The 57,671-nt window shown below is 72.8% G+C and carries 47 protein-coding genes and 1 riboswitch; of the genes, 24 read left to right on the top strand and 23 right to left on the bottom strand.

The genetic code is table 11. The annotated features are described in order from the left end of the window. Positions 1–128: 128 nt before the first annotated feature. From A5481_RS07835 to A5481_RS07815, 5 genes are all read right to left on the bottom strand, one after another. On the bottom strand, positions 129–920 hold the full coding sequence (locus A5481_RS07835) for a VOC family protein (protein WP_048435867.1): 792 nt from the start codon (positions 918–920) through the stop codon (positions 129–131). Between the two features lie 49 nt (positions 921–969). Continuing rightward, a complete protein-coding gene (locus tag A5481_RS07830; RefSeq protein ID WP_048435859.1) occupies positions 970–2,598 on the bottom strand; it encodes an ABC transporter ATP-binding protein in 1,629 nt (542 codons plus the stop codon). Beyond that, the gene (locus A5481_RS07825) at positions 2,595–3,446 is read right to left on the bottom strand and encodes an ABC transporter permease (protein WP_048435860.1); all 852 of its coding nucleotides are present in this window, start codon (positions 3,444–3,446) and stop codon (positions 2,595–2,597) included. The genes A5481_RS07830 and A5481_RS07825 overlap by 4 nt, the downstream gene beginning before the upstream one ends. Before the next feature lie 4 nt (positions 3,447–3,450). Further along, positions 3,451–4,428, bottom strand: coding sequence for an ABC transporter permease (locus A5481_RS07820; protein ID WP_048435861.1), 978 nt, complete (start codon positions 4,426–4,428; stop codon positions 3,451–3,453). A gap of 229 nt (positions 4,429–4,657) precedes the next feature. After that, on the bottom strand, positions 4,658–6,292 hold the full coding sequence (locus tag A5481_RS07815; RefSeq protein WP_064503868.1) for an ABC transporter substrate-binding protein: 1,635 nt from the start codon (positions 6,290–6,292) through the stop codon (positions 4,658–4,660). 239 nt (positions 6,293–6,531) lie between these two features. Between A5481_RS07815 and A5481_RS07810 the strand changes: the two genes are divergently transcribed. Further along, positions 6,532–6,984 carry a cupredoxin domain-containing protein gene (locus tag A5481_RS07810; protein ID WP_048437084.1) on the top strand — a complete coding sequence of 151 codons (453 nt, stop codon included), beginning with the start codon at positions 6,532–6,534 and terminating at the stop codon, positions 6,982–6,984. A 417-nt stretch (positions 6,985–7,401) separates the two neighbouring features. Here the strand turns inward: A5481_RS07810 and A5481_RS07805 are convergent, their stop codons facing one another. The 12 genes from A5481_RS07805 to A5481_RS07750 form a co-directional block, all read right to left on the bottom strand. After that, complete coding sequence (locus A5481_RS07805; RefSeq protein WP_048437083.1) at positions 7,402–8,592, bottom strand: ABC transporter permease; 1,191 nt, start codon at positions 8,590–8,592, stop codon at positions 7,402–7,404. 28 nt (positions 8,593–8,620) lie between these two features. Continuing rightward, positions 8,621–9,160, bottom strand: coding sequence for a DUF4112 domain-containing protein (locus A5481_RS07800; protein ID WP_082173563.1), 540 nt, complete (start codon positions 9,158–9,160; stop codon positions 8,621–8,623). A gap of 81 nt (positions 9,161–9,241) precedes the next feature. After that, positions 9,242–10,399 (bottom strand): aminotransferase, encoded by a 1,158-nt coding sequence (locus A5481_RS07795; protein ID WP_048437082.1) that lies wholly within the window; start codon positions 10,397–10,399, stop codon positions 9,242–9,244. Between the two features lie 116 nt (positions 10,400–10,515). Continuing rightward, positions 10,516–11,907, bottom strand: a complete 1,392-nt coding sequence (locus A5481_RS07790) for a TAXI family TRAP transporter solute-binding subunit (protein ID WP_048437081.1) — start codon at positions 11,905–11,907, stop codon at positions 10,516–10,518. 16 nt (positions 11,908–11,923) lie between these two features. After that, the gene (locus A5481_RS07785; protein ID WP_245239187.1) at positions 11,924–12,850 is read right to left on the bottom strand and encodes a DMT family transporter; all 927 of its coding nucleotides are present in this window, start codon (positions 12,848–12,850) and stop codon (positions 11,924–11,926) included. 48 nt (positions 12,851–12,898) lie between these two features. Continuing rightward, entirely contained in the window at positions 12,899–14,170 is a 1,272-nt protein-coding gene (locus A5481_RS07780) for an arsenic transporter (RefSeq protein WP_048437080.1), read from the bottom strand. Between the two features lie 214 nt (positions 14,171–14,384). After that, positions 14,385–15,476: a metallophosphoesterase family protein gene (locus tag A5481_RS07775; protein ID WP_048437079.1), complete on the bottom strand. Its 1,092-nt coding sequence runs from the start codon at positions 15,474–15,476 to the stop codon at positions 14,385–14,387. 10 nt (positions 15,477–15,486) lie between these two features. After that, positions 15,487–16,812 (bottom strand): MFS transporter, encoded by a 1,326-nt coding sequence (locus A5481_RS07770; protein ID WP_064503867.1) that lies wholly within the window; start codon positions 16,810–16,812, stop codon positions 15,487–15,489. A gap of 101 nt (positions 16,813–16,913) precedes the next feature. Continuing rightward, positions 16,914–17,672 (bottom strand): hypothetical protein, encoded by a 759-nt coding sequence (locus A5481_RS07765; protein WP_064503866.1) that lies wholly within the window; start codon positions 17,670–17,672, stop codon positions 16,914–16,916. Positions 17,673–17,784: 112 nt separating this feature from the next. After that, complete coding sequence (locus A5481_RS07760) at positions 17,785–19,191, bottom strand: sigma-54-dependent transcriptional regulator (protein ID WP_064503884.1); 1,407 nt, start codon at positions 19,189–19,191, stop codon at positions 17,785–17,787. Continuing rightward, positions 19,176–20,690 (bottom strand): sensor histidine kinase, encoded by a 1,515-nt coding sequence (locus A5481_RS07755; RefSeq protein WP_064503865.1) that lies wholly within the window; start codon positions 20,688–20,690, stop codon positions 19,176–19,178. The genes A5481_RS07760 and A5481_RS07755 overlap by 16 nt, the downstream gene beginning before the upstream one ends. Before the next feature lie 354 nt (positions 20,691–21,044). Next, the gene (locus A5481_RS07750) at positions 21,045–21,401 is read right to left on the bottom strand and encodes a cupin domain-containing protein (protein WP_048432850.1); all 357 of its coding nucleotides are present in this window, start codon (positions 21,399–21,401) and stop codon (positions 21,045–21,047) included. 344 nt (positions 21,402–21,745) lie between these two features. On the opposite strand from A5481_RS07750, the gene A5481_RS07745 reads away from it, so the two are divergent. From A5481_RS07745 to nikR, 11 genes are all read left to right on the top strand, one after another. Then, on the top strand, positions 21,746–22,618 hold the full coding sequence (locus tag A5481_RS07745) for a GNAT family N-acetyltransferase (RefSeq protein WP_048432849.1): 873 nt from the start codon (positions 21,746–21,748) through the stop codon (positions 22,616–22,618). 63 nt (positions 22,619–22,681) lie between these two features. Continuing rightward, positions 22,682–23,566: a GNAT family N-acetyltransferase gene (locus A5481_RS07740; RefSeq protein ID WP_048432848.1), complete on the top strand. Its 885-nt coding sequence runs from the start codon at positions 22,682–22,684 to the stop codon at positions 23,564–23,566. Between the two features lie 156 nt (positions 23,567–23,722). Continuing rightward, complete coding sequence (locus A5481_RS07735; protein ID WP_048432847.1) at positions 23,723–25,000, top strand: NAD(P)/FAD-dependent oxidoreductase; 1,278 nt, start codon at positions 23,723–23,725, stop codon at positions 24,998–25,000. Beyond that, positions 24,997–26,454: an aldehyde dehydrogenase family protein gene (locus A5481_RS07730; protein WP_048432846.1), complete on the top strand. Its 1,458-nt coding sequence runs from the start codon at positions 24,997–24,999 to the stop codon at positions 26,452–26,454. The genes A5481_RS07735 and A5481_RS07730 overlap by 4 nt, the downstream gene beginning before the upstream one ends. Positions 26,455–26,467: 13 nt before the next feature. Then, entirely contained in the window at positions 26,468–27,418 is a 951-nt protein-coding gene (locus A5481_RS07725) for an ornithine cyclodeaminase family protein (protein WP_048432845.1), read from the top strand. A 226-nt stretch (positions 27,419–27,644) separates the two neighbouring features. Beyond that, positions 27,645–29,225, top strand: coding sequence for a nickel ABC transporter substrate-binding protein (gene nikA / locus A5481_RS07720; protein WP_053082289.1), 1,581 nt, complete (start codon positions 27,645–27,647; stop codon positions 29,223–29,225). After that, positions 29,225–30,166: a nickel ABC transporter permease subunit NikB gene (gene nikB, locus A5481_RS07715; RefSeq protein ID WP_048432844.1), complete on the top strand. Its 942-nt coding sequence runs from the start codon at positions 29,225–29,227 to the stop codon at positions 30,164–30,166. Before nikA ends, nikB begins: the two co-directional genes overlap by 1 nt. Next, a complete protein-coding gene (gene nikC, locus A5481_RS07710; RefSeq protein WP_053082288.1) occupies positions 30,163–31,002 on the top strand; it encodes a nickel ABC transporter permease subunit NikC in 840 nt (279 codons plus the stop codon). The genes nikB and nikC overlap by 4 nt, the downstream gene beginning before the upstream one ends. After that, positions 30,999–31,793: an ATP-binding cassette domain-containing protein gene (locus tag A5481_RS07705; RefSeq protein WP_082173003.1), complete on the top strand. Its 795-nt coding sequence runs from the start codon at positions 30,999–31,001 to the stop codon at positions 31,791–31,793. Before nikC ends, A5481_RS07705 begins: the two co-directional genes overlap by 4 nt. Then, positions 31,790–32,578 (top strand): ATP-binding cassette domain-containing protein, encoded by a 789-nt coding sequence (locus A5481_RS07700; protein WP_048432842.1) that lies wholly within the window; start codon positions 31,790–31,792, stop codon positions 32,576–32,578. Before A5481_RS07705 ends, A5481_RS07700 begins: the two co-directional genes overlap by 4 nt. 3 nt (positions 32,579–32,581) lie before the next feature. Continuing rightward, the gene (gene nikR, locus A5481_RS07695; protein ID WP_048432841.1) at positions 32,582–33,043 is read left to right on the top strand and encodes a nickel-responsive transcriptional regulator NikR; all 462 of its coding nucleotides are present in this window, start codon (positions 32,582–32,584) and stop codon (positions 33,041–33,043) included. Between the two features lie 184 nt (positions 33,044–33,227). On the opposite strand, the gene A5481_RS07690 is transcribed toward nikR, so the two are convergent. Beyond that, positions 33,228–36,965, bottom strand: a complete 3,738-nt coding sequence (locus A5481_RS07690; protein ID WP_048432840.1) for a vitamin B12-dependent ribonucleotide reductase — start codon at positions 36,963–36,965, stop codon at positions 33,228–33,230. 503 nt (positions 36,966–37,468) lie between these two features. On the opposite strand from A5481_RS07690, the gene A5481_RS07685 reads away from it, so the two are divergent. From A5481_RS07685 to A5481_RS07665, 5 genes are all read left to right on the top strand, one after another. Then, positions 37,469–37,885 carry an NADH:ubiquinone oxidoreductase subunit NDUFA12 gene (locus A5481_RS07685; protein ID WP_082173002.1) on the top strand — a complete coding sequence of 139 codons (417 nt, stop codon included), beginning with the start codon at positions 37,469–37,471 and terminating at the stop codon, positions 37,883–37,885. Between the two features lie 147 nt (positions 37,886–38,032). Further along, positions 38,033–38,695 carry a DUF2155 domain-containing protein gene (locus A5481_RS07680; RefSeq protein ID WP_048432839.1) on the top strand — a complete coding sequence of 221 codons (663 nt, stop codon included), beginning with the start codon at positions 38,033–38,035 and terminating at the stop codon, positions 38,693–38,695. Between the two features lie 381 nt (positions 38,696–39,076). After that, the gene (locus A5481_RS07675; RefSeq protein ID WP_048432838.1) at positions 39,077–40,342 is read left to right on the top strand and encodes a glycosyltransferase; all 1,266 of its coding nucleotides are present in this window, start codon (positions 39,077–39,079) and stop codon (positions 40,340–40,342) included. Between the two features lie 533 nt (positions 40,343–40,875). Beyond that, entirely contained in the window at positions 40,876–41,634 is a 759-nt protein-coding gene (locus tag A5481_RS07670; RefSeq protein WP_048432837.1) for a bacteriorhodopsin, read from the top strand. Positions 41,635–41,639: 5 nt separating this feature from the next. Beyond that, on the top strand, positions 41,640–42,587 hold the full coding sequence (locus A5481_RS07665; protein ID WP_245238714.1) for a Brp/Blh family beta-carotene 15,15'-dioxygenase: 948 nt from the start codon (positions 41,640–41,642) through the stop codon (positions 42,585–42,587). A 12-nt stretch (positions 42,588–42,599) separates the two neighbouring features. On the opposite strand, the gene A5481_RS07660 is transcribed toward A5481_RS07665, so the two are convergent. Beyond that, positions 42,600–44,771: a transglycosylase domain-containing protein gene (locus A5481_RS07660; RefSeq protein ID WP_064503864.1), complete on the bottom strand. Its 2,172-nt coding sequence runs from the start codon at positions 44,769–44,771 to the stop codon at positions 42,600–42,602. A 223-nt stretch (positions 44,772–44,994) separates the two neighbouring features. Between A5481_RS07660 and A5481_RS07655 the strand changes: the two genes are divergently transcribed. After that, positions 44,995–45,846 (top strand): glutamine amidotransferase-related protein, encoded by an 852-nt coding sequence (locus A5481_RS07655; protein ID WP_064503863.1) that lies wholly within the window; start codon positions 44,995–44,997, stop codon positions 45,844–45,846. A gap of 1 nt (position 45,847) precedes the next feature. Here the strand turns inward: A5481_RS07655 and A5481_RS07650 are convergent, their stop codons facing one another. Together A5481_RS07650 and A5481_RS07645 are read right to left on the bottom strand one after the other, a co-directional pair. Further along, positions 45,848–46,987 (bottom strand): acyltransferase family protein, encoded by a 1,140-nt coding sequence (locus tag A5481_RS07650; RefSeq protein ID WP_082173601.1) that lies wholly within the window; start codon positions 46,985–46,987, stop codon positions 45,848–45,850. A 106-nt stretch (positions 46,988–47,093) separates the two neighbouring features. Continuing rightward, entirely contained in the window at positions 47,094–47,468 is a 375-nt protein-coding gene (locus A5481_RS07645; RefSeq protein WP_048437362.1) for an HNH endonuclease family protein, read from the bottom strand. Positions 47,469–47,606: 138 nt separating this feature from the next. Continuing rightward, positions 47,607–47,718, top strand: a riboswitch (TPP riboswitch). Positions 47,719–47,776: 58 nt separating this feature from the next. Here A5481_RS07645 and thiC point away from each other — a divergent pair. The 6 genes from thiC to A5481_RS07615 all read left to right on the top strand — a co-directional run bounded on the left by thiC (position 47,777) and on the right by A5481_RS07615 (position 55,521). Next, positions 47,777–49,666 (top strand): phosphomethylpyrimidine synthase ThiC, encoded by a 1,890-nt coding sequence (gene thiC / locus A5481_RS07640; protein WP_048437363.1) that lies wholly within the window; start codon positions 47,777–47,779, stop codon positions 49,664–49,666. An 86-nt stretch (positions 49,667–49,752) separates the two neighbouring features. After that, on the top strand, positions 49,753–52,455 hold the full coding sequence (locus A5481_RS07635; RefSeq protein ID WP_245298631.1) for an ATP-binding protein: 2,703 nt from the start codon (positions 49,753–49,755) through the stop codon (positions 52,453–52,455). 224 nt (positions 52,456–52,679) lie between these two features. Next, positions 52,680–53,093, top strand: a complete 414-nt coding sequence (locus tag A5481_RS07630) for a response regulator (protein ID WP_064503883.1) — start codon at positions 52,680–52,682, stop codon at positions 53,091–53,093. Positions 53,094–53,142: 49 nt separating this feature from the next. Continuing rightward, entirely contained in the window at positions 53,143–54,174 is a 1,032-nt protein-coding gene (locus A5481_RS07625) for a sensor histidine kinase (protein WP_064503861.1), read from the top strand. A 463-nt stretch (positions 54,175–54,637) separates the two neighbouring features. Beyond that, positions 54,638–55,018 carry a hypothetical protein gene (locus A5481_RS07620; protein ID WP_197514157.1) on the top strand — a complete coding sequence of 127 codons (381 nt, stop codon included), beginning with the start codon at positions 54,638–54,640 and terminating at the stop codon, positions 55,016–55,018. Positions 55,019–55,185: 167 nt separating this feature from the next. After that, entirely contained in the window at positions 55,186–55,521 is a 336-nt protein-coding gene (locus A5481_RS07615) for an Hpt domain-containing protein (protein WP_064503859.1), read from the top strand. 5 nt (positions 55,522–55,526) lie between these two features. Here the strand turns inward: A5481_RS07615 and A5481_RS07610 are convergent, their stop codons facing one another. Further along, entirely contained in the window at positions 55,527–57,182 is a 1,656-nt protein-coding gene (locus A5481_RS07610) for a DEAD/DEAH box helicase (RefSeq protein ID WP_064503858.1), read from the bottom strand. Positions 57,183–57,339: 157 nt separating this feature from the next. After that, a partial coding sequence (locus tag A5481_RS07605; RefSeq protein WP_197514156.1) for a transglutaminase-like domain-containing protein occupies positions 57,340–57,671 on the bottom strand: 332 nt, incomplete at its 5' end.

Raw genomic sequence — 57,671 nt, 5'->3', positions numbered from 1 at the left:
CCCGGCACCTTCGAGTCCGTTCGAAGGTGCCGCGGTATCGGAGCCTGCTCATCAAGCCCCTGCCGACCAGGAGGGGGACTTGATCTCGAGATGCGCTTGAGCGCAGGGCCTCGCCGGTGCCCGCCCGCTCAGCCCGCCGCGATCGCCAGCCGCGCCCCGTGGGTGAGCGCGAGGTCGAGGTCGCCCGCGGCCCGGCCGGCCCGGAACACCGCCGCGACCGGGCCCTCGCCCCGGGCGGCCAGCGCGTCGGCCAGCGCCCCGCCGCTCCCCGCCGGGCTCGCCAGGGTGACGGTGGTGGCGGGACCGAGCGGCAGCGTCACGGCATGGGCCGGGCTCCCCAGGATCTCGGCCTCGACCACCGGCGCCTCGGACCCGGTGCCGAGCAGGGCGGCGTAGCGGGCGCGCGAGGCCGCGGCGTCGCGCACCGCCACCGTCAGCGACGCGACCCCGGTGACGCCGTTGTCGTGGCGGCGCACGTCGCCCTCCTGCACGCGAAGGGAGCGGGGCGTGACGTCGCCGCACAGGAACGGCACGTCGGAGCCCGGAGCCCGGGCGGTCTTCCAGTCGAGGCGGGCGCCGTCCGGCCGGAAGCGGCCGCCGGCTATCGGATCGGCGATGTCGAGCCCGCGGGCTTGCGCCGCCTTCACCACGGCCTCGATGTCGCCGGGCAGGAGCGCGTGGTCGAGGAAGCCCTCGCCGGCGCGGTGATAGACCTCCGACCAGCGGTTGCCCGGCTCGGGCTTCTTGAAGGCGATCAGCTCCAGGTAGGCGCCGTCCTCGAGCACCACCAGCACGTTGTGGGTGATGCCGTTCTGGTGCTCGCCGCCGCGGATCACCGTGAAGCCGAGGCTCGAGTAATCCGCGAAGGCGGCGTCGAGGTCGGCGACCGCGATGACGAGGTGATCGAGGGTGAGGGACATCGGGTGATCCTCTTCGGGCGGCGGGAACGTCAGGCCGCAGGCAGTCATTTCAGGCCGCGGGTGCTTGGGGACGCGCCGGGATCCAGGAGCGGCCGGGCACCGCGTCGAGGAGGGCGCGGGTATAGGCGGCCTGCGGGGCGGCGAAGACCTCGGCGGTCGGGCCGGACTCGACGACTTCGCCGTCCTTCATTACGGCGATGCGGTCGCAGATCTGGCCGGCGACCCGCAGGTCGTGGGTGATGAACAGCATCGACAGGCCGAGGCGGTCGCGCAAGTCGTCGAGGAGCGCCAGCACCTGGGCCTGGACCGAGACGTCGAGGGCCGAGACCGGCTCGTCGGCGACCAGCACCTCGGGTTCGAGCGCCAGCGCCCGGGCGAGCCCGATGCGCTGGCGCTGGCCGCCGGAGAACTCGTGCGGGAACCGGTCCATCGCGGCGGGATCGAGCCCGACGAGGCCGAACAGCTCGCGCGCCTTCGCCAGCGCCTCGGAGCGGGAGACGCCTTGCAGCATCGGCCCCTGCGCCACCAGCTCGCCGGCCCGGCGCCGCGGGTTGAGCGAGGCGAAGGGATCCTGGAACACCATCTGCACCCGGCGGGCCTGGGCGCGCATCTCCCGGCGCGTCAGGGCCGCCAGATCGGTGTCGCCGAGGCGGATCGTGCCGGTCTCGGGATCGAGCAGCCGCACGATGCAGCGCGCCAGCGTCGACTTGCCGGAGCCGGATTCGCCGACGATGCCGAGGGTCGTGCCCCGCGGCAGCGACAGCCCGACGTCCCTCACCGCATGCGTGACCCGGGCCCGGCCGGGCAGGAGGCCGCCGCCCTTGCGGTAGGTCTTCGAGACGTGATCGAGCGCCAGGATCGCCGGGGCGTCGGCGAGTGCGCGCGACCGCGGCAGGAGCGGCGGCACCGCGGCGATCAGCGCCTGCGTGTAGGGCGCCCGCGGCCGGTTGAGCACGGCATCCGCGGGTCCTTCCTCGACGAGGCGGCCGGCCTGCATCACCGCGACCCGGTCGGCGATCTCCGCCACCACGCCGAAATCGTGGGTGATGAACAGGACGCCCATGCCGCGCCGCTGCTGGATCTCGCGGATCAGCGCCAGGATGCGCCCTTGCGTCGTCACGTCGAGGGCGGTCGTCGGCTCGTCGGCGATGAGGAGAGCCGGCTCGAGCGCCAGCGCCATCGCGATCATCACCCGCTGGCGCTGCCCGCCGGACAATTCGTGCGGATAGGCCCGGAGCGCCGCGGCCGGGTCCGGCATCCGCACCTCGGCGAGCAGCGCCAGGGTCTTCTCGCGGATCTCGCGGGCACTGAGGGAGGTGTGGATGCGGAAGGTCTCGGCGATCTGGTCGCCGGCCCGGCGCAGGGGATTCAGGGCCGTCATCGGCTCCTGGAAGATCATGCCGATCTGACGCCCCCGCAGGCGCCGCATCTCGGCCTCCGAGGCATCGACGAGGTCGCGGCCCTGGAACAGCACCGCGCCGCCGTCGGGCCGCACGCCCGGGGGCAGCAGACGCATCACCGTGTTGGCCAGCACCGACTTGCCCGAGCCGGACTCGCCGACGACGCACAGGATCTCGTTCGCCGCCAGCGCCAGCGAGACGTCGGTCAGCGCGTGGCTGCGGTCGCCCCCCGGCGGCAGGCGGACCGAGAGGCCTTGGACCGAGAGAAGCTCGCTCATGATGCGGCCTTGACCGGGGCGGGGCCGCGCAGGCGCGGGTTGAGGGCGTCGTTGAGGCCCTGGCCGACCAGGGACACGGCGAGCACCGTCACCAGGATCGCGACGCCGGGAATCGCCGAGACGTACCATTGGGTGCGCAGCACGCCGCGCCCGGCCCCGATCAGGTTGCCCCAGGAGGCGACGTTCGGATCCGACAGGTTGAGGAAGGCGAGCGCGCTCTCGAGCAGGATCGCCACCGCCATCACCACGCTGGCATAGACGATCACCGGGGGGAGCGCATTGGGCAGGATCTCGCGGGCGATGATGCGGATGTCGCCCATGCCGAGCACCCGGCAGGCCTGGACGAATTCGCGGTTGCGCAGGGTCAGGAACTCCGCCCGCGTCAGCCGCGCCGGGGCCGGCCAGGAGACGAGGCCGATCGCCACCGTGACGGTCGTGATGTCCGAGCCGAACACCGCGACGAGCACGAGGAGCAGGAGGAAGTTCGGCAGGGTCTGGAACGCCTCCGTCACCCGCATCAGGACGTCGTCGACGAGGCCGCCGTAGAAGCCCGCCACCGCCCCGACCGCGATGCCGATCGCGATGGCGATCACCGTCGCGACGAGGCCGATCAGCAGCGAGACCCGGGCGCCGTGGAAGACCTGGGCGGCGATGTCGCGCCCGCTCGAATCGGTGCCGAGCCAGACCTTCGGGTTGGCGAAGGGCCATTGCAGCGGCCGGCCGGCGAGGCCGAGCGGGTCCTTGGGGAACAGCACCGGCGCGGCGAGCGCCACCGCGATCACCAGCAGGAGGAGCACGGCGCCGAGAATCGCCGCTGGATTGCGCAGGTAGCGCTGCAGGGCCGCCATCGCGTCAGCGCCCCGCCGCGATGCGCGGATCGAGCCGGCCGTAGACGAGATCGACCGCGAAATTGACCGTGATGACGAGGAGCGCCGAGACGAACACGATGCCCAGCAGCGTGTTGAGGTCGCGCTGCACCACCGATTCGTAGGCGAGCCGCCCGAGGCCCGGCAGCGCGAACACGCTCTCGACCACCACCGAGCCGCCGAGCATCGTGCCGGCCTGCAGGCCCACCAGCGTCACCATGGGCAGGAGCGCGTTGCGCAATGCGTGATGCACGATCACGCCGGTCTCGCCCAAACCCTTCGCCCGGGCGGTACGGACGTAGTCGAGGCTCATCACCTCCAGCATCGAGGCGCGCATGATCCGCAGGTAGGTTGCGAGGAAGACGAGAGCCAGCGTCAGGGTCGGCAGGACGAGGTGGCGGGCGATGTCGAGCACCCGCGCGAGGCCGGTATGGCCGGCGCCGACCTCCTCGAAGCCGCCGGCCGGCAGCCAGCCGAGATGGATCGCGAACAGCACGATCCCCATCAGGCCGAACCAGAACGAGGGCGTGGCGTAGAACATCAGGCCCAGCGTCGAGATCAGGGTGTCGGGCCATTGCCCGATCCGCCGGGCCGCGAGCACGCCGAGGAAGGTCCCGCCGAGGAAGGCGAGGGTGAGGGAGGCTCCCATCAGCATCAGCGTCACCGGCAGCCGCTCGGCGATCACCGTCGCGACGGGCTTGCCGTAGATCGCCGACTGGCCGAGGTCGAGCTGCACCAGCCGCCAGAGATAGCGCGCGAGCTGGGCCGCCGCCGGCAGGTCGAGCCCGTAATAGCGGCGCAGCTCCTCGGCGGTCGCCGGATCGCCGCCGCCCATCTGGGCCATCAGGGCGTCGACCGTGTCGCCGGGGGCGAGCTGGAGCAGCAGGAACAGCCCCGCCAGGATGACGAGGAGCGTCGGCAGGCTGGCGGCGAGGCGGCGGAGCGCCAGGAGGAGGATGGTCATCGGATAGCCTCGGGCGCCGCGACGCCTCGAACCCTCCCCCCTCCGCGGGGGAGGGTGCCCCACGGAGTGGGGCGGGAGAGGGGAACCGCGTGTCCGGATGTGGCGGAACCGTTCCGGAGGGTGCGCGCTGGATCGGCGTCGCGCCGCCCCTCTCCCGGCCCCCTCCGGGAGCCACCCTCCCCCGCAGCGGGGGGAGGGTTGAGCGTGGCGCGCGTCATCGACGAAGCTCTCACGCCTCGATCCATGCATCGTGCCAGTCGGCCGAGCCCCAGCGCGGGGTGTTGTGGTCGCCGTGTACGCGCTTGCTCGTCGCCGACAGGAAGGTGCGCTCGGTCATCATCCAGACCGGGATCTCGTCGTTCACCGCACGCACCCACTGGGCGTAGAGCGCCTTGCGCTTGCCCGGATCGAGCTCGCTCGCCGCCTCGTCGGTGAGGCGGTCGACGAGGTCGGATTGCCAGCCGTACTGGTTGGTCCAGGGCGCGCCCTTCGGCGAGCCGGAGCGGTACCACACGGTGGTCGAGACCGCCGGGTCGCCGCGATACTGGTGCCAGCCGGTGGCGAGGTCGAAGTTCCAGTCACGGTAGACCGTGGACAGCGCGCCCGCGGTGTCGAGGTTGACGATGTCGACCTTGATGCCCACCGCCTGCAGCGATTGCTGGATGAAGGTGGCGAGCAAGGGCACGTCCTCGCCGTTCATGATCGGCACGAGCTTCAGCGCGAAGCGGGTGCCGCCCGCCCCGCGCTTGTAGCCGGCCTCGTCGAGGAGCGCGGCCGCCTTCTTCGCGTCGAACGGGTAGGGGACCGGGTTGTCCGGGTAGAAGGCGGTCGAGGAGGACGGGATCGGCCCGGTCGCCGGCTTGCCGAGGCCGTAGATGAAGTTCTCGATGAAGAACGGCACGTCGATGGCGTGCGCGATCGCCCGGCGCACCCTGACGTCCGAGAGTTCCTTGCGGCGGGTGTTGAACTCGAGCGTGTTGTTGAAGGCGTTGGCCTCCAGCCCCTTGCTCGACACGGTGAAGCGCGGATCCGACTTCAGCCGGTCGAGATCGGCGAGCGCCAGCGCGTTGTACGTCGAGAGCTGGACCTGGCCGGTCTCGAGCGCGGCGGAGGCCGCCGCCTTGTCGGTGATGAAGCGCCAGACGATCCGGTCGAGATAGGGGAAGCCCTCGCGCCAGTAGCTCGGGTTGCGCTCCGCGATGACGTGCTGGCCGCGCTCATAGCCGACGAACTTGAACGGCCCGGTGCCGATCGGCGCGGTGTTGGCCGGGTTCTCGAGCACGTTCGTGCCCTCGAAGACGTGCCGCGGCGCGACGTAGCCGAGGTCGCACAGAGCCCGCAGCAGCAGGTCGAGCGGCATCGGCCGGGAATAGCGGAACACCGCCGTGTGGGCATCGGGGGTGTCGACGGCGTCGAGGTATTGCTGAAGCTGCGTGCCGTAGTTGAGGTATTTCTTCCACATCTCCATCGCGGTGTACTGCACGTCCGCGGAGGTGAAGGGCTTGCCGTCGTGCCAGGTCACGCCCGGGCGTAACTTGAAGGTCACGGTCTTGCCGTCGGGCGCCGCCTCCCAGGCGGTGGCCAGAACGCCGGCCGGCTTGCCGTCCTGGTCGAGGTCGACCAGCGGCTCGACGATCTTCGAGGTGATGACGTAGACGCCGGTCGAGGCGCGGATCGCCGGGTTGAGCACCCGCTGCTCGCCGTTGAGCTGCACCGTCAGCACGCCGCCGCGCCGGGGCGCCTGGGCGGTCGCTTGGGCCGCGCCCTGGGCCAGCGCGCGCGTCAGGGCCGCCGGGCTCCAGGCCGCGGTGCCGAGCGCGAGGAGGCCGGCCCGCTTGAGGGCGTCGCGGCGGTCGATAATCATCCTTCGGGTCCCCGTCGTCGTTCGGGCGCCATCCTTGCTGCAATGCAGCGCCGGCGCAATGGACGAAGCGCGGCAATTTCCGCCTTGTCCGGAGACGATTCGTCTCCGGCGGCGCCATCGGATAGAAGAGTTGTCGTCTCTTGTCCGCCGCACGGGCATCGGGTCGCGGGGGGAAACATCGGCCGCGCGATGGCGTTCAGGCCTCGACCCCCGTCAACCCCCTCCGACAGGAGCCCCCGATGCCGTTCCCGACCCGCGCCGCTGCGGCCGCCCTCCTCGCCGTCGTCCTCACGAGCGGCGCCCGCGCCGCCAACGACCTGCCGCCGCCCAAGACCGACGCGATGCCCCCGGTCGAGGTGACGATCACCGCCGAGAACGGCGTGCCGGCCTGCGCCCCCGCCGAGCTGCGCCTGCCGGCCCAGAGCAACGTCGACCTGCACGTGACCAACCAGTCGAACCTGCAGGTCTCGCTCACCGCGCCGCAGATCTTCCAGAACAAGAACGTGCTGCACGCCAACGGCGACGTCGTCCACGTGGCGAGCAACGACGCCTACCTGGTCAAGGCCAACGGCAAGGGCGAGATCCGCCTGCGCACCATCGCGCCGGGCGAGTACACCTACGGCTGCACCGCCACCTCGAAGCAGGACAGGCCGTTCGAGGGCAAGCTGACGCTGGTCGATCCGGCGAAGTAGACGCTTCAGGCCCGAGACGAAGCATAACCCCCGTCATCTCACCCTCGATGTCATCCCGGGGCTCGGCGACGTCGAGAGCCCGGGATGACCGAGGGTTTCATACGATTTCCGATTGATCGCTTCGCGATGCGGAAATCGGCTTCGCTCAGACGCCGCGCGGGCTCGCGATACGAAATCCGGAAGTGATCTTCCGGATTTCGTATCAGTTGTTTGCCGGCTTTTCCGTCCCTTGCGGATGAAACGAGGCGGCGAGTGTCTGCACGCCTTGCGGCCAAAGGCGGTTTCAGTTTCGCACAGGTCTCCCTCTCGCAAGTGGGAGCGGGAATCACGCGCTCAAAATTTCAAGGTAAAATCAAAATCTTGGAGGTTGCTTCCAATCAGGGCTGCCGTTGGTCTCCGATGGCGGCCCGTCCGCCCTCACCGGAACGTCTTCCGCGGATCGAAGGCGTCCCGCACCGCCTCGCCGGCGAAGATCAGCAGGCTCAAGGTCACGGCGATCACCGCGAAGCCCGTCAGGCCGAGCCACGGCGCCTGCAGGTTCGCCTTTCCCTGCGCCAGCATCTCGCCGAGCGAGGGCGAGCCCGGCGGCAGGCCGAAACCGAGGAAGTCGAGCGAGGTCAGCGTGGTGATCGAGCCGTTCAGCACGAAGGGCAGGAAGGTCAGCGTCGCCACCATGGCGTTGGGCAGGAGGTGGCGGAACATGATGCGGCCGTTCGACAGCCCGAGCGCCCGGGCGGCGCGCACGTACTCGAAGTTGCGGGCGCGCAGGAATTCCGCCCGCACCACGCCGACCAGCGACACCCAGGAGAACAGCAGCAGGATCCCGAGCAGCACGAAGAAGCTCGGCGTGATGATCGACGAGATGATGATCAGCAGGTAGAGCGACGGAATCGCGGTCCAGATCTCGATCACCCGCTGGAACACCAGGTCGACCCAGCCGCCGAAATAGCCCTGCACCGCCCCGGCGAGCACGCCGATCACCGACGAGACGATCGCCAGGGTCAGGCCGAACAGCACCGAGAGGCGGAAGCCGTAGAGCAGCCGGGCGGCGACGTCGCGGCCCTGGTCGTCGGTGCCGAGCCAGTTCCACTCGATGTCGCGGCAGGTCGAGCCGCCGGTCTTCTCGGCCACCGCCTTGCACTGCGCGTCGGTGAGGAGCCAGGTCGGCGGCGCGGGGGCCGGCACCGGCAGGTCGAGGTTGTGGGTGTCGTAGGAGAAGCGGATCGGCGGCCAGATCGCCCAGCCGTGCTCGGCGATCTCCTTGGCGATCACCGGATCGCGGAAGTCGGTGCGGGCGAGGAAGCCGCCGAACGTCTCCTCCGGATAGTCGACCACGATCGGGAACAGGATCTCGCCCTTGTAGGAGACGACGATCGGCCGGTCGTTGGCGATGAACTCGGCGAAGAGGCTCGACACGAACATCAGGCAGAACAGGACGAACGACCAGTAGCCGCGCCGGTTGGCCTTGAAGTTGGCGAGCCGTCGCCGGTTGAGCGGCGACAGCCGCCCGGTGCCGGTCGGACCCGGAAGCGGCAGGCTCACCGGTCCCGCCGCCGGCGAAGTGACGGGGATCGCGTCGAGCTCGGGGGCCGGAGGGCGCTGGTTCATGCGGCGTCCCCCGGCCGGGCGGTATGCGTCAGTCGATGCGGGTCGCGGTGACGTCGATCACGCCGGGCCTCAGCGTCCCGCTGCGCTCCAGGTGATTGCGCAGCAGCTGCACGTTCCGGCGGTTGGCCTTGAAGGCGGCGTCGAACAGGTCGCCGATCAGCGGCACCGCCCCGACCACGCCGTCGATCGCGACGTTCGCCGCCATGCGGGCGATCAGCCAGCGCGGCGCACCGAGGCGGCGCGCCTCCCAGACGATGTAGGACGAGATCGCCGTGGTGATCACGTCGCCGATCACCGGGATCAGGCCGACGATCGCGTCGAGGCCGATGCGCCGGTTGCCCGGCAGCAGGATCGCGGTGTCGAGGATGTGCGCCAGCAATTCGAGCCGCGCCAGCACCTGCTCGGGGCTCGAGCCGGCCAGACCTTGATCGATCGTGGACTGCCCGGCCTTGGCGCGCAGGCCGAACGGATCGTCCTGCGTGAAGCGGTTCTCCTTGAAGTCGCTGCCTTGCCCGAAAGACCCTGCCCCGAAGGGCGGGACGCGGCCGGCCGTCTGCGAAGAGGTCATCCCGGGGCTCCGGAGCGTGTGCGTGGTGCTCATGCTCCGGGATGTGGCCCCGCTCCCCCGGTCCGACAAGGAGGCCCCGCATCAGGCCGCGCGCCCGGGTGCGAGGCCGCGCAGGCGCTCGAGGGCGCGGTCGAGGGTGTCGTCGCGCTTGGCGAAGCAGAACCGCACGATGGTCCGCACCGGCCTGTGGGCGTAGAAGGCGCTGACGGGAATCGCCGCGACGCCGTGCTGCCGCACCAGCCGCTCGCAGAAGGCGACGTCGTCGCTCTCGCCCAGGGGGGCGATGTCGAGGTTGAGGAAGTAGGTGCCGGCGGATGGCAGCACGCTGAAGCCGAGCTCCGTCAGGCCGCCCGCGAACCGGTCCCGGGCCCGGGCGAAGTCGGCCCGCATCCCCTCGAAATAGGCGTCGTCCTTCGACAGGCCGTAGGCCACCGCCGCCTGGAGGTTCGGCGGCGTGGTGAAGGTGAGGAACTGGTGCGCCTTGGCGAGCCCCTTCATGAGCCCGGGCGCCGCCATCACGAAGCCGACCTTCCAGCCGGTCAGCGAGAAGATCTTGCCGGCCGAGCCGATCTTCACCGTGCGCTCGCGCATGCCCGGGAACGCCATCAGGGGTTTGTGGCGGCGGCCGTCGAAGACGACGTGCTCCCAGACCTCGTCGCAGAGCGCCACCGCGTCGAAGCGCTGGCAGAAGCCGGCGAGCCGCGCCAGGTCCTCGTCGGGGAAGATCGTGGCGGAGGGGTTGAGCGGGTTGTTGAGCAGCACGACCTTGGTGCGCGGCGAGAAGGCGGCGGCGAGCGCCTCGTCCGTGATCCGGAAGTGCGGCGGCGTCAGGGTGACGAAGCGCGGCACGCCGCCGGCCCGGCGCACCAGCGGCAGGTAGGCGTCGTACATCGGCTCGAACAGCACGACCTCGTCGCCGGGCTCGATCAGGGCCATCAGGGCGCCGGCCAGCGCCTCGGTGGCGCCCGAGGTCACCATCACCTCGGTGTCGGGATCGAGGTCGAGCCCCTGCCAGCGGGCGTAGTGCTGCGCGATTCCCCGGCGCAGCTCCGGCAGCCCCATCATCGGCGGGTACTGGTTCCAGCCCTCGACAACCGCCTCGGCGGCCCTGGCGCGCACGTCGGCCGGGCCCGGATCGTCCGGGAAGCCCTGGCCGAGATTCACGGCGCCGGTCTCGCGGGCGAGCGCCGACATCACCTCGAACACGGTGGTCGGCAGGTCGGCGAAGATGGGGTTCATGCGGGGCAGCGGGTTCGAAAGGACGGGACGGCGCCTCGCTACCATGCCGGGGGGCCGGACGGAACCGAGCGGCGCGGCCCCTGGGACGTCAGGTCACGACCGGAGCGACGGGGCGGTCACGCGACCGGCGGCGCGGCGGGCGCTCCCGTCCCGTCCGCTACGATCCGGCAATCCGCCACCGTCGCCCGCGCGGTCTCGATGGCGATCGAGACCGCCGTCATCGTGCGCGTATCGAGCTCGCGCCGGCGCATGTCGCGCACGACCTCGATGGCGAGCCTGTCGATCTCGACCGCGAGGCCGGCGATCGTCTCCGGGTCGCGCAGGGACCGCGCCTGGTCGGTGATCTCGAGCAGCCGGTCGGTCACCTCGTCGATGCGCTCGCGCCGCAGGCTCGCCAGGCGCTGGCGCAGCCAGGCCACCGCCGAGGCGAGGCCGCCCCCGAGGGCCGCCAGCAGGTAGAGCGTGTCGCCGTAGCGCTCGACGAAGCCGTGCTGCTCGCGCTCGAAATAGTCGATGGCGCCGGGATGGATCGGGATGCGGGCGCTCGTCGCCGCGACCGTGGTCTCGTAGGCCGGAGCCTGGACGTATTCCGCCGCGTCGGTCTCCTCGGCGGCGGCGGTGCGCAGCTCGAACAGGTGCTGGGTGACGTCGGCGGCGACGGCGCGGCTGAGCGAGGTGCGGGCCATCAGCCGGTAGGAGGCGCCGACCGTCTTGACGTCGTCGGCCGGCAGCTTCGGCCGTCCGCCGAACAGGCCGGCCGGCACGGTGACCGCCTGGAGGCGGGGGAAGCGCTCGATCACCGCGTCGCTGTCGGCCACGTCGACGAAGTCGAGCTTGCCGGCGCGGCCGACCCCCCGCACCGCCTCGACCAGCGCCCGCGCCTTCGGTGCCGAGGCGGCGATGATGCTGACGAAGGCGTCGATGCGCTTGTCGCGGATTGCCGCCGCCGCGTCCGACCCGTCGATGGCGACGAGGCGCACCGTGTTGCCGGGCACCGGCACGGCCGCGGGCGCCGCCTCGGGATTCTCCAGCGTCAGGTTGTAGTAGGCGAGGATGTTCTTGAGCAGCCAGAAATCGGCGCTGCGATGGGCCGCGATGCCGAGGCGCTTCCCCGACAGCTTCGGGAAGCTCGTGATGCCGGAGCCCTCGGGCGAGACGATCAGCATCGCCTGGTCGCGCAGGATCGCGAGCGTCAGGCCGTTCTTCGGCAGCAGCACGTCTGGCCGCACCACCGCGAGGTCGGCCCGGCCGTCCTGGAGGGCCGCCGCGCTCTCGCGCACGTCCTCGAAGGACAGGATCTTGAGCCGGATGTTCTCGCGTCCGGTCTCCAGGGCGTCGGCATAGGCCTTGATGAGGGCGGGCTCGGTCCCGTCCCGCGGCGCCACCGCGATGGTGAGCGTCGTCGCCTGACTGAGATAGAGCGCGACCCCGATCGCCGCGGCGAGCGCCGCGACGACCAGGGCCGCGAAGGTCTCGCGCCGCAGGACCCAGTCCGGGAGGGCGGGCATCGGCGCGGGGATCCCGTCAGAACACCGAGATCAGCACGATCCCGCCGACCATCAGGGCGGCGCCGAGCAACCGCGGCGGGCCGGCCTTGACCTGGCGCATGCCGAGCCAGCCGAAATGGTCGAGCGCGACCGAGGTCAGGAGGTTGGCGGTGATGAGCAGGCCGTTGAGCGCGCCGGCCCCGACCTTGTCGACGAAGAGCAGGCCGGCGAACACCGCGACCGCCCCGGTGATGCCGGCGAGCGGCATCCACCAGCGCACGCCCGCCAGATCCTCGCGGGTCGGCAGCGGCGACGGCTTCAGCAGGAACATCAGCGCGAAGGCGAAGACGACCGGCACGAACGACACCGCGGCGGCGAGCCACGGATTGACGAGCGCCCCGCGCAGCTGCGAGTTCCAGACCACGCCGATCGCCATCAGGGCCCCGGCGACCAGGATGAACGGGTAGAGCAGCTTGCCGCCCATGCCGTGGCTCTCGCCCTCGTCCTTCTTGCCCGCCGTACGCGCGATGAACACCACGCCGGCCGCCATCAGGAGCCCGCCGAGCCAGGGCAGCGGCTTGAACCCGGCGGCCTGGAGGCCGAACAGCCCGAAGGCGTCGAGGGCCAGCGAGGTGATGATGTTGGCGGTCAGCGTCAGGCCGTTGAACGGCCCCGCCCCGACCTTGTCGATGAAGGCGAGCCCGCCGAACACCGCGACCGCGCCGGCGAGGCCCCCGAGGGGCGCGTACCAGGGCATCTTGCCCAGGGTCTCGAGGCTCGGCAGCGGCGTCGGCATCACCAGGAACAGGGTGACGAAGACGAACACGATCGGCAGGAACGACACCGTGGCGGCGAGCCACGGATTGACCATCCGGCCGCGCAGCTGCGCGTTCATCGCGTTGCCGAGCGCCTGCAGCGCACCGGCCACCAGGATGAAGGGATAGAGGAGCGCGGCGATCGACACGGGGGTTCAGCCTTCCATTCGCGAGGGGAGGGATCGGACGAGGGGGAGTCAGACGAGGAGGAGACTTGCGAGCGCCAGCCCGAGGGCCGGCGGCATCACCAGCACGCCGAGCTTGAGGAAGCTCCAGAAGCTCACGTCCTGGCCCTCGCGCCGGATCGCGGTGAGCCACAGGATGGTGGCGAGCGAGCCGGTGACCGAGAGGTTCGGCCCGAGATCGACGCCGATCAGCACCGCGCCCGCCACCTTCTCGGGCACGTGCGCGGTCTGCACCGCCGCCCCCGCGATCAGGCCGGCCGGCAGGTTGTTGACGAGGTTGCAGGCGATGGCGATCAGCGCGCCGGCGCCCCAGGCGGTCTCGGTCGCCGATGCCGCCGCCGCGCGCTGCAATTCTCCGGCGATCATCGCCAGCACCCCGGTCTTCTCGAGCGCCTCGACCAGCACGAACAGGCCGGCGACCAGCGGCAGCACGCTCCAGGACACGTCCTTGACCACCTCCACGGCGCCGCTGCCGCGACGGAGCGCCAGCACGATCAGCGTGGTGGCGAGCCCGGCCACGAAGGTCGGCAGGCCGAGATCGCGCCCCAGCGCCGAGGCGCCGATCAGCACCGCGCCCGTCGCCACGATGCCGAGGCCCGCGACGATCCCGGTGCGGGAGAGCGCCTTCGCCTCGACGTCGGTGGCGACCGATTGCTGCTTGAGCGTCCCGTTCTGGGTCAGCCGCAGGACGAGGTAGGTCGTCAGGATCGCCAGCACCGAGGGCAGGCCGAACAGGGCGAGCCACCGGGTCAGCGGCGGCATGTGCTCGGCAAAGACCACGAGGTTCGCCGGGTTCGAGATCGGCAGCACGAACGAGGCCGCGTTGGCGATGAAGGCGCAGATGAACAGGTAGGGCAGGGGGTTCTCGACCTTGGCGGCGCGGGTCGCGGCGTAGACCGCGGGCGTCAGCACCACCGCGCAGGCGTCGTTCGACAGGAACACCGTGACGACCGTGCCGACGAGGTAGACCAGGGTGAACAGCCGGGTCGCCGAGCCCTTGGCGGTGCGCACCGCGATGCCGGCGAGCCAGTCGAACAGGCCCTCCTTCCGGGCCACTTCCGACATCAGCATCATGCCGACGAGGAACAGGTAGACGTCGGTGCCCTTGAGCACGCCCTCCCAGGCGGTGCCGGCCGGCATGAGGCCGAGCACCACGAGCGCGAGGGCGCCCGCCACCGCCCAGATCGCCTCCGGCCAGGAGAACGGGCGCACGATGACGCCGAGAGTGGCGAGGGCGGCGATCGCCCAGGTCGCGAGGTTGGGGCTGAGCGTCAGCGCGGCCATGGGGTGAGAGGTCCTGTCGTCACGGTCGGGAGAGGGGGAAGGTGGCGGGCAGGTTCGGCGAGGCTAGCTTCCATCCCGTTCGCGACCTCGAAGGAGGCCTCCGGGGATCGCGGAGGCGTCCGGAGCCCTCCTTCGAGGCTCGCCTTGCTCGCATCTCAGGATGAGGTCGCGGGTGGGAGGAAGGTGGGGATCCGAGGGACGGCGCGGTCCGCCCTCACCATTGCCGCCCGTTGCGGTTCGGGCCGAGCTGGGTGCCGAGCAATCCCCGGTCCTCCCAGGCGCCGAGCGCGTCGGCGTCGCTGCCGATGCCGCGGGAGGTCGGGAGGCCGTCGGGGTCGCGCGCCGGCTCGACGAGGTCGGCGTCCTCGGCGCCGGCCGCCTGCGCCCGCACGGCGATCGCCCGGGCGCCGGCCGGCCAGGTCACCGCGGCCTCGTGGCAGCGCGCGCCGTCCGGCCGGGTCATCGCCCGCCACGGGCCGTCGTCGATGCGGAACTCCACCCGCTCCGCCGCTCCCAGCACCAGGGCGCGCAGGGTGAACCGTTCGCCGACGACGTGGCCGGCGTCGAAGGCCAGCCGCCGGTCGGCGGGGGCGGTGATCAGCACGAAGGGCCAGGGCCGGGCCAGCTCCTTGAAGCGCCAGCTCACCACCCCGCCGTCGAGGGCGGCGACCGCGTAGCCGACCGGGCCCTCCTCGATCTGTCCGGTCGAGCGGGTCGCCGCGTAGACGGTGCGGCCGTCATTGGCGAGCTCGTTGTAGTGGGTGTGGCCCATCTCGACGAGCCGCACCGGCCCGCGATGGATGAGGGCGGCGACGCGGTCCGCCTCGCCCTCGCCCTTCAGGTCGGCGGGGTAGCTGTGCATGAACAGGGCGCAGTCCCGGGGACCCGCCCGCTCCAGCTCGGCGGCGAGCCAGGCGACCTGATCGGCCCCGAGGCGGAAATCCGGCCCGCCGGTGCCCGGCCCGCACATGTCGAGGAACAGGCAGCGCACGCCCCGCACGTCGACCGCGTAGGGCAGGCGGCGGGCACCCAGCCCGGCATAGAAGGCGTCGAGGCTACCGCCCTCCATGTCGTGGTCGCCGGTGATGACGTGGACGGGCAGGCGTAAGCCGTCGAGGCCGGCCCGCACCAGGGCGTATTGCTCAGGAAGGCCGTTGTCGGCGTTGTCCCCGGGCACGAACACGAAGTCGAGCCCCTCGGTCTCGTCGATCTGCGCGACGATGGCCGAGAAGTCGCGGGCGTTGTCGGCCTCCGCCCGGGTCAGGTGCAGGTCGCCGATATGCGCGAAGGCGAGCGGGGTCGTCATGGTCCGGTCCTCAGGCGGTGGCCAGGGCCGGGCGGCCGGTGGGATCGGAGGGGGTGCCGGCCTGGGCCGGCTCGAAGCCGCGGGTCTCGGGCATCACCAGGAGGTAGAGGCCGAAGCCGACGCCGGCGATCGCCGCGAGCGTCAGGAACGCCGTCGAGTAGCCCGCCGAGACGATGATGACGCCGGCCAGCGTCGCGCTCAACGAGGCGCCGAGCCCCTGCGCCGTCGCGACGGCGCCCTGGCTGACGTTGAACCGGCCGGTGCCGCGGGTGAGGTCGGCGACCACGATCGGGAACAGCGCGCCGTAGACGCCGGCGCCGATGCCGTCGAGGAGCTGCACCGCCACGAGGTAGAACGGGTTGTTCGAGAAGGTGTAGAGCACGCCGCGCAGGGCCAGCACGCCGAAGGCGGCGAGGAAGATGGGTTTCCGGCCGATCGCGTCGGCCTTGTGGCCGACGAACATCGCCACCGGCACCATCACGCATTGCGCCGCCACGATGCAGATCGCGATCAGCGAGGTGGCGTTGTCCTTGCCCGACAGATGGGTGAGGAGCTGGCCGACCGAGGTCAGCATCGCGGCGTTGGAGAGGTGGAAGATCGCCGCCAGCAGCGCGAACAGCATCAGGTACTTGTTCTGGAGCAGCGCGGTCAGGCCGGAGGGCTGCTCGCCGGCCTGGTCCTCGGCGCTGTCGAGGCCGCGGGCGAGGTCGTTGTCGATGGCGTCGTTCGGGACCATCAGCATCGCGCCGATCGAGAGCGCGGCGAGGATGCCCATCAGCCAGAACACCACGATCGGCCCGAACAGGTAGGCGAGGCCCCCGGCGATGGCCGCCGAGACGGCGTTGCCGGCGTGGTTGAAGCCCTCGTTGCGGCCGATGCGCTTCGAGAACATCTTGGGGCCGACCACCCCGAGGGTGATGGCGGCGAGCGCCGGCGGGAAGATCGCGCCGGCGATGCCGGCGAGCGACTGGGTCGCGGCGACGGCGTAGAAATTCGAGATGAACGGCAGGGCGAGGCAGCTCAGCGTCACCGCCAGCGCCGCCGCGATCACGATGGCGCGCTTGTGCTGCGAGCGGTCGATCAGCGCGCCGGCCGGGGTCTGGGCGATCAGGCCGGCGATGCCGGCGATCGTCATGACCATGCCGGTGGTGGCCTCGTTCCAGCCCTGGTCGGGGCCGCGCACGGCGATGAGGTAGATCGCCAGATACGGCCCCAGGCCGTCGCGCACGTCGGCCAGGGTGAAGTTGAGCGCGTCGAGCCCGCGCAGGGCGCGCCGGGACGGCTGTCGGTCCTCGCTTGCGGACGCAGAGGCAGGACCGGGTGTGACCGTGCTCACCGTGACATCTCCCTGAGGAAGGACCGACCGATCCGGAGCCGAGAACCGGTCAGATCGCGAAAAGTTGCGAGCCGAACGGATTAAGCCCCTGCGTTGCAGCGTCAGGGCCGCGGCGGGGGCGGTGCCCCGGGCGGGGGCGGAGGCGGCGCGCCGGGGCCGGGCGGCGGGGGGGCGCCGGGACCGGCCGCGCCGCGCGGGCCCGGCGGGCGCGGCGGGGGGCCGGCGATCTCGGTCAGGCTCTCGGGGCTCGTGCCCAGGGCACGCACCTCCACCACGGTGCCGAGCGGGCTCCTCGCCGGGGCGCCGCGGACGCTGACGCTCCGGCCGACCTGCAGCGTCGACCCCAGGCGCGCCGCCTCGTGCGGCGGCAGCCGCAAGGTGGTGCCGTCGTCGAGGAGCGCGCCGTTCACCTCGCCGCGGCGCCCGTGCAGCAGGGCGGCGACGCGGCCGCTCGTCACCGTCTCCTCCGCCGCCGGATCGGGCGGGCCCAGGGTGACGAGGGTCGCGCCCGTCGCCTCGTTGCGGATCTGGGCGCCGTCGACGAGGGGAAGCGCCCGCGCGCGCATGCCGCGCACCGTCACCGCGTCGCCGGGCCGGACCGTGAACACCACCGCGCCGGAGAGCCGCGGCGGCAGCTTCACCTCCGTGCCGTCGGTGAGGATCAGGCCGTCGACGTCGCCCCGGGGGGTGAGGGTGTACTGCTTCACCGTCCCCTTCGTCTCCGGCAGGGTGCCGGGATCCCAGACCGAACCGTCCTGCGCGGCGGCCGGGCAGGCCGCCAAGGTCGCCGCCGCCAATGTCGCCGCCAAGGCCGTGGCCGCGAGGACCGCCGCCGGGTGGCGATGCTTGCCTGTCTGCATCTTCGTCGCTCGTGCGTGCCGGCGGGCGGCCGGCTCGGGGGGAGCGGTAGTCAACTCCCGTGCCAACCGACAAGTCCTTGCTGCACCTTGAAAATCCTGCGGAAGGCCGCGCTCAGGCGTCGGGATTCGCGACAGCCTCCGTCGGGTTTCCCGACGGTTCGGCCTCGCGCAGCAGGCCGTAGCGCTCGATCTTGGCGTAGAGGAGCTGGCGCTGGATTCCGAGGCTCTTGGCCGCCTGGGCGCGGTTGCCGCCGCTGTCGCGCAGGGCCCGGCGGATCATCGCCTCCTCCAGGCGCGCCACGGCGCCCGGCAGGTCCCCGGGCCGATCCCCGTCCCGCCCATCCGGCAGGGATGCGGCCGCCATCCCGTCTCCCGCGAGGCCGAGGTTCCCCGAGAGACCGAGATCCGCCGGTCCGATCACCGGGCCACGGGCGAGCAGGGCCGCCCGCTCGATCACGTTGCGCAACTCGCGCACGTTGCCGGGCCAGGGGTGGCGCATCAGGGCGGCCGCGGCCTCGGCGCCCAGGCGCTTCGGCCCGGCGCCGCTGAGGGTCAGGAAGTGCTCGGCCAGGGACAGGATGTCGGCGAGGCGCTCGCGCAGGGGCGGCAGGGTGATCGGCACGACGTTGAGGCGGTAGAACAGGTCCTGGCGGAAGCCGCCCTCGGCGACGAGCTGCGGCAGGTCGCGGTGCGTCGCGGCCACCACCCGGACGGCGACGGGCACGGGCCGGCCGCCGACCGGCGTCACCACCCGCTCCTGCAGAGCCCGCAGGATCTTGGCCTGCATCGCGGGCGGCATGTCGCCGATCTCGTCGAGGAACAGGGTGCCGCCCTCGGCCTCCCGGAAGGCGCCGGGCCGGTCCTGCGTCGCCCCCGTGAAGGCGCCGCGCAGGTGCCCGAACAGCTCGCTCTCGAGGAGGTCGGCGGGGATCGCCGCGCAGTTCACCGGCACGAACGGGCCGGCCCGCCGGCGGCCATGGGCGTGCAGCGCCCGGGCCGCGACCTCCTTGCCGGTGCCGGTCTCGCCGTGGAGCAGGACCGTGGCGTCGCTGTCGGCGGCGAGCCCCACCGCCTTCTGCACCCGGCGCATCGCCTCGCTGGTGCCGATCAGGCAGGAGGCCTCCGGCGATGCGGGCGGGGCCGGGGGCGCCGCGGGGCGGGCCAGCATCCCGCCGAGCAGACCGGCGAGCTCGGCCCGGCCGACCGGCTTCGTCAGGTGGTCGTAGGCGCCGAGCCGCATCGCCTCGATGGTGTTCTCGGCGCTGGCGAAGGCCGTCAGCACCGCGACCGGCGGCGGCGCGGGCCGCGCGCGCAGGCGCTGCAGCACCGCCATCCCGTCGAGCTCGCCAGGCATGCGCAGGTCGAGGAGCACCGCCGCGATGGCCGGGTCGGCCGCCACCCGCTCCAGCGCCTCGGCGCCCGAGGCCGCCAGCACCGGGCGGTGGCCGAGATCGCTCACCGTCTCGGCCAGCCCCTCGCGCAGGGCGGGCTCGTCGTCGACGATCAGGATGTGGGCGATGGGGGCCATGGCAGATCGAGCTCGAAGGTCGCGCCGGGACCCGGAGCTTCGGGAGGTGGGGCGGCGAGGCGCACCTGTCCACCATGGGCGCGGGCGATCTCGCGCACCAGGGCGAGGCCGAGCCCGGTCCCGTCCGGGCGCCCGGTGACGAAGGGCTCGAACAGGCGGGGCCGCAGGGCCTCCGGCACGCCGGGGCCCTCGTCGCTCACGCGGATCCGCACGCGGTCGCCCTCGCGCAGGGCCGAGAGCCGCACCGTGCCGCCGGCCGGGCTGTGCTGGATCGCGTTGAGCAGCAGGTTGTCGAGGGCGCGGCGGACCTGCGCTTCGTCGAGGAGCGGGCGCCCGGCGGCGGCGGCGCCGACGGCGATCCGCACCGCGTGGGCCCGGGCGAGGTCGTCGTGGAGATGGGCGCTCTCGGCCAAGAGGCCCGCGAGGTCGGTCGGCGCGAGGGCCGGCACCCGGGGCTGGGTCAGGCTGAGGAGGTCGCGCAGGAGCCGGTCCATGCGGGCGACCTGGGTCAGCACGAGGTCGAGGGCGGCCCGCGGCCGGGCCGGATCGGCGCTCGCCAGCGCGTTCTCGGCCTTGAGCCGGATCGCCGCCAGCGGGTTGCGGATCTCGTGGGCGATGCCGGCGGTGAGCTGCCCCAGGGCCGCGAGGCGCTCGGCCTCCGCGGCGCGGCGCCGGGCGGCGGCGAGGCGCCCGCCGGCCGCGTTCAGCGCCTCGACCAGCCGGTCGAGCTCGCGCAGGCCGGTCGGCGCGAGACGCGGCAGGTCGGCGTGTCCCCCCTCGCCCCCTCCGCCGCCGTCCCGCGGGTCGGGCCCGAGCTCGCCCTCGAGCCGGGCGATCCGCCGGCCGAGCACCAGGAGCAGCCGCCCGAGCAGCAGCGCCGAGCCGAGCACCGTCGCCGCCAGGAAGCCGAAGCCGGCGAGGAGCTGGCCGTAGGCCCGGCCCTGGTCGGTATAGACCCGCGCCATGGTCCAGGCGGTCGCGCCCTGGAGCGGGCCGCGCAAGGGGCAGCCCTGCACCACCAGGGTCTGGGTCCGGGCGACGCGCCGCGTCGCCACCGGCCGCTCGGCAGTCAGGGTCTCGGCGTTGATGCGCCGGATCGTGTCGATCTCGGCCGCCGGAAGGTCGGTCTTCGGGCCGGTGCCCTCGTAGGTCGGGAAGGCGTAGGCCGCCGAGCCCCCGCGGGCGGTCCAGATCCCGCCCTCCACCCCCGGATGGCTGGCGAGCGCCGTCACCACCACGTCGGTGAGCTGCCGCGTCAGGGTCTCGTCGCCCTCCGCCGCGCTGCCGTTCCAGCCGGCGCTGAAGAACGCGAACCGGTCGCCGATCTCGCGGCAGGCCCGGGCGACCTCGATCTCGGCCTGCGCGACCTGCACGGCGGCGGACTGGGTGTAGACCTCGGAGAGCAGGTAGGCGGTGGCCGCGGCCGAGGCGAGGAGCAGCACCCAGAGGGCGAGGAGGTGGGCGCGGAGCGAGTGGAGGCGGAGGGCCATGGCCGGCGACGGGGGGATGGGCTGGAAGGCTTGGGCTGGAAGGCTTGGGATGGAAGGCTTGGGCCTTCTCCCATGGACGGGCCGGGGGCCGCAAATCGGCGGCGACGTGCTCCCCACTCGTTCCCGCCCGACTGACCCTCGCCGGTGAAAGACCGCGCGCGCCTCCCCTCTCCCCGGACGGCCCTGCCGAGTGGGAGAGGGGATCCCGCGCCAGCCGTGTCGAGCGGACCGGCTTGCATCGCCCTCGCGTGTTGCGAGGCCCGGCAGCAATGGAAAAAGGCGGCCTCCCGGCCGCCTTTCGTCGGGTGTCCGGGCCCGGGGCCAGTCCACTCCAGGACTATCCCGCCGTCGCGCTCACTCGTAGACGCAGACGTAGATCTTGCGCACCGTCTCGATCGTGCGCCAGATGCCGACGAAGCCGGGCTTCATGACGAAGCTGTCGCCCGCCTTGTAGGTCTTCGTCTCGCCGCTCGTCTCCTCGATCTCGACCAGGCCGGAGAGGATGTGGCAGAACTCGAAGGTGGTGCCCTTGATCGAGTGGGTCTCGCCCGGGGTCGCTTCCCAGACGCCGCTCTTGACCATCCCGTCGCGGGACTCGTCCTGCGCCCAGGTCTTGAATTCCGGCGCGCCGGCGATCAGGCGCTCGGGCAGCGGCAGGCCCGGCTTCGGCGCGAAGGTCGGGTTGGGGTCGAGGGTGACGAGGAGGGACATGCCGGTTTCCTTTGCGGCGCGAGGGACGGACCCGCTTGCGTCGTCGACTGACGTCGTCGACCTGGATCGTCGGCCCGGCCGATCGGCGGACGGGGAGGGGCGACGCTGGCGGCGCGGCGTCGTGCCCGCCTCCATCGCGACCGCCTCGACACTACAGGGGCCGCCGCCGGCATTCCTGCCGTCGCGCGGGACAGTTCGGTCGAAAATTCCGAAAACCGCCCGATCCTCGGCAGAAACCGCGGACCGGACGCGGTCATCTTGGGGCGAGCGGTGAGGCCGTGGCGATGCGGGTCCGGTTCGGGGCGCACGCACCGGCCGGACGCCGGGGAGAGGATGCGGTGACGATGTCCCAGAGCACGATGCGCCTGCAATCCTTCGACCTCGCCTCGCAGGATATCGCCTCCGTCGACGTGGAATGGCTCCACGGCCTGTCCCTCGGCGTCGAGTGGCCGCATCGCGCGGCCGACTGGGATTTCCTGCGCGAGGTCGGGCACGGCTTCGTCGCCCTCGACGAGATCGGCCGCATCTTCAGCTCGGCGATGTGGTTCCCCTGCGGCGCGGATTGCGCGACGATCGGCATGGTCATCACCTCGCCGCGGGTCCAGACCCATGGCGGCGGGCGCTGGATGATGGAGGTCATCCTCCGGCAATGCGGCGAGCGCCGCCTGATCCTCAACGCGACCCGCGCCGCCTACAGCCTCTACCTCTCCCTCGGCTTCGTGCCGCAGGCGACCGTCTACCAGTGCCAGGGCTACGCGCGGCCGGTCATGCCCGGCGACGCGGGCGCGGTCGAGACGATACCGGCGACCGGGATACCCGAGGTCGCGGCCCTGGACGCGGCGGCCTTCGGCGCCGACCGGTCCGCCCTCATGGCACGCCTCGCCGGGGTCGCCGAGATCCGCGGCCTGCGGCGCGGCGGGCGCCTCGCGGCCTACGCCATGCGCCGCCCGTTCGGGCGGGGCATCGTCATCGGGCCGGTCGTCGCCGAGAGCGAGGACGAGGCGGTGCAGCTCGTCGCCGCGCTCCTCGACGGCCTCGACGGCCAGTTCGTGCGCGTCGACACGCGCCAGGCGGGAGGCGTGCTCCGCACCTTCCTGCACGCGGCCGGGCTGACCCTGCACGACACCGTGACGACCATGACCCGCGGCGCGCCGCTGCCGAAGGTCGAGCCCGGTGCCCCGGGCACCTACGCCCTGGCCGCGCATGCGCTGAGCTGATCCCCCGCGCAACCGCGACGAGCCCGCCTTTTCCTTCCTTCGATCGAGACGCCCGTTCCCGCCATGGACGCCGCTACCTTCCCGACGGCCACTCTCCCGGATCCCCGGGGCGAGGCCGATCCCGTCGCGCTGGTCCCGTTCGCCGAGGCGCATCGCGCCGGCGCCCTGGCGCTGTCGCGGGAGATGGCCTGGCCCTACCGGATCGAGGACTGGGACTTCGCGCTGGGGCTCGGCCGGGGCTTCGCGCTCGAACGCGACGGCGCGGTGCTCGGGACGGCGGCGTTGTTCCCCTGCGGCGAGGCTCACGCCACCGTCGGGATGATCATCGTCGCCAAGGCGGCGCAGGGGCGGGGCTACGGGACGCGGCTGGTCCGGGCGCTGCTCGAGGCGGCCGGGTCCCGCAGCATCCTCCTCAACTCGACCCCGGAGGGGCGGGCCCTCTACGAGCGCCACGGCTTCGTGCCGGTCGGCACCCTGCTGCAGCACCAGGGCCCCTACACGGCCCCGGCCGCCGCGGCGCCGGACGACCGCGTGCGGGCGATGGGGCCGGCGGATCGCGACGCCGTCCTGCGCCTCGACCGGGCGGCGACGGGGCTCGACCGGCGCCCGCTCGTCGAGGCCCTGGTCGCGGCGGGGGAGGGTGTCGTCCTCCTGCGCGACGGCGCGCCCGCCGGCTACGCGATCGCGCGCGCCTTCGGCCGCGGCCACGTCATCGGGCCGGTGGTCGCCGGGACCGAGCCCGAGGCGCGCCGGCTGATCGAGGCGGCGCTCGCCGGCCTCGCCGGCCGCTTCGTGCGGATCGACACCGCGGCCGATACGGGGCTCTCGCCCTGGCTGGCCGGGATCGGCCTGCCGCGAACGGGCGACGCCCTGACCATGGTGCGCGGCACCCTGCCGCCGGCCGGGGCGATGCGCGTGTTCGCGCTCTCCAACCAGTCGCTCAACTGAGGCGGCCGGCGGGCTCCCCTCCGCCGGTTCCCCGTTGCGTGCCGGATGCCTCGCGGATCCGGCGATCGTCCCGACGAAACCTGCCGAGGGTGGACCGCGCCGCGATCCGCTCCGGGCCCCCGCGCCCGCTCGGCCTCGAAGATCGCGGAAGCTGCCATGAAGCTCACCTCCTACTGGCTCGACACCTCGACGCCGTTCGCGAGCGGCGCCCGGGGCCCGGTCGAGGGGACCTGCGACGTCGCGGTGATCGGCGGCGGCCTCACCGGTTCCTCCGCCGCCCTGGCGCTGGCCAAGAAGGGCGCCCGCGTCGTGCTGCTCGAGGCCGAGACGATCGGCAACGCCGCCTCGGGCCGTAACGGCGGCCATTGCAACAACGGCTTTGCCCAGGATTACGCGACGCTCGCAGGGAGGCTCGGGCCCGAACTCGCCAACACGCTCTACCGCGCCTTCGATGCCGGGGTCGACACGGTCGAGCGGCTGGTGCGGGAAGAGGCGATCGACTGCAACTTCGCCCGCGTCGGCAAGATCAAGCTGGCGGCCAAGCCCGAGCATTACGACAAGCTGGCGCGCAGCCAGGAACTGCTCGCCGCCAGCGTCGATCCCGACACCGCGATGGTGAGCCGGGCGGATCTGCACGCCGAGGTCGGGTCCGAGCGCTATCACGGCGGCCTGATCTACCGGAAGAGCGCCGCCCTGCATGTCGGGCGCTTCGTGCGCGGGCTGGCGGAAGCCGCCGCCCGGCGCGGGGTCGCGATCCACGAGCGCACGGCGATGACGAGCCTGACGGCCGCTCCCGGCGGCGGCCACCTCGTCGGCACGCGGAAGGGCACGGTCCGGGCGAAACAGGTCCTTCTCGCCAGCGGCATCTCGCAGGCCGGCCCGCTGGGCTGGGTACGCCGGCGCATCGTGCCGGTCGGCGCCTTCCTGATCGTCACCGAGCCGCTGCCGGTGGACGTCCTCGACCGGCTGACGCCGCGCCGCCGCAACGGCACCGACACCAAGAACCTCGTAAACTACTTCCGCACCACGCCGGACAACCGGCTGCTGTTCGGCGGCCGGGCGCGGTTCGCGGTGTCGAATCCGGCCTCCGACGCGAAAAGCGGCGCGATCCTGCGCGCGGCCCTGCACGACGTCTTCCCCGAGCTGAAGACCGTGCGCATCGACTATTGCTGGGGCGGGATGGTCGACATGACCCGCGACCGGCTGCCCCGGGCCGGCGAGCGCGACGGCATCTACTACTCCATGGGCTACAGCGGCCACGGCACCCAGATGTCGACCCTGATGGGCACCATCATGGCCGAGGTCATGGACGGGCGCGCCGAGCTGAACCCCTGGGCCGACTTCGCCTGGCCGGCGATTCCCGGCCATGTCGGCCCGCCCTGGTTCCTGCCGCTCGTCGGCGCCTATTACCGCCTCAAGGACCGCTTCCAATGACCGACCCCATCCGGCACCTGGCCGCGGCCGGCCGCCTCGGCCGCTTCTACGTCGACGGGGCGTGGCGGGATCCGTCGGGTCGTGAACGGGCGGCCGTGATCGACCCGGCGACCGAGGCGCCGATCGCCGAGATCGCGCTCGGCGACGCCGCCGACGTCGAGGCCGCGGTCGCTGCGGCGCGCCGCGCCTTCCCGGCCTGGTCGCGGACGACGCCCGCCGCGCGCGCCGCCCTCCTCGACCGCGTCCACGCCCTGGTGCTGGAGCGGCTGGAGCTGTTCGCCCGGGCGCTCAGCGCCGAGATGGGCGCCGCCATCACGTACGCCCGCACCGCCCAGGTCCCGCTCGCCGCCGCGCATCTGCGGGTCGCGCGCGACAACCTCGCGACCTTCCGGTTCCTGTCGCAGCGCGGCACCACCGCCATCGCCCGCGAGGCGATCGGCGTCTGCGCGCTCATCACCCCCTGGAACTGGCCGCTCTACCAGATCACCGCCAAGGTCGGCCCGGCGCTCGCCGCCGGCTGCACCGTGGTCCTGAAGCCGAGCGAGCTGTCGCCGCTGAGCGCGCTCCTCTTCGCCGAGGTGATGCACGAGGCCGGCTGCCCGGCGGGCGTGTTCAACCTCGTCAACGGCACGGGACCGGTGGTCGGCGAGGCGCTGGCGACCCATCCCGAGGTCGACATGGTCTCGATCACCGGCTCGACCCGGGCCGGCGTGCTGGTGGCGCAGGCCGCGGCGCCGACGGTCAAGCGCGTCGCCCAGGAGCTCGGCGGCAAGTCGCCGAACGTCGTGCTGCCCGATGCCGACCTCGCCCGCTGCATCCCGCTGGGCGTCGCGGCGGCGATGCGCAACCTCGGCCAGTCCTGCAGCGCGCCGACCCGGATGATCGTCCCCCGCGACCGGCTCGCCGAGGTCGAGTCCCTGGCCGAGGCGACCGCGGCCGGGTTCGTGGTCGGCGATCCCTCGGACGAGGCGACGACCCATGGTCCGATCGCCAACCGGGCGCAGTTCGACCGCATCCAGCGGATGATCCGGATCGGCCTCGAGGAGGGCGCCAAGCTCGTCACCGGCGGGCCGGGGCTGCCCGAGGGCTGCGACAGCGGCCTGTTCGCCCGCCCCACCGTGTTCTCCGAGGTGCGCCGCGACATGGCGATCGCGCAGGAAGAGATCTTCGGGCCGGTGCTGGCCATCCTCCCCTACGACACCGTCGAGGAAGCGATCGCGATCGCCAACGACACGATCTACGGCCTCGGCGCCCACGTCCACGGCACCGATCTCGACCAGGTGCGCCGGGTGGCCTCGCAAATCCGCGCCGGCCAAGTCCATCTCAACGCCCCCGACTGGGATCCGCAGGCGCCGTTCGGCGGCTACAAGCGGTCGGGCAACGGCCGCGAATACGGCCGCGAGGGCATGGAGGAGTACCTGGAGACCAAGGCGATCCTCGGGTACTACCGGTAGGAGGCGGGCGACCATGGTCACCTTCATTCCCGAACACCTGTCGTCGCGGCTGATCTCGCACGAGGCGGCGTTCGAGCCGATCCGGCGGTCGCTGGTCGCGGCGGCGTCCGAGGCGGCGCGGGTCTACCCGGCGGTCATCGCCTTCGCGTCGGACCCGCGCGACCGGTTCTCGATCAAGTCGGGCGCCACGGCGGAGCTTGCCAGCCTCAAGGTCGGGGCGTTCTGGCACAACAACCCGGCCCGCGGCCTGCCGCGCCACAACTCGACGATCCTGCTGATCGACCAGGATTGCGGGCGGATCGGCGCGGTGGTCGAGGCGGCGGCCGCCAACGCCTACCGCACCGCCGCCGCCGACGCGGTGGCGGCCAAGGCGCTGGCGCGGCCCGACAGCGAGACGCTGGCGATCTTCGGCGCCGGCAACCAGGCCCTATACGAGGTCGGCGCGCTCGCCCGGATCCTGCCGCTCCGGCGCCTCCACGTCGTGGCGCGCGACCGCGCCAAGGCCGGGAGCGTCGCCGCCCGCCTGGCCGAGCAGGGCATCACCCTCGACGTCCGGGTCTCGGATGCGGAAGAGGCGTGCCGCGCCGCCGACGTCATCGTCACCGCAACGCCGTCGCAGGCGCCGCTCTTCGCCGCGGAGTGGGTGCGCCCCGGGACCCACGTCGCCGGCATGGGCTCCGACGGTCGCGGCAAGCAGGAACTGCCGGTCGCGCTGTTCGAGCGGGCGCGGCTGTTCTGCGACCTGCCCGCGCAGTCGGTCGAGATCGGCGAGTTCCAGCACGTCCGCGAGCGGATCGAGGCCGGCGCGCTGACCCTGAACCCGATCGGCGCGGTGCTGGAGGGGCGCTGCCCCGGCCGCACGAGCCCGGACGACATCACCGTCTTCGACAGCTCCGGCATCGCGCTGCAGGACCTGTATATCGGGCAGTTCCTGCTGGAAGCGGCGCGGGATACGGCGGAATAGGCTCCCCGTCCGGACGCCGCCCTTTCCCGGATCTCCTGCCGCCGACGCTCCCGCCGTCCGAAAAAAAGGGGTCGGTGCGGGAATGCTCGAACCTGCGCCAACGGAAGGGTGGAGGCGCGCCCAGCCGGACCGGCGCCACCAGCGGCCGATCGCCACTGGCCCCGCCCCGCCCGCTCCCGTAGAAGCGTAAGAGCTTTTCTTGCGTTCCTCATACCGGGACGGCCCGATGTCCAAGCTGGCGAGCCTCGCCGTCGCCGCACTCCTCGCCTGCACCGTCGCCCCGGCGAAGGCTCAGCAGCTCACCTATTCCTGGCCGACCAATGTCGGGCCGCTCAACCCGCACCTCTACGCGCCGAACCAGATGTTCGCGCAGGCGAGCGTCTACGAGCCGCTGGTCCGCTACCGGGTCGACGGCACGGTCGAGCCCTGGCTCGCCACCGCCTGGACGATCTCGCAGGACGGGCGGACCTACGACTTCACCTTGCGCGCCGGCGTCACCTTCAGCGACGGCGCGCCGTTCGACGCCGCCGCGGTGAAGGCGAATTTCGACGCGATCCTCGCCAACCGTGCCCGCCACGACTGGCTCGACCTCGCCCGGCAGATCGACCGCGTCGCGGTCACCGGTCCCCTGGCCGTCCGCCTGGTGCTCAAGGCGCCCCATGCGCCGACCCTGCGGGAGCTCTCGCTGCCGCGCCCGTTCCGCTTCGTCTCGCCGGCCGCGATGGGGGAGGGCGGCACCACCGCCGCCGGCCTCCGGGCGCCGATCGGCACCGGCCCCTGGCGCCTCGTCGAGACGCAGCTCGGCGTCTCCGACACCTTCGCGGCCAACCCGACCTACTGGGGGGGAAAGCCCGGCTTCGCGCGCCTCGTCGTCAAGGTGATCCCGGATCCCAACACCCGCGCCATCGCGCTCCAGACCGGCGAGATCGACCTCGTCTACGGCGCCGCCGGGCAGATCCCGTCGGAAGCCTTCCTGCGCCTGCGCGGCCAGGCGCCGGCCTTCTCGGCCGCCGTCTCGGAGCCCCTCGCCACCCGCGTGCTGGCGCTCAACTCCGCCCGCTTCCCGACCGACGATCCCGCGGTGCGGCGCGCGATCAACCGCGCCATCGACAAGGACACCCTGGTGCGCACCGTCCTCGACGGGATCGAGCCCCGGGCCGACTTCCTGTTCGCCCCGGGCGTGCCCGACGCCGATGTCGGGCTTGCGCCCCACGGCTTCGACCGGGCGGCGGCGGACGCCCTCCTCGACGGGGCCGGCTGGGTCCGGGGGCCCGACGGTGTGCGGGCGAAGGGCGGCCGGGCGCTCGGCGTCGAGCTCGACTTCGTCGGCACCAACGCGCAGCAGAAGGCCATCGCCGAGGTGATCCAGGCCGATCTCGCCCGGATCGGCATCGCGGTCCGCCTCGTCGGCGAGGAGGAGAGCGCGATCCTCGCCCGCCAGAAGGACGGCCGCTTCGGCCTGATCTTCGGCGAGATCTGGGGCCCGCCCTACGATCCCGCCTCCTTTCTCAGCGCCATGCGGGCGCCCTCGCACGCCGATTATCAGGCGCAGCGGGGCCTGCCCGACAAGCCGCAGATCGACGCCACCATCACGGCGGCGCTGGCCGCCACCGACCCGGCGGAGCGCCGGCGCCTCACCGCGACGATCCTGACGGCCCTGCACGAGGCGGCCGTCTACCTGCCGATCTCCTACGCCGTGGCGATCGAGGTCCATCGCCCGACGGTCGCCGGCGTCGGCTTCGGCGCGACGCTGAACGAGATCCCGTTCGCCGCGATGCGGCCGGCCTCGACCCGGGCCGCCCGCTGATGCTGCGCTTCGCTCTCGCGCGCCTCGCGCTGATCCCGGTCATGCTGCTCGGCGTCTCGCTCCTCGTCTTCGTGGTGCTGCGGCTCGGGCCCGGCGACCCGGCGCTCGACTACCTGCGCCTGTCGCAGGTGCCGCCGACCGACGCGGCGCTCGCCGACGCCCGCGCGATGCTCGGCCTCGACCGCTCCTTCGCGGTCCAGTACCTCGACTGGCTGTGGCGGGCGCTGCACGGCGATTTCGGCCTGTCCTACGCCACCCGCCGGCCGGTGCTGCCGGACCTCCTCGGCTACCTGCCGGCCACCCTCGAACTCGCCGGCACGGCGCTCGTCGTCAGCCTCGCCTTGAGCCTGCCGCTCGGCGCCTGGGCGGCCGGGCATCGCGGCGGCTGGCAGGACCGGCTGGTGCGCGCCGTCGCGGTGCTCGGCGTCTCGCTGCCGAATTTCTGGGTCGCGTTCCTGCTCGTCGTCGCCTTCTCGGTGACCCTGGGATGGCTGCCGGCGATGGGACGCGGCACGCTCGCCCATCTCGTGATGCCGGCGCTCGCGATCGGCCTGATGTCGCTCTCGGTCAACGCCCGGCTCCTGCGGGCGGGCATGCTGGAGGCCGGCAGCGGCCGCCACGTGCTCTACGCCCGCCTGCGCGGCCTCTCCGAGCGCGCGGTGACCCGCCGCCACGTCTTCCGCAACGCGCTGGTGCCCGTCGTCACCGCCACCGGCATGCATGTCGGGGAGCTGCTCGGCGGGGCGCTCGTCGTCGAGACGATCTTCTCCTGGCCGGGCGTCGGCCGCTACGCGGTCTCGGCGATCTACGACCGCGACTACCCGGTGATCCAGTGCTTCACCCTGGTGATGACGGTGGTGTTCGTGCTCTGCAACCTCGCGGTCGACCTCGCCTATGCCTGGCTCGACCCGCGCATCCGCCTCGGGCAGGATTCCGCATGACGACCGCCGGCCTGCCCGCCCGGTCCGGCTCCGTCGCCGCAGCCGGGGCGCTCGCCGCCGGCTTCGTGCTGCTGGCTCTCGCCGGGCCGCTCCTCGTCCCGCACGATCCGCTGGCGGTCGACCTCGCGCACCGCTTCGCGGCGCCCGACCTCGCGCACCCCCTCGGCACCGACCATCTCGGCCGCGACATCCTCTCGCGCCTGATCGCCGGGGCGCGCACCACCCTCGGCGCGGTCCTCGTCGTGCTCGCCGTCGTCGTGGCGCTCGGGCTGTCGGTCGGGGGGCTCGCCGGCATGGTCGGAGGGCGGGTCGACGCGGTGCTGATGCGCCTGTGCGACGTGTTCCTGACCGTGCCGACCTTCGTGCTCGCCCTGTTCATGATCGGCGCGCTCGGCACCGGCCTCGTCAACGTCGTCGCGGCGATCGTGCTGTCGCACTGGGCCTGGTACGCCCGCATCGTGCGCGGCCTCGTCCTGGAGCTGAAGACCCGCGACTACGTGCTGGCGGCCCGGATCGCCGGGGCGCCGCGGCTCGCGATCTTCGCCGAGCACGTGCTGCCGGGCGTCGTCCCGCCGCTCGCCGCGCTTGCCACCCTGGATATCGGCCATATGGCGCTGCACGTCGCCGGCCTCTCCTTCCTCGGCCTCGGGGTGCAGCCGCCGACGCCGGAATGGGGCGTGATGATCAACGACGCCCGCCCGTTCTTCTGGACCCGCCCGCTCCTCGTCGTGTGGCCGGGCCTCGCCATCGCGCTCGCGGTGCTCGCCTTCAACCGCCTCGGCGACGCGCTTCGCGACCGCCTCGACCCGGCGCTGGTCGCGGGGCGCGGCCTGTGAGCGCCCGGATTCTCCGGGCCGAGGGCCTCTCCGTGGAAACGTGGCGCGAGGCCCGGCGCGGCCGCGAGGCGGTGCCGCTTGTGCGCGACGCCACCCTGGAACTGCGCGCGGGCGAGGTCCTGGCCCTCGTCGGGGCGAGCGGGTCGGGCAAGTCGCTCGCCTGCGCCGCCCTCCTCGGCGTGCTGCCCCCGGGCACCCGGCGCACCGGTGGCCGGGTGCTCCTCGACGGCGCGGACGCCGAGCCCGCCTCGTTGCGCGGCCGGGCCGTCGCCTGCGTGCTCCAGGCGCCGCGCACCGCCTTCAACCCGCTGCGCACGATCGGCGACCATGCCGGCGAGACCCTGGCGGTGGCGGGTCTCCGCGGGGCCCCCGGCCGGGCGGCGAGGGACGCGGCCTTCGCGGCGGCCGGCCTCGGCGACGACCCGCGCTGGCCCGACCTCTACCCGTTCCAGATGTCCGGCGGCATGCTGCAGCGGGCGATGATCGCGCTGGCGCTCCTCTCCGGCGCGCCGTTCCTCATCGCCGACGAACCGACCACCGACCTCGACCTCGTCGCGCAAGGCCGCATCCTCGATCTCCTGGCGCGCCTCGTGCGCGAGCGGGGCCTGGGGCTCCTGATCGTCACCCACGATCTCGGCGTCGTCGCCCGCCTCGCCGATCGCGTCGCGGTGATGGAGGCGGGGCGGATCGTCGAGACCGCCCCCGCCGCCGCGCTCTTTTCCGAGCCCGCCGCGCCGGCGACCCGGGCGCTGCTCGCCGCCCACCGCGCCCTGCACGAGATACCCGCATGACGGCGGTGCTGACGGCCGTCGGCCTCGGCAAGGCCTATCCGGGTGCGGGCTGGCGGCGGGGAGCGCCCCGGACGGTCCTCGACGGGATCGATCTCGCGATCGCCGAGGGGGAGTGCGTCGCCCTGATCGGCCGCAGCGGCTCGGGCAAGAGCACGCTCGCCCGCCTGCTGCTCGGCCTCGAGGCGCCCGACCGCGGGACGGTGCTGTTTCGCGGGCAATCCCTCGCCGGGCTCGACCGGGCCGGACAGAAGCGTTTCCGGGCGGCGGTCCAGATGGTGCTGCAGGATCCGCTCTCGGCGGTGAACCCGCGCCATGCGGTCGGGCGGATCCTGGCCGAGCCCCTGCGCCACCTGACCGACCTGCCGGCCGCCGCGCACCCCGCCCGGGTCGCCGATCTCCTCGACGGGGTCGGCCTCGACCCCGACCTCGCCGGTCGGCTGCCGGGCCAGCTCTCCGGGGGGCAGGTCCAGCGGGTCGGCCTCGCCCGGGCGCTCGCCACTCGTCCGGCCCTCGTCGTCCTCGACGAGGCGGTCTCGAACCTCGACGCGCCGCGCCAAGTCGAGATTCTCGACCGGCTCGCGGCTCTGCGGCGCCGCCACGGCACCGCCTTCCTGCTCGTCACCCACGACGTGCGTCTGGCCCGCCGCTTCGCCGACCGGGTCGTGGTGCTGGGCGAGGGCCGCATCGTCGACGCCGCGCCGTGCCGGCCCGCCCTCGTCCTGACGCATCCGGCGGCGCGCGAACTCGTCGACGCCGTGCTGCCGGCCGAGCCGGGGAGGCCCTGAGCGATGCAGCGGATCACCGTCACCCTCGATCCGGACCTCGTCGCGGAAGTCGACCGCACGGTGGAGCAGCGCGGCTATGCCGGCCGCTCCGAGGCGATGCGCGACCTCCTGCGGCGCGGCCTCGCCGAGACGCGCCGCCGGCTCGACCCGGACCTGTCCTGCGTCGCGACCTTCACCTTCGTCGCCGAGGCCGGGGTGCGGGACCTCGGCCAGCGCCTCGCCGAGGTGCAGCAGCACCGCCACGACCTGGTGATCGCGCAGGTCCAGGTTCCCCTCGACCACGCCTCCAGCCTGCACACGCTCCTGGTCCGCGGCCGGGTGCGCGACATCCTCGCCTTCGCCGACGCGGTCGCGACCCAGCGCGGCGTGCGCCACGACAGCCTGTCGATCATCCCGGCGACGATCGAGCTCGGCGAGCACGGCCACGGGCCCGAGCCGCATCCGCACGAGCATATCCGGACCTGAGGATCGGGGTGCTGTCCCGGCGCGGCATCCCCCTCCCGCACGGGAGAGGGGAGACCCGCGCATTTCCTTTTGCCCGACCGGTCCCACGAAACGGAAAAGGGCAGGCGGCCCGTCGCGAGCCGCCTGCCCTCACTCCTCACGACGACCCGGACGGGCCGGGTCCCGGCTCAGCCGGCAACGCCGCTCAGCTGCAGCCGGTGGTGCTGCCGCAGGTGTCGCACTTCAGGCAAGTGCCGTTCCGCACCAGGGTGAAGTTGGCGCATTCCGGGCAGGCCTCGCCGACATAGCCCTTCATCTTCGCCTCGGCGCGGCGGTCCGAGACGCTGCGGCCGGGGGCCACCGGGTCCGGCTTGGTAAAGGGGAGGGCCTCGGCCAGCGCCTCGATCGCCCCGGCGAGCGCCGGCTCGGTCTTGAGCGCCACCGCACCCCGCACCGCGTGGACGGAGCCGCCGGCCGGCGCGGTCTGACCCGTGGCGGGGGCCGCGACGCCCGGGGTGGTGCCGCCGGGGCCGCCGTGGATCAGGGTCAGCCGGTCGCCGGAGCCGCGCAGCAGGCCGCGCGACACGACGTTGTGGGCCGGCACCGAATCCGAGGCGGTGGGCTTCGCCGGGGTGACGCCGGTCGCCGCGGTGCCGATCTCCGAGAGGTCGACATGGGCGAGGTCGTTGCGGCCGAGATACGAGATCGCCAGCTCGCGGAAGACGTAGTCGAGCACCGAGGTGGCGTTCTTGATCGCGTCGTTGCCCTGGACGAAGCCGGCCGGCTCGAACCGGGTGAAGGTGAAGGCGTCGACGTACTCCTCCAGCGGCACGCCGTATTGCAGGCCGAGCGAGACCGAGATCGCGAAGTTGTTGATGAAGGCCCGCAGCGCCGAGCCTTCCTTGTTCATGTCGAGGAAGATTTCTCCCAGCCGCCCGTCGTCGTACTCGCCGGTGCGCAGGAAGATGGTGTGGCCGCCGATCTTGGCCTTCTGGGTGTAGCCCTTGCGGCGGCTCGGCAGCTTCTCCTGGGAGCGCAGGCGCTCGACGCGCTCGACGATCCGCTCGACGATCTTCTCCGTCACCGCGACGGTCTTCGCCACCGCCGGCTGCGCCAGCAGGGCCTCGACGGTCTCGTCCTCGTCCTCCGATTCATCGCTGATCAGGGCGGCGTTGAGCGGCTGCGACAGCTTCGAGCCGTCGCGGTAGAGGGCGTTGGCCTTCAGCGCCAGGGTCCAGGACAGCCGGTAGGCGTTCTTGCAATCCTCGACCGTGGCGTCGTTCGGCATGTTGATGGTCTTGGAGATCGCCCCCGAGATGAAGGGCTGCGCCGCCGCCATCATGCGGATGTGGCTCTCGACCGAGAGGTAGCGCTTGCCGATCCGGCCGCACGGGTTGGCGCAGTCGAAGACCGGGTAGTGCTCAGGCCGGAGGTGCGGCGCGCCCTCGAGCGTCATCGCCCCGCAGACGTGGACGTTGGCGGCCTCGATGTCCTTGCGGCTGAAGCCCAGGAAGGCCAGCAGGTCGAAGGACGGGTCGGCGAGCTTGTCGGCCGGCACCTTCAGGGTCTGGGTGAGGAAGTCCTCGCCCAGGGTCCAGCGGTTGAACACGAACTTGATGTCGAAGGCCGATTTCAGGCCCGCTTCCACCGCGGCGATCTTGTCGTCGGTGAAGCCCTTGGCGCGAAGCGAGCCCGGGTTGATCGCCGGGGCCTGGCCGAGCGAGCCGTGGCCGACGGCGTAGGCCTCGATCTCGGCGATCTCGGCCTCGCGGTAGCCGAGGCTGCGCAGCGCGTCCGGCACCGCCCGGTTGATGATCTTGAAGTAGCCGCCGCCGGCGAGCTTCTTGAATTTCACGAGCGCGAAGTCGGGCTCGATGCCGGTGGTGTCGCAATCCATCACGAGGCCGATCGTGCCGGTCGGCGCGATGACGGTGGCCTGGGCGTTGCGGTAGCCGTGCTCCTCGCCGAGCCGCAGGGCCCGGTCCCAGGCTGCCTTGGCGTGCTCCACCAGCTCGCCCTGCGGGCAGCCGGCATGGTCGAGCGGCACCGGGTTGGTGTTGAGGAACTCGTAGCCGGTGGCCTCGCCGTGGGCGGCGCGGCGATGGTTGCGGATCACCCGCAGCATCGCGTCGGCATTCTCCTCGTAGGCCGGGAAGGGCCCGAGCTCGCGCGCCATCTCGGCCGAGGTGGCGTAGGACACGCCGGTCATGATCGCGGTGAGCGCACCGGCGAGCGCCCGGCCCTCACGGGAATCGTAGGACAGGCCCATGGTCATCAGGAGGCCGCCGATATTGGCGTAGCCGAGGCCGAGCGTGCGGTACTTGTAGGAGAGGTCGGCGATCTCGCGGCTCGGGAACTGCGCCATCAGCACCGAGATCTCGAGGACCACGGTCCAGAGCCGGCACAGGTGCTCGTAGCCCTCGACGTCGAAGCGCTTCGCCGCGCGGTCGTAGAGGGCCAGCAGGTTCGCCGAGGCGAGGTTGCAGGCGGTGTCGTCGAGGAACATGTACTCGGAGCACGGGTTCGAGGCCCGGATCCGCCCGCCGACCGGGCAGGTGTGCCAGTCGTTCATCGTGGTGTTGAAGTGCAGGCCCGGATCGGCCGAGGCCCAGGCGGCCTCCGCGATCTTCTCCCACAGCTCCGCCGCCTTGACGGTCTTCGAGACCTTGCCCGTCGTGCGCTGGCTCAGGGTCCAGTCCGCATCCGCATCAACGGCGCGCAAAAAATCGTCGGTGAGCGAGACCGAGTTGTTCGAGTTCTGGCCGGCGACCGTGAGGTAGGCCTCCGAATCCCAGTCGGTGTCGTAGATCGGGAACGAGATGTCGGTGTAGCCCTGGCGGGCGTACTGGATCACCCGCTTGATCGCGGCATCCGGCACCATCGCCTTGCGGGCCGCCTTGACCTCGCGCTTGAGGGCCGGGTTGCGCTCCGGATCGAAGCAGGCGTCGCCCGCGGCCTCGCAGTTGACGCAGGCCTTCATCACCGCCTTGAGGTGCTTCGACACCACCTTGGAGCCGGTGACCAGCGCCGCGACCTTCTGCTCCTCCTTGACCTTCCAGTCGATGAAGGCCTCGACGTCCGGGTGGTCGATGTCGACGATCACCATCTTGGCGGCGCGGCGCGTCGTGCCGCCCGACTTGATCGCCCCGGCCGCGCGGTCGCCGATCTTGAGGAAGCTCATCAGGCCCGAGGACTTGCCGCCGCCGGCGAGCCGCTCGTTCTCGCCGCGCAGGCGCGAGAAGTTCGAGCCGGTGCCCGAGCCGTACTTGAACAGGCGGGCTTCGCGCACCCACAGGTCCATGATGCCGCCCTCGTTGACGAGGTCGTCGGCGACGGACTGGATGAAGCAGGCGTGGGGCTGCGGGTGCTCGTAGGCGGTGGCCGACTGGGTCAGCTCGCCGGTCTTGTAGTCGACGTAGAAGTGGCCCTGCGCCGGGCCGTCGATGCCATAGGCCCAGTGCAGGCCGGTGTTGAACCATTGCGGCGAGTTCGGCGCCACCATCTGGCGGGCGAGCATCGCGCGCAGCTCGTCGTGGAACGCGGCCGCGTCCTCCTCGCTCGAGAAGTAGCCGCCCTTCCAGCCCCAGTAGGTCCAGCAGCCGGCCAGCCGATCGAAGACCTGCGTCGCCGAGGTCTCGGAGCCGGTCCGCTCACCCTCGGCGAGGTGGGCCAGAGCCGCCTCGTCGGGCACCGAGCGCCACAGGAAGGAGGGGACGTCGTTCTCCTCGACCTTCCTCAGCGCCTTCGGGACGCCGGCCTTGCGGAAGTACTTCTGGGCCAGCACGTCGCAGGCGACCTGGCTCCAGGCCTCCGGCACGTCGATGCCCTCGAGGCGGAACACCACCGAGCCGTCCGGATTGCGGATCTCGCTCACCGCCTTGCGGAACGGGATGCTGGCGTAGGGCGACTGCCCCGCTGAAGTGATGCGACGCTCGAACCGCATGGGATACTCTCCGGTCACGAACAGCCGGGGACCGCCCGCATGCGTGCGGGGTCCGCCGGTTACAGGGAATGGCGGGGCGCTGGGAGCTCGGCGGACGACCCGAACCCCGCTCGGGGATCGTCCGTCCTCTACCCTGGAAACTACCGACCCTGGCGGCCACACGTCAACAACTAGTGTCGACCGACTCCGTTCCTCCCTACATATAGTGTTAAGGGCCGGATTCCTGTGGATAGCGCCGAACCCCGGCTTAAGCACCGGGAGGGTATGGGAGAATCGCGGCGGGCCTTCCTGCCGCCCACAGCCGGCGAGGGAGTGGACCACCGACTTGTTCACAGACCGTTGACGATTCGGGGGTGCCGACCGGGTCCCCGCGGGCGTCCGGCGACGGATTCATGCTGCGACGCGGGACGCGCTGGACATCCGGGGGGCATCTCACCATAGTCCCGCGCGACGAAGGGGGCCTCCCCCATTCCTTAAGGGCCCGAGCCCCAGAGACGGTCGCGATGGCGCTGAAAGACACCCTGCTTCGGATCTTCACCTGGTGGAGCGGCTCGACCGTCAGCCTGGAATTCTACACCAAGCGCCGCGGCAGCTTCGTGGGCACGGACGAGCTCGGCAACCGGTACTACCGCGCGCAAGGCCCGCTGATCGACGCCTCGGTCGGCTCCGAGCGGCGCTGGGTGATCTACAACGGCTACGCCGACGCCTCGAAGGTGCCGCCGGGCTGGCGCGGCTGGCTCTGCCACGCCACCGACGTGCCGCCCTCCGAGGAATCTTACGTCCCGCGCGAGTGGCAGAAGCCGCACGAGGAGAACCTCACCGGCACGGTGGCGGCCTACCGGCCGCGCGGCTCGCAGCTCTCCTACGGCCAGCGGCCGGCGGCGACCGGCGACTACGTGCCGTGGGTTCCCGGCGAGTAGGCGGCCCCGGCGCGTAGGCCGCCGCCCTTTTTCCACCATCCTCCGGGTGTCTATCGCGGGCCGTCCGACGGGCGCCCGCACGCCCGCTTGATTCGGGCTCGCGGGGGCGGCAAGGGCCGTCCCGGAAACAGCCGGGAGCGACTGGGTTTGAGCCGCATGACTGCACGCCGCGCCGCGGGCGCCTTCCTGCTCCTCGGCGGCGTCGTGCTGGGGCCCGTGCTCGCGCCGGCGCCGGCCCGGGCCGACAAGATCCGCAACCCGACCGCGGTCTTCGCCGGCCTCGACAAGATCACCGGCCGCACCGTCTCCTTCGAGGTGGCGGTGGACGAGACGGTGCAGTTCGGCGCGCTCCAGCTCACCCCGCGGGTCTGCTACACCCGGCCCCCGACCGAGAGCGCCAAGACCACCGCCTTCCTGGAGGTCGACGAGGTCACCCTCGAGAACAAGTACCGCCGGATCTTCACCGGCTGGATGTTCGCCTCGAGCCCCGGCCTGCACGCGATCGAGCACCCGATCTACGACGTCTGGCTCGTCGACTGCAAAGGCGGCACCGACATCGTGGCCGAGCCGAAGGAGCAGGAGGACGCCCCGGTGGCCGCCGCCAAGCCCGAGGGCCGCAAGCGCCGCGAGCAGGCCCGCGGCGAGGAGGCGCCGCGCGCCCGCCAGGTCAACCGCCAGGGCCAGGTCGACGTCGAGCCGCTGCGCGGCACCCCGGTGCAGCCGCGCCAGTCGCCCTCGCGCAAGTTCTTCCCGACCAATGGCGGCCCGAGCCCGGCCGGCGCCGACCCGATGGACCCGAACCCGCGCTGAGGCGCGGCGACGCCCGGACATCCCGCGCGCCTCGTCGCTCCGTCACGTCCGACGACCGGGGCCGTGCCCGCCGCACGGGCTGACGTATCGCGTGCGCCTCGCCCCGGCTCCGATGACGCTCTCTCCCAGGCAAGGCGCGTCCTGCCGGGCCCGTCCTGACGGAGCGGGGCCGTCCGGCCCGTCGCCCGCTGCGCCCTGACGGCGGCCCCGAGCAAGTCCCTCGAACGACGCCGCCGCCCGGCCTCCTCCCGTTGCAGCCGGACCACGCCCCGTCCGGCATGCATAGGCCGGATCCGCAGCCGGCGATTCAACCTTGAAGAGATTGAACGGGCATTGCTACCATGAGGTGAACAGAGGCCTTGCTGCAACCGGGAGGCACGGATGGCGAGCGGGGGCGACGGGCGCATCTTCCTGGCCGGGATCGGGACCCACGGCGACATCCTGCCGGTCATCGCTCTCGGGTCGGCCCTCGCGGCGCGCGGCCGCCGCGTCCACCTCGCCGCTCCCGCACCGTTCGCATCCTTGGCCACCCGCACCGGGTTGTCGTTCACCGCGATCGGAACGGCGGCGGATTTCGACCGGGCGGTGCGCCAGTCGGCGCTCTGGCGCCCGGTCCGCGGCGCGAAGGCGATGCTCGCGGCGGTCGCGGAGGCCACCGAGCCGACCTATCGCTGGCTCGAGGCGGAGGCCCGACCCGGCCTCGACCAGGTCGTCGCCTCGACGCTCGCCCTCGGGGCCCGGGTGGCGCAGGAGCGTCTCGGCCTGTCGCTGATCACCCTCCACCTGATGCCGATGCTGCTCGAGAGCCGCTTCGCCCCGCCCCGCCTGCCCGGCCTGCCGCTCCCCCGCATGATGCCGGCGCGCTGGCGCCACGACCTCGGCCGCGGTGCCGACCGCTTCGTCCTCGGCCCCGCCGCGCTCCCGCCGCTCAACGCCTTCCGGGCCGGCCTCGGCCTCGGCCCGGTCCGGCGCCTGCGGCACTGGTGGCACAGCCCCGAGCGGGTCCTGCTCGGCGTGCCCGACTGGTACGCCCCGCCCCAGGCCGACTGGCCGCATCAGGTCACCCAGGTCGGCTTTCCCCTCGCCGACACCTTCGGCGACGCGGCGGATCTGGCGCCCGACCTCGCCGCCTTCCTGCTCGCGGGGCCGGCGCCGCTGGTCTTCTGCTACGGCTCGGCGATGGCCGGCGCGCAGGGCTTCTTCGCCGCCGCCGTCGAGATCTGCCGGCTCACCGGGCGGCGCGGCGTGCTGCTCTCCGCCCGGGCCGAGGAGATCCCGGCGGTGCTGCCGGCGGGCGTCGTCCACGCGCCCTACGCGCCGCTGAGCCGCCTGCTGCCGAACTGCGCCGCGCTGATCCACCACGGCGGGGTCGGCACGGTGGCGCAGGCGCTGGCGGCCGGGTGCCCGCAGCTGATCGTGCCGGTGGCGTTCGACCATGCCGACGAGGCCGAGCGGGTGGTGCGGCTCGGGGTCGGCGCCTCGCTGGCGCGCTGGCGCTTCACCGCGGCGCGGGCACGGCGGCTGCTGGAGCGGCTGCTGGATTCGACCGCGGTGGCGCAGGCGTGCCGCGAGGTGCAGGTCCTGATGCAGGCCGAGAGCGGCGTGGCCGGCGCCTGCGAGATCATCGACGGCGCCGCACCGCGTTGAGCACGAACGACGCGGCGCTGCGGCCGTCCGCCGGCCCGCGGCGCGCGATGGCGAGCGGGCCGCGGGCAGGCTCGATCCCGCCTGATCCCCGTCGATCCATGCTCCCGGAGCGTAGTTCTGAAGTCGAGCCGGGCATGAGCCGGGGGAGCCGGCCGGCCGATCGCGCGGGGAACGGACTCCGCGTCGGTCCGGAAGCGCGATCGTCTTTCGCGGCGACCGGTGACGCACGTGCCGGCCAGTCGCGCGGAACCGGCCCGGGCCGCCGCGACTGGCCGGAAGATTTTTTCAGCGATGCGGTCGGACATCGTCGAGATCGACGACGTTGCGTGCGCCGGGACTGTACTCTCCGGTGCCGTCCCCGTTCGACACGTCGTGTCCCGATGTCATGCGGGGACGAATAGTCCGCTCACCTGCGGCAAAACGGGCGATGTCACGTTGCGGAACCATGCTCCGGGCATCCGGTTGTCCGGCGCCTCGCGGCTGCACGTTCGGGCCGTCGCGATAATCCCGACGACGAGAAACGGATCTTCCCGATGACCCCTCAGTTCTGGCTCTGGCTGGGCTTTGCCGGCATGAGCGTGGGCGCCGCCCTCATCCTGTTCATCGGCAAGCGCCGCACCCACGCCGAGGAGGCCGACACCATCATCCACGGCCTGGTGCCGATCATCGCCGCCTGCTCGTACCTGGCGATGGCCTCGGGGCAGGGGAGCGTGCTGCTGCCGGCCGGGCCCGATGCCGGCACGGCGACGAGGGCGTTCTACTTCGCCCGCTACATCGACTGGTCGTTCACCACGCCGCTGCTGCTGCTCGGCCTCGCCAACACCGCGATGCATAGCGGCATGCGCCGCCCGGCGATCGTCTGGGGCATGATCGGCTCCGACCTCGTCATGATCGTCACCGCCTTCGTGTTCGGCCTGAGCCAAGTGGCGTGGCTGAAATGGACCTGGTTCGCGATCTCCTGCGGCGCCTTCCTGGCGGTCTATTACGGGATCTTCGTGCAGCTGCGCGAGGAGAACGCCCGCGAGCGCGACGATGTCCGCGCCACCTTCCTGCGCAACGCCGTGTTCCTGTCGGTGGTCTGGCTCGCCTATCCGGTCGTGCTGCTGCTGGGCGACGACGGCCTCGGTCTGCTCGGGCCGGCGCTCGGCCTCGGCATCATCGCGATCCTCGATCTCGTGGCGAAGGTCGTCTACGGCCTGATGGCGACGGTGCAGACCGCCAAGCGGGTCGACCGCGATCTCGCCGAGGGCCCGGCGACCGCGGCGCGGCCCCACCTCGCGGCGGCGGAGTAGGCGCCGTGGCGCGCCGGCCCGTCCCGATCCCGGCGCCGGCCGGCGCGCGGATGCTCCACGGCCCGGCGGCGACGCTGCCGGGCGCGGGGCGGGGGGCGGTTGCCTCCCTGTCCTGCTGGCTGCTCCCCGCCGCCGCTCTCCTCCTCGCCGCGAGCGCCCTGATGCCGCGCGAGGCCGGCTGGGCGGCGGTGCTCGCCCTGGTGATCGGCCTCGGGGTGCCGCACGGCGCCCTCGACGGCGAGGTGGCGAAACCCTTCCTCGCGCCGCGCTTCGGCCGGGCCTGGTTCCTCGTCTTCGCCGCACCCTATCTCGCGCTGACCGCCACGGTCCTGGTTGCCTGGCGGTGGGTGCCGGACCCTACCCTGGCGGGCTTCCTCGCCCTGTCGGTGCTGCATTTCGGCACCGAGGATGCGGGGCCCGGCCGGCCCGTCGAGGCGCTGGTGCGCGGCGGCCTGCCGATCGCCCTGCCGGCGCTCCTGCAACCCGACGAGACCGCCCGGATCTTCGCGGTGGTGACCGACACGGCGATGCCGGTCCTGCCGGGCTGGTGGAGCGCGCTCGCCTGGATCTGGCTCGGCCTCGCCCTGGCCTGGCTCGTCCTGTGGCGGCCCGCGTCCGACACGCTCGCCGAACTCGCCGCCTTGAGCCTCGCCTTCCTGGTTCTGCCGCCGCTCGCCGCCTTCGGGCTCTACTTCGTCTGCCTGCATGCGCCGCGGCACATGCGGGCGCTGGCCGGCGACCCGGCCCGCGCGCCGGCCGTCGACGGCATGGGCCGGGCGGTCGTGCTCGCCCTGCCGGTCTTCGGGCTGACGCTGCTGATCGGCGCGCTGTTGTGGCCGACCTACCCGCAGGCGAACGGCGTCGAGCGGCTGCTGGCGCTCACGCTCCAGCTCCTCGCGGCCCTGACCCTGCCGCACATGCTGCTGGACCGGTGGGTGGAGGGGAGGGGCTGAGGTCCTCCCGCCTCAATCGATCCCGAACAGCCGCTCCAGGAAGTTCTTGTCCTCCCGGGTCGGGCCGCCGCGCTGCGGCGCCGGCTGCCGCGCCGGGGGCTGGCCGCCGCCGACGAGGTCGTCGATCAGGCCGCCGAGCGTCGGCGGCTCGGCGGGCCTCGCCTCGGCGACCGCGCCGCTGCTGCGGCGCCAGCGGGCGGCGCCCGGCAGCGGCACCGGCTTGTCGCCGCGCAGGCCCGCGGTCATCACCCGGTTCCAGACCTCGACCGGCAGGTTGCCGCCCGAGACCCGCTTGGTCGGCTCGCCGTCGTCGTTGCCGAGCCAGACCCCGGTGACGAGGGTGCCGGAGAAGCCGACCACCCAGGCATCGCGGAAATCCTGGCTGGTGCCGGTCTTGCCGGCGAGGTCCCAGCCCGGGATGTCGCCCTTCTTGGCGGTGCCGCTGACGAAGACCTCGTGCATCATCGCGTTCATCATGCCGACCGCGTTGGGATCGATCACCCGGCCGAGGCTGCTCGGGGCGCGCTTGTAGACGGTCTTTCCGTCGGTGGTCTTCACGCTGGCGATCACGTAGGGGATCACCCCCATGCCGCCATTGGCGAAGGCCGCGTAGGCGCCGACGAGCTCGAGCGGCGTGACCTCCGAGGTGCCGAGCGCGATCGAGGCGTTGGCCTGGAGCGGCGAGGTGATGCCCAGGCGCTGCGCCGTCTGCACCACGGCCTTCGGGCCGACCTCCATGCCGAGGCGCACCGCCACGGTGTTGAGCGAGTGGGCGAGCGCGTCGCGCAAGGTCACGGGCCCGCTGTAGTTGCGCGAGTAGTTCTCCGGGCTCCAGCCCTTGATGGTGAGCGGCGCGTCCTCGCGCACCGTGTCGGGGGTCAGGCCGCGCTCGACCGCCGCGAGGTAGACGAAGGGCTTGAAGGCCGAGCCGGGCTGGCGCTTGGCGGTGGTGGCGCGGTTGAACTGGCTCTGGGCGTAGTCGCGCCCGCCGATCAGCGCCCGGATCGCCCCGTCCGGCCGCATCGACACCACGGCGCCCTGGCCGACATTGTAGCGCGCGCCCTTCTGGTTCAGCTCGTCGACGAGCGCCCGCTCGGCCACCGCCTGCAGGGCCGGATCGACCGTGGTCTGCACCGAGACGTCGCCCTCGATCTTGCCGACATAGTCGTCGAGCACGTCCATCACGAGGTCGGCGACGTAGTTGGCCGAGCCGCCGCCCTTCGCCCGCGCCGGCTTGGCCGGCTGGGCCAGCGCCACCTTCACGTCGGCGGGCTTGGCAAAGCCCAGATCCTGCATCGCCGCCAGCACCTGGGCGGCGCGGGCCTGCGCCGCGGGCAGGTTGCGGTTGGGCGCCAGCCGCGACGGCGCCTGGACGAGGCCGCCGAGCATCGCGGCTTCCGCCAGGGTCACGTCCTTGGCGGGCTTGGCGAAGTAGCGCTGCGCCGCCGCCTCGACGCCGTAGGCGCCGGCACCGAAATAGACCCGGTTGAGGTAGAGCTCGAGGATCTCGTCCTTGGTGTACTTGTGCTCGAGCCAGAGCGCCAGGATCGCCTCCTGGATCTTGCGCGAGGCGGTGCGCTCCTGGGTCAGGAACAGGTTCTTGGCGAGCTGCTGGGTCAGGGTCGAGCCGCCCTGGGCGACCCCGCGCCGGGTCAGGTTCTGGCCGATGGCGCGGGCGATGCCGATCGGGTCGATGCCCATGTGATTGTAGAAGCGCCGGTCCTCGATCGCCACGAAGGCGCGGGGCAGGTAGGGCGGCAATTCCCGGATGCTCACCGTGCGCCCGCCGGTCTCGCCGCGATTGGCGAGCAGCGAGCCGTCGGCGGCCAGGATCGCGATGTTGGGCGGGCGCTTCGGGACGGCCAACTGGTCGATCGGCGGCAGCTGCGAGGCGTGATAGGCGACGATGCCGGCGATCGCCACCAGGCCCCAGAGGCCGAGGATCACCGTGCCGTAGACGATGCGGCCGAGCCACGAGCGCCGCCGGCGCCGGGGCGCCGCCGCGACCGCCCGGGCCGCGCGCTTCGGCGCGGCTTTGCGCGTTCCCTTCGATGCGCCCTTGGCCACGCCGCCTCCCGCCCGGTCGCCGCGCGAGAGGCGCAGGTCGAGATGCGCCGGGTCCGCGGGCTCCTCCGCCTCGAACCGCGGCTCGACCCGACCTCTCCGCTCGCGACCCTTCGCCATCCCGCCCCGTTCCCCTTCGCCCCCGGACAGGCCCGCCCGCCCGGGGCGCTGCCGGCCTCGCGGGGCATTCAAGAGACGTTAAATGAGGCGGGTTTAAGGGCCGTTAACCGAAATTTTGTCGAGATATCTCCGAGGCTTACGCGATCGTCCCGGCGGCTGCGGCAAGCCGCGCCGGAACGGCGCCCACCCGCAAGCGTTGCGGAGGCTCTGACAAGGAGCCGACATGCTGCACCTGCTGGTGGCGGATGGGAACGACCGGGCCGGCCGCGCGGCGCACCTGACGGTCTGCGACAAGACCTCCGCCCAGACCTACGCGGCGATCCTGACGAGCCTGGCGCCCGATGCGACCTGCCACCTCGTCGCCCCGGCCGATGCCGACGCGGTCCTGCCGCGCGCGCTTTCCGACTGCGACGCCGTGGTGCTCACCGGCTCGTCGCTGCACGTCGAGGAGGGTGGTCCCGCGGTGACCCGCCAGTGCGATCTGGTGCGGGCGGCCCTGGAGGCGGGGGTGCCGGTCTTCGGCTCGTGCTGGGGCGTGCAGGTGGCGGCGACGATCGCCGGAGGCCGGGCCGCCCGCAACCCGCGCGGCCCCGAATACGGGCTCGCCCGCGCGATCAGCCGGACGCGGGACGGCGAGGGGCATCCGCTGCTCGCCGGCCGCCCGCCGGCCTGGGACGCGCCGGCGATCCACGACGACGCCGTGATCGATCCGCCGCCGGGCAGCACGGTGCTCGCCGGCAACGACCGCCTCGACGTCCAGGCGATCGAGATCCGCCTCGGCGACGGGGTGTTCTGGGGCACGCAGTACCATCCCGAGCTCGACCTCGACGAGGTCGCGGCGATGCTGCGGCTCTCGGCCCAGGGTGTGGTGGAGGCGGGCCTGTGCCCCGACGAGGCGGCGCTCCACGCCTACGCGGATGCGTTGCGCGACCTGCACCGCGCCCCGGAGGCGCGGCCCGACCTCGCCTGGCGCCTCGGCCTCACCGCCGAGGTGCTGGTGCCGGAGCGCCGCCGCCGCGAGATCGCGAACTTCCTCGACCGCGTGGTGCGGCCATCGGCGGAGCGGCGAGGCTAGCTCACGCCGTCGGCGCCGGGGCGAGGCGGGGCGCCGGCCGCGCCTCCTCCGCCCCGACGAGGTGGCAGGCGGCCGGGCGGCGGAACAGGAACCGGGCCGGGGTGTGGCGCACCAGCCGCTCGATCCCGAGGGGCACCGCCACCGCCGCGACCGTCACGAGGAGCGAGACGGTTCCGACATCCGCGATGATCCCGCTGCGGATCAGGGCGGTGCGCAGGGCCGCCATCGGCAGGAAGAAGGCGAGGTAGATCACGATCGAGCGCTCGCCGCAGGCCCGCAGCACCGCCGTCACCGGGCCGCCGGCCCTGGTGAGCAGGGCGGCCGCCCCGACGATGGCGAGCGCCCCGGCAGCGCCGAGCACCAGGCTCACCCCGGGCAGGCTCGCCAGCGTCGGATAGGAGGCCAGACCGGTGGGGGTGAAGGCGAGGACGCCCTCGATCGCCGCCCAGGCCGCCAGCCCGAGGAGCGCGAGGCCGGCCCGCGCCCGCACCGCGTCGGCAAGCGCGAAGATGCGGGCGGCGAACAGGGTGCCGCCGACGAAGTAGACGAAGCGGGCGCAGAACTCGTCGATCAGGGTCGAGCCGGTATGGACCGGGGCGAGCTGCAGGAGCGCCGCGGCGAGGAGCAGCACCGGCCCGGGCACTCGGCGCGTCGCCTTCACGACGACCGAGAACACCGCCAGCAGATAGATGAACCACAGGGTCGAGTACGGCTCGACGAGCCCGTAGGCGAGGTGGGCGAGGAAGGCGCCCGGCCCCGCGCCCTCGGTGATCTGGGCGTATTTCACCGCCGACTGCAGCACCAGCCACAGCAGGTAGAAGTAAGCGAAGTGGACGATCCGCCGGTCGGCGAACAGCCGCCAGTCGCGGTCGACCACGCGGCCGACGAACAGGCCGGACAGGAGGAAGAAGTCGGGGATCCGGAACGGTTTGGCGAATTCCACGACGTGATGCATGAAGCCCTCGCGCCCCATTGCCTCGCCGACCCCGAGGGTGGAGTGCATCATCACCACCAGGATGATGCAGATGCCCTTGGCGACGTCGACCCAGGCGAGGCGCCCGGATTCCGCCGCGGCGCGCGGGCGCACCGGGTCGTCCGGCCGGACCGAGAGGGCGGGTTCGGAGTTCGGGCGGCGGGACATCGGCGTCTCCACGAGGGCGGCCGCAGGCTCGCAGGGAGACGTAAAGATCGGCACCGGGCCGACCGGTCGAATCGCGCGCTCGCTCGCAAGACGGGATTCACCTTCGTCACCGCGGGCTCCGCTTCGATTCCCGCCGCTCCCGGGTCATCCGCGTCGCGGCGTGGAAGTCGTCGGGCTTGGTGCGCACCCAGGCGAGGAAGCGGGCGATCTCGGGCTCGGCGCGCAGGCTCGCGACGTCGCTGAGGCGGCGCGCCAGCTCCGCCTCGCTGTGGCGGGCATGGATCGCCGAGTGGCAGATCTGGTGCAGCTGCACGGTCTCGCCGTGGGTGCCGCCCTTCAGCTTCGGTGTCAGGTGATGGCGGCTCTGGCGGGCGCCGGGCGGGATCGGCCGCTCGCAGAGCGGGCAGATCACGCGCGCGCCTGCATGCGGGCCGTGGGTGGAGGGGTCGTCGTCGCGCCAGCGCCGGTCACGGCGTCCCAAATCGGGCTCCTGCGGGGAAGGGAGGTTCGCCGACCTATCTGGGTCGCCCGCCCGCGGTGCTTCAAGGCCGGCGCCGGGATGGCGCAGCGTCGCGGCGCGGAGGCGATTGACAAACCTCCTGCGCCGCCGGACAGTCGTGCCGTTACCGAGGGGAGCCCCGCCGACGGGGGCTGAGACTGGACGAGCGTGCGTCCTGACCCTTGAACCTGATCCGGTTCGTACCGGCGGAGGGACGGGAACCTGCCATGACCGACGTGACCCGTGCGTCCTCGCGCCTCGAGGCCGGATCGTCTCCCCGGGAGAGATCCATGAACGCACCGTCGAACGCCCCTGTCCTCGCCAAGGGACTGCCCCACAGCGTCACCACCGGCCCGGTCGCCGGCTCGGCCAAGGTCTATGCCGCGCCGCAGGGCCGCCCCGACATCCGGGTGCCCTATCGCGAGATCGCCCTGTCCGATCCCGGCGAGACCCCGGTGCGGGTCTACGATCCCTCCGGCCCCTACACCGAGGCGGAGGCCCGCATCGACCTCGCCGCCGGTCTGCCGCAGATCCGCGCCGGCTGGATCGAGGGACGGGGCTATCCCGCCGTGGCGCCCCGGGCGGTGCGGCCGGAGGACAACGGATTTGCCGCCGAGGACAGGCTGGTGGCGCCGTGCCCGGCCGCCCGCACCGTGCGGCGGGGCGAGCCCGGGCAGAGGGTGACGCAGCTCGAATTCGCCCGCGCCGGGATCGTCACCGAGGAGATGATCTACGTCGCGCATCGCGAGAACCTGTGCCGCGAGGCGATGCGGGCGGAGGCCGAGGCCCGGATCGCCGACGGCGAGGGCTTCGGGGCGAGCGTCCCGGCCTTCGTCACCCCCGACTTCGTCCGCGACGAGGTGGCGCGCGGGCGGGCGATCATCCCGGCCAACATCAACCACACCGAGCTCGAGCCGATGGCGATCGGCCGCAACTTCCTGGTCAAGATCAACGCCAATATCGGCAACTCCGCCGTCACCTCGTCGGCGGCCGACGAGGTCGAGAAGATGGTCTGGGCGATCCGCTGGGGCGCCGACACCGTCATGGACCTCTCGACGGGGCGCAACATCCACAACATCCGCGGCTGGATCCTGCGCAACGCACCCGTCCCGATCGGCACGGTGCCGATCTACCAGGCGCTGGAGAAGGTCGGCGGCGATCCGCTCAAGCTCGACTGGGAGGTGTTCAAGGACACGCTGATCGAGCAGGCCGAGCAGGGGGTGGACTACTTCACCATCCATGCCGGCGTGCGCCTCGCCCACGTGCCGCTCACCGCGCGGCGGGTCACCGGCATCGTCTCGCGCGGCGGCTCGATCATGGCGCGCTGGTGCCTCGCCGGGCACCGGGAATCGTTCCTCTACGAGCGCTTCGAGGAGATCTGCGACATCTGCCGGGCCTACGACGTGTCGTTCTCGCTGGGCGACGGCCTGCGCCCGGGCTCGATCGCGGACGCCAACGACGCAGCGCAGTTCGCCGAGCTCGAGACGCTCGGCGAACTCACCAAGGTCGCGTGGGACAAGGGCTGCCAAGTGATGATCGAGGGCCCCGGCCACGTGCCGATGCACAAGATCAAGGTCAACATGGAGAAGCAACTCGCCGAGTGCGGCGAGGCGCCGTTCTACACGCTCGGCCCGCTCACCACCGATGTGGCGCCGGGCTACGACCACATCACGTCGGGCATCGGCGCGGCGATGATCGGCTGGTTCGGCACCGCGATGCTCTGCTACGTGACGCCGAAGGAGCATCTCGGCCTGCCCAACCGCGACGACGTGAAGACCGGCGTCATCACCTACAAGATCGCCGCCCACGCCGCCGACCTCGCCAAGGGCCATCCGGCGGCGCAGGAGCGGGACGACGCCCTGTCGCGGGCCCGGTTCGACTTCCGCTGGGAGGACCAGTTCAATCTCTCCCTCGACCCCGACACGGCGCGGGCCTACCACGACGAGACCCTGCCGAAGGACGCCCACAAGGTCGCGCATTTCTGCTCGATGTGCGGCCCGAAATTCTGCTCGATGAAGATCACCCAGGACCTGCGCGCCGACGTGCTGGCGATGGAGGCGGCGAAAGCCGTGGTCGGCGAGGCCACACCGCTCGACGAAGAGGCCCGCGCGGCCGGCATGGCCCAAAAATCGGCGGAATTTTTGGGAGACGGCGGGAGACTCTACGTCGATGCCGGCTGAGTGACACCCGCCGTGCCCCCGGGGATCGTCCGGGGGCGCGGCGGGCGCGGGGCCGGCACGCAGGCCGCCAAGGATCCTCTATGCTGATGCAGGCCCAACAGGCCCCGCGGGAGCCGGCCCCCGCCCGGTCGCGCCCCGGCTCGATCGTGCGCCGCCTCGTCGTCTTCGCCCTCGGCCTGGCGGTGCCGATCCTGATCTTCGGCGGCGTGGTGCTGTGGCAGTTCGCCGGGGCGGCCCGCGCGCGCCTGGAGGGCGAGGCCCTCGGCCGCGCCCGGATGGAGGCGGCGGCGGTCGACCGCGAGATCGCCAACCTCGTCGCCACCCTCGAATCCCTGAGCCTCGCCAACGCGCTCCAGCGCGGCGACGTCACGGCGTTCCGCGAGCAGGTGCAGGAGCTGTCCCGCCGCAGCGGCCTGCCGGCCACCCTGCGCGATCCCGACGGGCGGCGGCTGATCGACCTCGGCGCCGAGCCGATGCCGGAGCGCCTCGACGCGGCGGACGAGGCGGCGCTCGCCGGGCGGCCGTCGGTCTCGGGCGTCGTCGACGGGCGCTTCCGGGTGACGGTGCCGGTCCAGCGCCGCGGCGGCGACGCGGTGCTCTACCTGCTGTCGTTCTCCCTGCCGACCTCGCGCATCCGCGACGTGCTCGCCGCCGGCGGCGTGCCGGAGGGCTGGGTGATGAGCGTGGTCGACCGCGACCACCGGGTGCTGACCCGCACCCGGGCGCCGGAGCGCTTCACCGGCACCGACGCGCCCGACGAGCTGCGCCGGGCCACCGGGCCGGAAGGGAGCTGGCGCGGCGCCTCGCTCGAGGGCGCTCCCTTCTTCGTCGCCTATGCGCGGGCCGGCGTCCCGGACTGGCGCGTCGCCGTCGGCGTGCCGGAGGAGGCATTGGCGGCGCCGGTCCGGGCCTCGCTCGTCTGGTTCGCCGGGCTCGGCATCATGCTCGCGGCCATCGCGGGGGTGCTGGCGCTCGCCTTTGCCCGCGGCATCGCGGCGCCGCTCCAGGCCCTGCGCGACCAGGCGGTCGCCCTCGGCCTCGGCCGGCCGGCCGCGGCGCTCACCGGCGTGCCCGCCGAGGTGGCGGCGGTGAGCGCCGAGATCGCCGGCGCGGCCCAGCGCCAGCGCGAGCGGGTGACCGAGCGCGAGCGGGCCGCCGCGGCTTTGCGCTCGGAGACCCAGCGCCTCGAGGTGCTCAACCGCCTCGGCACGGCGCTGGCGAGCGAGCTCGACCGCCAGCGCCTCGGCGACGCCGTGGTCGAGGCCGCGACCCGCCTGACCGGGGCGGCCTACGGCGCGCTGTTCGAGCGGATCCCGGAGGGCCCGGACGGGCCGGAGCACTGGCAGCTCCTCAGCCTCACCGGCGGTCCCCGCGAGGCCTTCACCCGCTTCGGCCTGCCGCGGGTGACGACCCTGTTCAGCCAGACCTTCGCGGCCGGCGGCGTGGTGCTGAGCGAGGACGTGACGACCGATCCCCGCTACGGCAGCCACGGCGGCATGCCGAAGGGGCACCTGCCGGTGCGCAGCTACCTCGCGGTGCCGGTGGTCTCGGGCACCGGCGTCACCCTCGGGGCGCTGCTGTTCGGCCACCCCGAACCGCACCGTTTCGGCACCCGCGAGGCGGCCCTGGTCGAGGGCCTGGCCGGCCACGCCGCGGTGGCGATGGACAATGCCCTGCTGTTCGCCTCGGTCCGCCGCGCGCAGGACCGGTTCGAGGCCGCCGTCCAGGCGGTGCGCGGCGTGCTCTGGACCAACGACGCCGCCGGCCGCATGACCGGCGACCAGCCGGCCTGGGCGGCGCTGACCGGGCAGGCGCCCGAGCAATATGCCGGCTACGGCTGGGCCGACGCGGTCCATCCGGACGACCGGGCCGCCAGCGTCGAGAACTGGAACGCGGCGGTGGCCGAGCGCCGGCGCTTCACCCACGAGCACCGGGTCCGCCGCCACGACGGGGTCTTCCGCACCTACGCGATCCAGGCGGTGCCGGTGCTCGATCCCGACGGTTCGATCCGCGAATGGGTCGGCGTGCATTCCGATATCACCGAGCAGCGCGCCGCCGAGACGGCGTTGCGCGAATCGAACGAGGAGATCCAGCGCTACGCCTACATCGTCAGCCACGACCTCAGGGCGCCGCTCGTCAACATCATGGGCTTCACGAGCGAGATCGAGGCGAGCCAGGACGACATCCGGACCGCGCTCGCCGGGCGGCCGCAGGCCGATCGGATCGACGCCGACCTCGCCGAATCGGTGAGCTTCATCAAGGCCGCGATCACCAAGATGGACGGCCTGATCAACGCCATCCTGAAGCTGTCGCGGGAGGGGCGGCGCAACTTCCAGCCCGAGCCCCTGGCGATGACCGCCCTGATGCGGAGCCTGGCGAACGCGCAGCGCCACCAGACCGAGACCGCCGGCGCGGCGATCGAGATCGGCGACCTGCCCGACCTCGTCGCCGACCGGGTCGCCGTGGGGCAGATCTTCGGCAACCTGATCGACAACGCGATCAAGTACCGCGCCAAGGACCGCCCGGGCCGGATCGTCGTCACCGGGGCGGTCTCCGACGGGCTCGCGGTGTTCCGGGTCGCGGATAACGGCCGCGGGATCGATGCCCGCGACCACGGCCGGGTGTTCGAGCTCTTCCGCCGCTCCGGCGTCCAGGACCGGCCGGGCGACGGCATCGGGCTCGCCCATGTCCGCACCCTGGTGCGGGCGCTCGGCGGGCGGATCGACCTGGCCTCCGAGATCGGCGTCGGCACGACCTTCAGCGTGACGCTGCCGCTGCGTCAGGGTTAAGGAACCGACCGCCGGATGCAACGACAGGTTAACGTGACCGCGCTGTTTTCTACGCCAGCCACGTGTCCAAACGGGGTCGGATGTGGTCTAGAGAGAGTTTGACGGGAGCCTGTCTCCCGGGCGGGCGACCGCGGTCGGTGCGGTGTCGTGAGAGAGCAAGAGGCGACCCGGTGCGGCCGGGCTTCGCCACGGGGAGTTGTCAGGTGCCGGCCGTACACATCGTGATGATCGAGGATGACGAGGGCCACGCCCGGCTGATCGAGCGGAACATCCGCCGCGCCGGCGTCAACAACGTCATCGAGTCGTTCCGGGACGGGACCTCGGCGCTCGCCGCCCTGTTCGGGCCGGACGGCAGCGGCGAGATCAACGCCGGCCGGCCGCTGCTGATCCTGCTCGACCTCAACCTGCCGGACATGACCGGCATCGACATCCTGCAGAAGGTGAAGTCGAACCCGCACCTGCGGCGCTCGCCGGTGGTGATCCTGACCACCACCGACGACCAGCGCGAGATCCAGCGCTGCTACGACCTCGGCTGCAACGTCTACATCACCAAGCCGGTGAACTACGAGGGCTTCGCCAACGCGATCCGCCAGCTCGGTCTGTTCTTCTCGGTGATGCAGGTCCCGGAGAGCGCGTGACCGCGATCACCCCTCCGGGCCGCGCGGCCGGACGGCGGAGCGCCGCCCCGTGACCGAGCCGGTCCGCGTCCTCTACATCGACGACGATCCGGGCCTGGCGCGGCTGGTCGCCCGCACCCTCGCGGGGCGCGGCTGCGAGGTCGCGCATGCGGCCGACGGCGAGGCCGGCCTCGGCCTGATCGCGGCGGAGCGGTTCGACGTCGTCGCCCTCGACCACCACATGCCGAACGAGACCGGTCTCGAGATCCTGCCGCGCATCCGCGCCCTGCCGGACGCGCCGCCGGTGATCTACGTCACTGGCTCGGAGGACAGCCGCGTCGCCGTGGCGGCGCTGAAGGCCGGCGCCGTCGACTACGTCTGGAAGGACCTGCAGGGCCATTTCCGCGAGCTGCTCGCCGAGGCGGTGGCCACCGCCGTGCTGCAGGACCGCACCCGCCGCGAGAAGGAGCGGGCCGAGGCCGAGGTGCGCGAGGCCCGCGACCGGGCCGAGCTGCTCCTGCGCGAGGTCAACCACCGGGTCGCGAACAGCCTCGCCCTGGTGGCGGCGCTGGTGCGGATGCAGGCCAACACCGTCACCGACGCCTCCGCCCGGGCCGCCCTCGAGGAAACCCAGACCCGCATCACCGCGATCGCCGGCATCCACCGGCGCCTCTACACCTCCGACGACGTGCGGGTCGTCGCGGTCGATGCCTACCTGGCGACGCTGGTCGAGGACCTCGACGGGGCGATGAACGCCACCGGCCAGCGCCACCGCATCGTGCTCGACGCCGTGCCGGTCGAGGTGGCGACCGACAAGGCGGTCTCGCTCGGGGTGATCGTCACCGAGCTCGTCACCAACGCCTACAAGTACGCCTATCCCGAGGGCGTCACCGGCGAGATCCGCATCACCGCGCGCCGCGACGGCGACACCCTGCGCCTCATGGTGGCCGATGACGGCGTCGGCTGGCAGGGCGCCGGCACCCCGCGCGGCACGGGTCTCGGCTCGCGCATCGTGCGGGCGATGGCCTCGAACCTGCGCGCGCAGATCGACTACGCGCAGGCCGAGCGCGGCACCGCGGCGAGCATCGACATCGCGCTGTAGCCGCGGCTCCGGTCGATCGCGCGGGCCCGAGGGTTCAGCGCCACGCACGTCCGGCGCGCCACGGCTTTCGCTTCATCGCTCCCCCAAGGCTCCGGCGCGAACCCTCCCCCTCTGCGGGGGAGGGTGGTCTACGGGAGTAGGCCGGGAGAGGGGCGGCGCGACGCCGATCCAGGGGAAGCCCTTCAGAACGGCTCCGCCATGTTCGGACGCGGCGTCCCCTCTCCCGCAGAGGGGGAGGGAGCAGGCGGGTCTCGTGCCGCAAGGCATGGGAGGAACTCAACGGATCCCGGATCGGAACGATGCCGCAAACGCCGCCCCGGCCATCCCCGCAATTCCGCGCAATTGCTTAATTTCCGGAAACCCCGCCTTAACACCACCTTCAGGCCCCGGCGCCGCGTTAACATCCGGGTAGGACTCCTGGCGGCTAGCTGAGCACGAACAGATCGCCCGAAAGGATTTCGCAGTGATCGAGACCAGCAGCCTTGCCGCGGCGTTTCCGCCGGCCGCGGTCGAGCCGATCGTGCGGATCGATGCCGCCCGCAGCCCCCGGCCGAGTGCCGATCCGTCCCTCGACCCGGCGGTGACCCTCGACCTCAGCCCGGAGGCGCGGCGGACGACCGGGCCGGGGGCCGCCCCGCCCCGGGACACCGCCGGGACCGCCGACCGGGCCCAGTACCGCCGCGACGCCGACAGCCACCAGATCGTGTTCCAGGTTGTCGGTCCGGACGGTGCGGTCGTCGAGCAGCTGCCCTCCGAGGCGATCCTGCGGGCCCGGACCTATGCCCGCGAGGCGGAGGCCGCCCGGGCGGCGGAGATCGGCACGGCGGTGGCGCGCTCGGCCTGATCGACGAACGGCTCCGATCGAGGGGGCCGGCGCAGATCGCGAAGGGATCGGCCCCGATCTCGCGGAGATCGGCCTGATGGCCGAGCATCGTCGCCGCTCCATATCCTGTACGATCGCGCTCCGAGAGCCGCCGCGCTTGAGCCGACGTGCACCCGGAGCCCGACGTCATGGCCACGACGCCCCCCTCCCTCGACGCCGCGACCTATGCCGACCTGCGCCAGGCGGTCGGCGATCAGGCCCTGCCGGTGCTGCTCGGGCGCTTCCAGGCGCAACTGCAGGACTGGTCGGTGCGCGGGGAGCCGGCGGCGCTCGGGGCCGCGGCACACGGCGTGATCGCCTCGTCGGGGCTGATCGGCTTCACCCGCCTGTCGCGCCTCTGCGCCGCCCTCGAAACCGCCTGTCACGCCGGCGACCTGGAGGCGATCCGGGAGTTGGCCGCCGACGTCGCCGCCGAGAAGGCCACGGCCGAGGCCGAGGTCGCCCGGCTGATCGCGGCGGGCTGACGGCGTCAGGCCACCCGCCGCGTGTCGGTCCAGGTCGCCCCGTCGGCGAGGCGGTAATCGACGCTCTCGGAAAGCCGGCCGGTCGGCACGATCCGGATCGCCTCCGGCCGGGACAGCTCGTCGCAGCGCGCCAGGGCCTCGTCGATGTCGAGGGGCGGCGGCATCGCGCCGCCGAGGCGGCGCCACCACTGCACCGCCTTCTCGCGGGCGAAACCCGTGGCTTCGAGGTCGAGGCGCACGGTCATCGCGTCCTCGTCGCCCTCGAGCGCCACCGCCAGCAGGTCGGGCCCGCGCACCCGCCCCTCGCGGGAAAAGCGCCAGCCCGCCACCGGCCACCAGCGGGCATGGGCCTCGCGCACCACCGCGACGGTGCCGGCGGAGAGGACCGCGGTCTCGTCGTCGGCCACCGCCTCGTGCGGCATCTCCGCCGGGTCCTCCTCCTCGGGCTCGACCCAGCACGCCTCGCAGGTGCTGGCATTGAGCGCGATCAGCGCGCCGCAGCCGGGGCAGGGTTTCGCTCGCGGGCCGCCGGTGTCGCCCAGGAGCCGGGCGCGCGCCACGGCATTGGCCGAGAGCACGTCGATCGGCCCGTGCCGGCGCACGAGGCCGGCATAGTCGAGGACGAGGGCGTCGGTCTTGCCCTTCGCCAGGCGCAGGCCGCGGCCGACCTGCTGCACGTAGAGGCCGGTGCTCTGGGTCGGGCGCAGGAGCGCGATCAGGTCGACCTCCGGCACGTTGAAGCCGGTCGCCAGCACGCCGACCGAGGTGAGGCAGCGCAGGCGCCCGGCCCGGAAGTCGCGCACGATCCGGTCGCGCTCGCGCTTGCCGGTCTCGCCCGAGATCGATTCGCAGGAGAACCCCTCGGCCCGGATCGCGTCGCGGACCGCGTCGGCGTGGCGGACCCCGGCGCAGAAGGCGAGCCAGGCCCGGCGCCCGGCGCCGTAGGCGACCATCTCGGCCACTGCCGCCTTGGTGATGACGTCGCGGTTCACCGCCGCCTCGAGGGCGCCGGGCACGTAGTCGCCGGCCCGTAGGGGCACGCCGCTGACGTCGAGGATCGTCGCGGTCGCCTTCGAGACCAGGAGCGACAGGTAGCCCTCGCGGATCAGGTCCCCGACCTGCGCCTCGTAGACGATGCCGTCGAAGACCCGGCCCTGGCCCTCGTCGAGGCGGCCGCTGTCGAGGCGGTAGGGCGTGGCGGTCAGCCCGACGAGGCGCATCCCGGGGGAGCGCGCCCGCACCGCGTCGAGGAAGCGGCCGTAGCGGGTTTCGGCGTCGCGGGGGATCAGGTGGGCCTCGTCGACGATCACCAGGTCGAAGCCGCCGGTCGCCTCGACCCGGTTCCACACCGACTGGATGCCGCAGAACAGGATTGCCTTCGTCTCCTCGCGCCGCCCGAGCCCGGCCGAGACGATGCCGGCCGGCGCCTCGGGCCACAGGTTGAGGAGCTCGGCGTGGTTCTGGGCGATCAGCTCGCGGGTATGGGTGACGACGGCGATCCGGGCCGCGGGATCGCGGGCCATCGTCTCCCGCACCAGGGTGGCGATGACGAGGCTCTTGCCGGCCCCGGTCGGCAGCACGATCAGGCCGTTGCGGCCGCCGCGCGCCCAATCGGCCTGGAGCGCGTCGAGGCTCGCGCGCTGGTAGGGACGAAGCAGCATCGCGCCGCCATAGCCGGAGAACGCGCGGGCATCCAGGCTTGACAGCGGGGGAGGCGGGGGGCGCCCCCCGCTGCGACGGGCGAATCAGGGGGGCGGGTTCGCCGCCGACGGCGTGGGCCCCACCTCTCCCCGGCCCGCGGGGAGAGGTGGGAGATCCTTACTCCGCCGCCTGCAGCCACGCCCGCTGCTGCGGCGCCTCGCCGACCACCTCGTCGGTATGGACCTCGAACTTCGCGAGCCAGGCCGGGCCGAAGCTCGTCGAGATCGCCACGTCGGTGGCGTCGCGGCCGCGGGCCATGACGATGCGGCCGATCCGCGGGCGGTTGTGGCGGGCGTCGAACGTGTACCAGCGCCCACCGAGATAGACCTCGAACCAGGCCGAGAAATCCATCGGGTCGGGCACCGCCGGCACGCCGATATCGCCGAGATAGCCGGTGCAGTAGCGCGCCGGGATGTTCATGCAGCGGCAGAAGGTGGCGGCGGGGTGGG

This window comes from Methylobacterium platani (assembly GCF_001653715.1).
Lineage (GTDB): Bacteria > Pseudomonadota > Alphaproteobacteria > Rhizobiales > Beijerinckiaceae > Methylobacterium > Methylobacterium platani.
Note: the sequence above shows the minus strand (reverse complement) of the source record. Positions and strands in the feature narration are given on the sequence as shown.

Excerpts from the sequence above, each read along its gene's own strand:
- A5481_RS07835 (WP_048435867.1), bottom strand. The coding sequence starts at position 920 with ATGTCCCTCACCCTCGATCACCTCGTCATCGCGGTCGCCGACCTCGAC.
- A5481_RS07830 (WP_048435859.1), bottom strand. The coding sequence starts at position 2,598 with ATGAGCGAGCTTCTCTCGGTCCAAGGCCTCTCGGTCCGCCTGCCGCCG.
- A5481_RS07825 (WP_048435860.1), bottom strand. The coding sequence starts at position 3,446 with ATGGCGGCCCTGCAGCGCTACCTGCGCAATCCAGCGGCGATTCTCGGC.
- A5481_RS07820 (WP_048435861.1), bottom strand. The coding sequence starts at position 4,428 with ATGACCATCCTCCTCCTGGCGCTCCGCCGCCTCGCCGCCAGCCTGCCG.
- A5481_RS07815 (WP_064503868.1), bottom strand. The coding sequence starts at position 6,292 with ATGATTATCGACCGCCGCGACGCCCTCAAGCGGGCCGGCCTCCTCGCG.
- A5481_RS07810 (WP_048437084.1), top strand. The coding sequence starts at position 6,532 with ATGCCGTTCCCGACCCGCGCCGCTGCGGCCGCCCTCCTCGCCGTCGTC.
- A5481_RS07805 (WP_048437083.1), bottom strand. The coding sequence starts at position 8,592 with ATGAACCAGCGCCCTCCGGCCCCCGAGCTCGACGCGATCCCCGTCACT.
- A5481_RS07800 (WP_082173563.1), bottom strand. The coding sequence starts at position 9,160 with ATGACCTCTTCGCAGACGGCCGGCCGCGTCCCGCCCTTCGGGGCAGGG.
- A5481_RS07795 (WP_048437082.1), bottom strand. The coding sequence starts at position 10,399 with ATGAACCCCATCTTCGCCGACCTGCCGACCACCGTGTTCGAGGTGATG.
- A5481_RS07790 (WP_048437081.1), bottom strand. The coding sequence starts at position 11,907 with ATGCCCGCCCTCCCGGACTGGGTCCTGCGGCGCGAGACCTTCGCGGCC.
- A5481_RS07780 (WP_048437080.1), bottom strand. The coding sequence starts at position 14,170 with ATGGCCGCGCTGACGCTCAGCCCCAACCTCGCGACCTGGGCGATCGCC.
- A5481_RS07775 (WP_048437079.1), bottom strand. The coding sequence starts at position 15,476 with ATGACGACCCCGCTCGCCTTCGCGCATATCGGCGACCTGCACCTGACC.
- A5481_RS07765 (WP_064503866.1), bottom strand. The coding sequence starts at position 17,672 with ATGCAGACAGGCAAGCATCGCCACCCGGCGGCGGTCCTCGCGGCCACG.
- A5481_RS07755 (WP_064503865.1), bottom strand. The coding sequence starts at position 20,690 with ATGGCCCTCCGCCTCCACTCGCTCCGCGCCCACCTCCTCGCCCTCTGG.
- A5481_RS07750 (WP_048432850.1), bottom strand. The coding sequence starts at position 21,401 with ATGTCCCTCCTCGTCACCCTCGACCCCAACCCGACCTTCGCGCCGAAG.
- A5481_RS07745 (WP_048432849.1), top strand. The coding sequence starts at position 21,746 with ATGTCCCAGAGCACGATGCGCCTGCAATCCTTCGACCTCGCCTCGCAG.
- A5481_RS07740 (WP_048432848.1), top strand. The coding sequence starts at position 22,682 with ATGGACGCCGCTACCTTCCCGACGGCCACTCTCCCGGATCCCCGGGGC.
- A5481_RS07735 (WP_048432847.1), top strand. The coding sequence starts at position 23,723 with ATGAAGCTCACCTCCTACTGGCTCGACACCTCGACGCCGTTCGCGAGC.
- A5481_RS07730 (WP_048432846.1), top strand. The coding sequence starts at position 24,997 with ATGACCGACCCCATCCGGCACCTGGCCGCGGCCGGCCGCCTCGGCCGC.
- A5481_RS07725 (WP_048432845.1), top strand. The coding sequence starts at position 26,468 with ATGGTCACCTTCATTCCCGAACACCTGTCGTCGCGGCTGATCTCGCAC.
- nikA (WP_053082289.1), top strand. The coding sequence starts at position 27,645 with ATGTCCAAGCTGGCGAGCCTCGCCGTCGCCGCACTCCTCGCCTGCACC.
- nikB (WP_048432844.1), top strand. The coding sequence starts at position 29,225 with ATGCTGCGCTTCGCTCTCGCGCGCCTCGCGCTGATCCCGGTCATGCTG.
- nikC (WP_053082288.1), top strand. The coding sequence starts at position 30,163 with ATGACGACCGCCGGCCTGCCCGCCCGGTCCGGCTCCGTCGCCGCAGCC.
- A5481_RS07700 (WP_048432842.1), top strand. The coding sequence starts at position 31,790 with ATGACGGCGGTGCTGACGGCCGTCGGCCTCGGCAAGGCCTATCCGGGT.
- nikR (WP_048432841.1), top strand. The coding sequence starts at position 32,582 with ATGCAGCGGATCACCGTCACCCTCGATCCGGACCTCGTCGCGGAAGTC.
- A5481_RS07690 (WP_048432840.1), bottom strand. The coding sequence starts at position 36,965 with ATGCGGTTCGAGCGTCGCATCACTTCAGCGGGGCAGTCGCCCTACGCC.
- A5481_RS07685 (WP_082173002.1), top strand. The coding sequence starts at position 37,469 with ATGGCGCTGAAAGACACCCTGCTTCGGATCTTCACCTGGTGGAGCGGC.
- A5481_RS07675 (WP_048432838.1), top strand. The coding sequence starts at position 39,077 with ATGGCGAGCGGGGGCGACGGGCGCATCTTCCTGGCCGGGATCGGGACC.
- A5481_RS07670 (WP_048432837.1), top strand. The coding sequence starts at position 40,876 with ATGACCCCTCAGTTCTGGCTCTGGCTGGGCTTTGCCGGCATGAGCGTG.
- A5481_RS07660 (WP_064503864.1), bottom strand. The coding sequence starts at position 44,771 with ATGGCGAAGGGTCGCGAGCGGAGAGGTCGGGTCGAGCCGCGGTTCGAG.
- A5481_RS07655 (WP_064503863.1), top strand. The coding sequence starts at position 44,995 with ATGCTGCACCTGCTGGTGGCGGATGGGAACGACCGGGCCGGCCGCGCG.
- A5481_RS07650 (WP_082173601.1), bottom strand. The coding sequence starts at position 46,987 with ATGTCCCGCCGCCCGAACTCCGAACCCGCCCTCTCGGTCCGGCCGGAC.
- thiC (WP_048437363.1), top strand. The coding sequence starts at position 47,777 with ATGAACGCACCGTCGAACGCCCCTGTCCTCGCCAAGGGACTGCCCCAC.
- A5481_RS07635 (WP_245298631.1), top strand. The coding sequence starts at position 49,753 with ATGCAGGCCCAACAGGCCCCGCGGGAGCCGGCCCCCGCCCGGTCGCGC.
- A5481_RS07630 (WP_064503883.1), top strand. The coding sequence starts at position 52,680 with ATGATCGAGGATGACGAGGGCCACGCCCGGCTGATCGAGCGGAACATC.
- A5481_RS07615 (WP_064503859.1), top strand. The coding sequence starts at position 55,186 with ATGGCCACGACGCCCCCCTCCCTCGACGCCGCGACCTATGCCGACCTG.
- A5481_RS07610 (WP_064503858.1), bottom strand. The coding sequence starts at position 57,182 with ATGCTGCTTCGTCCCTACCAGCGCGCGAGCCTCGACGCGCTCCAGGCC.